This window comes from Nonomuraea maheshkhaliensis (assembly GCF_039529435.1).
In the GTDB taxonomy this organism is placed as follows: domain Bacteria; phylum Actinomycetota; class Actinomycetes; order Streptosporangiales; family Streptosporangiaceae; genus Nonomuraea; species Nonomuraea maheshkhaliensis.
This window is the reverse complement of sequence record NZ_BAAAMU010000023.1, coordinates 60,592-118,262: the sequence shown is the minus strand read 5'-3', so window position 1 is coordinate 118,262 and position 57,671 is coordinate 60,592. Positions and strand designations below refer to the sequence as shown.

The following is a 57,671-nucleotide window of genomic DNA, read 5'->3' as shown; positions in this document are numbered from 1 at the left end:
GGGCGCGGTTCGCCAAGGAGATCGAGGCGGCGCGGCGGGTGGAGCCGTTCTGCATCGCGCAGGTGCTCGACGCCTCGCCGGACGACCGGCAGCCGTACATCGTGACCGAGTACGTCGAAGGCCCCTCGCTCCAGCAGGCGGGCCGCCACACCGGCGCCGACCTGCAGCGGCTCGCGGTCGCCACGGCCACCGCGCTGGCCGCCATCCATCAGGCCGGGGTCGTGCACCGCGACTTCAAGCCCGCGAACGTGCTGCTCGGGCCCGGCGGGCCGCGCGTCATCGACTTCGGCATCGCCCGTGCCATGGACGACCCCGTCACGCACGGCGGCGGGATCGTGGGGACGCTCTCCTACATGGCTCCTGAGCAGCTCGCCGGGCAGCCGCTGAGTCCGGCGGCGGACGTCTTCGCGTGGGCGTCGGTGATGGTGTGGGCGGGGACGGGCGCGCCGCCGTTCGGGCAGGACACGATGCCCGCGATCATCAACCGGATCCTGAACAACGAGCCCCAGCTGGGCGAGCTGCCGCACGGGTTGCGTGCGATCGTGTACGACTGCCTGGCCAAGGATCCGGGGCGGCGGCCGACGATGCGGGACGTGATCCTGCGCCTGCTCAGCGGCCAGAACCCCGGCCCTGCGCCGCAGCCCGCAGCGGGGGCGGCGTCGGGGCCGGGGCCGGGCGGCTGGGCCCAGGGCACTCCCATGCCAGGGGCACCGGGGGCGATGCCACCGGGCGCGGGGCCATCAGGCGCGAGGCAAGGTCCTGGTCACGGGCCTGGCTTCGGGCCAGGACCTGGGCCTGGGCAGGCGCCGGGGAGCGGGGCCGAGTATCGGGGGAAGCGGCGGGGGTCGGTGCTGGTGGCCGTGGCCGCCGGGGTGGCCGGGTTCATGGTGGCGGCGCTCATCGCCGGCGTCGTCTGGGCCGCCCCCTGGTCGGGCTGGAAGGGCACGGCGTTCCTCTCCGCGGGCTCCCCCACCCCGGGCACCAGCCAGGACACCGATCAAGACACCGGCCCGGACGCCGACGAGGACGACCCGGCGGACAGGACGCCGGAACCCGGTCATAAGCCCACCAAGACCACCTCCAAGCCCCGTACCACCGCCCCCAAGACCCAGAAACCCACCCGGAAGCCCACCGCCACCCCCACCCGGACAAGTACGCCGGCGCGCACGAGCGCCCGCCCCACCCCCGCCCCGACCAGGACCACCAGGAAGCCCGCCACCGGCGCCAGGATCAGCATCCTGCAGATCGACATGTTCGGCGGCCCCGGCCAGTCGGACGCGAGCGGCTGCTACATGCCCCCGGTGCACTTCCAGACCCAGGTGGAGTCGAGCAGGCCGGGCATCTGGGTCTCGTACAAGTGGACCATCGACGGCCAGGTCCGCGTGAACAACAGGTCCTGGGTGTCGGAGGGCGAGTACACGGCGTTCGTGACGTCCGGGCAGTACATGCTGAACGCCGGCCGCCACACCATCGCCCTGAACGTCACCGCGCCCGCCACCACCCGCAAGAGCATCACGATCGACGTCTGCTCCCTGGACGACTACCAATGACGCCCGAGGCCATCGGCCCCTACCGGATCGTCGGGCAACTCGGCGAGGGCGGCCAGGGCATCGTCTACCTGGGCTCCGCCCCCGACGGCACGCGCGTCGCGATCAAGGTGCTGCGTGAGGGCGTGATCGGCGACGGCCGCTTCGCCAAGGAGATCGCCGCCGCGCGGCGGGTGGAGCCGTTCTGCATCGCGCAGGTGCTGGACGCGTCGCTGGGCGGGCGGCCGTACATCGTGACCGAGTACGTCGAGGGGCCCTCGCTGCAGCAGGCCGGCCCGCACACGGGGGCGGACCTGCAACGCCTGGCCGTCGCCACCGCCACCGCGCTGGCCGCCATCCACCGGGCCGGGGTCGTGCACCGTGACTTCAAGCCGGCGAACGTGCTGCTCGGCCGCGACGGGGCGCGCGTCATCGACTTCGGCATCGCCCGCGCCATGGACGACGCGGTGACCCGTACCAGCAGCATCGTGGGGACGCCCGCGTACATGGCTCCCGAACAGTTCCTCGGCGCGCCCGCCGGACCGGCCGTGGACGTGTTCGCGTGGGGGTCGGTGATGGTGTACGCGGCCACCGGCGCGCCGCCGTTCGGCAACGACTCGCTGCCCGCGGTGCTCAGGAGGATCCAGTACGAGGAGCCGCGGCTGGACGGCGTGCCCGAGCCCCTGCGCTCGATCGTGCACGCCTGCCTGGCCAAGGATCCCGCGGCCCGCCCGGCCATGCAGGACGTCCTCTTCCAGCTCATCGGCGCGTCCCCCGCGCGCCCACCCCACCCACCCCGCCCGGCCCCCTTCCCCTCGCGACCGCCCTTCCCTGGCACGACCGGCGGGCCCGGGGCGGTCGGCGGGCCCGGAGCTGGAGGCGGGCCTGTGGCCGGAGGTGGGCCCGGTCTGGTCCACGGGGCCGGGGCGGTCGGCGGGGCCGTCCATGGCAGGGCCTTCGCGCACGAGACGACCGGTCCCATGCGCACGTCGTCCCGCAACGGTCTCGTGCTCGCGCTCCTGGCCGGCGGCACGGCGGTCGTCGTGACGGCCGGCGTGGCCGCCGCGTGGGTGTGGTGGCCCGGCTGGCGCGGGGGCGGCCCCGGCACGACGGCCGCCATCACCGGCCCGGCCTCCACCGCCGCCTCGACCCGTACGACGAGCAGGGCCAAGCAGTCGGCCAGAACCCTGAGGCCTACCAAGACCCCGACCCGGACCCCGAAGAGCACGCAGACCCCCCGCGACACGCCCGCCCCCACGCCCGTCCGCACGAGGAGGACCGCCACGGCGCAGCCGAGCGTGAAGCCCACCACCGTGAAGCCCACCACCGCCGAGCCGTCCACCGCCGGCGGCGTCAAGTCGGTGACGTTCACCTACGAGGGCATCAGGGTGGGCGACTGCTGGCGTTATGACATGAACATCTGGGCCAAGGTCTCGGCCACCGGCACCTACAGCTACCGCTGGCTGGTCAACGGGCAGAACCAGGGCAGGCAGTCGGGCACGCCCGGGTCGCGGCCGCTGCTGCCGTCCATCACATGGAAGGGGGAGGGCACGTACCGCGTGGTCTTCGAGGTGATCACTCCGGCCCGCAGCCAGAAGAGCGTCACGGTGAACATCTGCGGCCTCGACGAGGGCTGGTGAGCTTCGGGCGGCGGCGGGTACCTAGTGATCATCGCGGAAAGGAGACCCCCTGATGACCACGCCCGTACTGCCCCGGTTCCACCTCGCCGTCCCCGTGGACGACCTCGGCGCCGCCCGTCACTTCTACGGCGATCTGATCGGTTGCGCCCAGGGCCGCAGCTCGGACACCTGGATCGACTGGAACCTGCGCGGGCACCAGTTCGTCACCCACCTGGCGCCGTCGCGGGCGCACCGGGCGCACAACCCGGTGGACGGCCACGACGTCCCCGTGCCGCATTTCGGGTTGATCCTCACGATTCCGGAGTTCCACCAGCTGGCCGGCCGGTTCCGGGAGGCGGGCATCGCGTTCGTGATCGAGCCGTACCTGCGTTTCGAGGGGCTGCCGGGCGAGCAGTGGACGATGTTCCTGCTGGATCCGGCCGGCAACGCGCTGGAGTTCAAGGCGTTCGCGGACGACTCTCAGGTGTTCGCCGTCTGAGCAGGTCGGCGAAGGTCGTGGCCGGCTCGCCGGTGAGGAGGGGGATCGCGCCGGTGACCCCTTCGAGCTCGCCGGCCGCGATCGCCAGGTAGGTCGACACCCAGGCGTCGACCTGCCACGCCGGCGCGCCGTAGACGCGGCGCGACTCGTACGCCTCCGCCACCGTCTCCTCGTGATAGGCGACCTCCCGCCCGGTCACCTCGGTCATGGTGGCGGCCACCTCCTCCAGCGTCAGCGCCTCGGGGCCGGTGAGCTCGTACGTCGCCCCTTCGTGCGGGCCCGGCCGCAGCAGCACGCCGGCCGCCGCGCGTGCGATGTCGTCCTGGGCCACGGCCGCCACCCGCCCGCGCCCCGCCGGCCCCCTGATCACGCCGTCGTCGCCGGCCATGGCGGGCAGGAAGTCGGCGTACAGGTTGTCGCGCAGGAAGGTGAAGGCCAGCCCGCTCTCGCGAATGCACTGCTCGGTGGCCCAGTGGTCGCGCGCCAGCGTGAACGTGGCCTCGGGGGCGGCGCCGTAGAAGGAGACGTACACGAGGTGGGTCACCTGGGCGTCACGGGCGGCGTCCACGAAGGCGCGGTGCCGGTCGAGACGGTCGGCGCTCTCCGACGCGGACACGAACAGCACGGTCGAGGCCCCGTCGAGCGCCTGGCGCATCGCCGCCCGGTCACCGTATTCCGCGTCGACGGCCGTCGCACGGTCGAGCCGGGGCACGCGTCCGACCGCCCGCCGCGACACCAGCCGCTGCTCGGCACCGGCCTCGGCCAGCAGCGCGGCGATCCTGCCACCAAGCGCACCGGTGGCCCCCGTCGTGACGATGAACGACATACCCGCACCCTACGACGACCGTCTCGCGCGCCGTCAGCCGGTCGGCGAGCTCACGCGGCGCGGGCCTCGAACCAGAGCGACCCGAGGTCGTGACCGGCGGTGAGACGGAGCCTGTGATCACACATCGCCCAGGCCCACCGGGCGGATTCACGCGCGAGCCTGCTCGGCCATCGCGCTGTGAAGCTGCTCCGCGTCCCAGGCGGGCTCGTGAAGGTCCAGCCGGTTCGCGGCCCGGAAGCCGTCCAAGGCCACGTAGACGTGCCGTTGCCACATCGACGGGGCCACCTCCCGGGTGGCCTCGGCGACTCTGCTGCTCGCCCAGAGCATCAGGAACAGGTCGGCGCCGGTGACGTCCGGACGGACGGCGCCGGACGCCTGCGCGCGTTCCAGCACCTGTTGCGCGAGCGCGCAGATCTCACCGTGCACAGCGTCGGTGCGGTCGTCGCCGGGGAAGCGCCGGGCCAGGAAGTCGCCGAACGCCCGGTCCCCGGCCTGGGCCGCGCACAGGGTTTCGAGCAGACCGCGGAACGCCTCCCATGGATCCTCCAGCCCGGACGCGGCCTCCACCTCGGCGATCACGTGGCGCAGCTTCGGCTCAAGGACGGCGCACAGGAGGTCGAGGCGGGTCGGGAAGTGCCGGTAGAGGGTGCCGACCACCAGGCCCGCCTCCCGGGCGATGCCATCGAGTGCGGCCTGCGCACCCTGGTCGGCGAACGCGCTCCGGGCGCATTCGAGCAGCCGCTCGCGGTTCCGGCGGGCGTCGCGGCGGGCGGGCGGCGGGTTTCCCCTGGAAGGCATGAAGCCACCGTAGCAATGTGCGACATGTCTCAACTTTGAGGGTGCTCTCATCTTCGCTACAGTGGCCGTCAAAGATGAGAGACCTCTCATTTTTGGCGCAGAGGGAGAGACATGGCGAAGCTCGACGGGAAGGTCGCGGTGATCACCGGCGCGACCTCCGGACTGGCGCTGGCGACGGCGAAGGCGTTCGTGGCGGAGGGCGCGCACGTGGTCATCACCGGCCGGCACCAGGACCGGCTGGACGCGGCGGTGGCCGCCATCGGCCGCGACGTGACGGGGGTGCTCGGGGACGTCGGCCGGATCTCCGACGTGACGCGCCTGGCCGAAGTGGTGGCGGCCGAAAGGGGCCGGGTGGACGTGCTGGTCGCCAGCGCCGGCGCCTGGACGTGGAACGAGCCCATCGGCGACGTGACCGAGGAGTCGTTCGACGCCGTGTTCGGCGTGAACGTGCGCGGGACGTTCTTCACCGTGCAGAAATTGCTGCCACTGCTGTCCGACGGCGCCTCGATCGTGCTCGTCGGGTCGGGCGCCGCGGACAAGGGCGATCCGGGCACGACGGTCTACGCCGCGAGCAAGGCGGCGCTGCGCTCGTTCGCCCGGACCTGGACCACCGACCTGAAGGCGCGCGGGATTCGGGTCAACGTCCTCAGCCCGGCCGCGATCGACACCCCCGCGTTCGCGGACCTGCCACCGGGGTTCAAGGAGCAGATCGCCGCGCAGGTGCCCGTCGGCCGCCTCGGCGACGTGCACGAGATCGCCACCGCGGCGCTCTTCCTCGCCTCCGCGGACTCGAGCTTCGTCACCGGAATCGATCTTCCCGTGGACGGTGGGATCGGCCAGGTCTGAGCGGCTTGCGCGGTCACGGCGATCTCCGCCGTCTTCTCTTCACCCACCCTCATCCTTTACGGCACAGCCGACGGCACCGCCACCCTCCGCACGTGGCTGGGGGCCTCCAGGAAAACGGCCGCTGAGCCCGCACAGGGCCGGGCGCCGTTACGTGCGCGACGTCGGCCGCCCGCGTGGTCACCGGTTCGCCACGCCGGGGCCCGCAGGGCGTATTCCGGTGAGCGCGAGGGTGAGCAGGCGGTCAGCCTGGGCCGCGCCGTCGGGTTCATGCTCGACGGCCAGGCAGATGGCGTTGACCAGGGTGAGCAGGTCCATGATCGAGACGTCGGGCCGGGCGGCGTTCGCCCGGCGGGCGCGGGCCAGCAGGTCCGCTCCGGCGTCGGTGATCATCGTGTGGCAGGTGGCGCCCCAGGCAGGGTCGCCGTCGTGGGCTCCGCGCATCAGCGAGGCGGCCAGGCCCCGGTTGGCCACGACGTGCCTGGCGACGGCTCCCAGCCAGATCGCCAGTGCCTGCCCGGGATCGTCGGAGCCGGCGGCCAGGTCTTCCGCGGTGGCGCACAGGGCCTCGACCTTGTCGCGGAAGACGGCCTCCAGCAGCCGCTGCCGGGACGGGAAGTGGCGGTGCAGCGTGGCCGAGCCGACGCCGGCCCGCCGGGCGAACTCCTCCAGGGACGCCTCGGCCCCCTGCTCGGCGACGGCCTCGGCGGCGGCTGCCACGATGCGGTCGTAGTTGCGGCGGGCGTCGGCGCGCATCGGCCGCGCGGAGGCGGTCGTACGGCTGTCGGGCGGCATGTCGTTCTCCGGCGGGCTTGCATAAACGGGGTGGCCCTCCATATCGTACTCACCCATAACCGGGGGGCCACCCCACTTAGGGGTTGGCCACCGCATGCCTACCTTCTGGAGACATTTCGTGAAAACCATCGTGGTGGTGGGAGCGACCGGCCTGCAGGGCCGGGTCGTGACAGCACACCTGCTCGCGGGCGGCCGGCGGGTACGGGCGGTGACGCGCGATCCGGACGCCCCGGCGGCCCGCGCGCTGGCCCAGGCGGGCGCCGAACTCGTCCGGGCCGAGATGGACGACCTCGCCTCGCTCGTCACCGCCGCCGAAGGGGCCTACGGCCTGTTCAGCGTGCAGCCCACCGTCGGCTCACCGGGCACGCCCGCGGGCTTCTCGGCCGAGGACGAGGTCCGCTGGGGCCGCAACGTCGCCGACGCGGCGCACGCGGCCGGCGTGCGGCACCTGGTCTACGCCTCGCTCGCCGGCGCGGGCCGCCACGACACCGAGAAGCTGCCGGTCAACACGGTCAACAAGTGGCGGATCGAACAGCACATCACCCGGCTGGGCCTGCCCGCGACCTTCCTGCGCCCGGTCTCGTTCATGGAGAACTACACCGGCGGCTACTACCTGCGCGACGGCGCCCTGGCCACCGCGTTCGACCCCGACGTACCGCAGCAGATCATGGCCGTCGACGACGTCGGCGTCTTCGCCGCGCTGGCCTTCGACCGGCCGGGCGAGTGGATCGGCCGCGCGGTCGACCTGGCCGGGGATGAACTGACCCCACGCCGGACCGCCGCCGCCATCTCGGCGGCGATCGGCCGGCCGCTGCCGTACGTACGGATCCCGATCGAGGAGATCGCGCGGATTGGGGAGGACTTCGCCTACGCCTACACCTGGCTGAACGAACGCGGCTACCGCGCCGATGTCGCCTTCGCCCGCGCCCTGCACCCGGGCCTGACGAACCTCGACACCTGGCTGCGGCGGACGGGAGCGGCCCAGATCTCCGCCTTCCTGGCCGCCCAGGACACCGCCGAACGCGCTGGGTGAAGCCGAGCGGAAGCCGATCTGAGTCGGGTCGTTGTTTGACTGATCCTGTCCGAACGCTGAGAAAGGATCCGATCATGCGGAGCTTCTTGAAGCCACGGCCCGGAGTCGCGTCGGCCTCTGCGGTCGTTCTCGCGCTCGTCACGGCGCTGTCGTCGGGCGCGCCGGCGGCGCAGGCGGAGGAGTCGAAAGCCCAGGGGCGGGCGAGCGCGGCCGCGTGGGAGCCGTGGATGCAGTTCTTCGGCCCGCACGAGACCGTGACCCCCGACGCGTCCACGCTGCTCAGAGACACCATGCTGCACAACTGCGACAGCGAGTACGCCTGCCTCGCCGCCGGGGAGGGCGACGGCGAGCACACCGTCTTCGAGGTGACCTACTGCAAGCCGGACGATCGCTGGGTGTCCAACTTCATCGGCGACGGGGCCGTGGCGAACCACCAGGTCAACGATGCGAAGGTCGTCCTGATGGACAAGAACAAGAAACCGCTGCGGACCATCGACGCGGGCAAGATCGTGCGCGTGGACTGGGATCCGGTCTACTACATCGACGTATGTTGACGCACGCCCTGTACCTGCTCGCCCACACGCGGTTCGCCCGGCCGGGACGGCCGGGCTTCCGTGTCAACCGAAGGCACGTTCACCCCGTCTCCCTTGTGCACCGTCCGTCGCAGAGGAGCCGCCGTGCGTGTCCAGTTGGCCGTCTTAGCCGCCGTGATCCTGTCCTGCGTCGCCTCTCCCGCCGCACACGGGACCGCCTCCGCGATGAAACTCCAGGAGGTCGTGGAATATGAGTGCACCACCAATCCCACGAAGGAAAAGCAGTCCATCAGCATCGACGTCGGGTTGACGGTGCCGGCACAGGCCACGGTGGGCGTGCAGATGACCATCGGCTGGACCGGCGCCTACGCCGCGGGCTCCCAGCTGCTCGCCCCCGCCACGGGCCTGGAGGGCCAGGTCAACATGTACGTCTACGCGGGCATCAGCGGTATCGACGGTCTGACGTCGGCCACGGGAGTCGCGCCGCTGGACACCATCGATCCTGGCGAGCCCATCGTGCTCCCCTCGACGGCTGAGCTGAGGACGACGCCGGGAAAGGCCGACAGCGGCACGGTGCACGCGGCCGCCATCAACTTCGGCCCCCGCCCTCAGGGCCCGGTGATCGAGTGCGAGGTGAAGGACAAGGAATCCCTGAGGGAGCATCCCCTCACCGTCGTCGGGGCGGGCCAGTCCCCGAGCGAGAGCCCCAGCCCCGACGCCACCGACACCGAGACCACGGACCCTGCGGAAACCCCCTCCGAAACCCCCACGAAAACCTCTGCCGAAACCCCCACCGGCGGGGTGGCCACGGGGGCGGGTGGGGAGGCCGGGCCGGATGGGCGGATGGTGGTGGTGGCGGGGCTCGTGATCACGGGGGCCGCGCTCGCCGGTCTCCGCCGTCGCGGGCCGAAGAGACCCCTGTAGCCGGTCTGTAGTCACTTTGTAGGGCCTGAACTGATCGTTGCTCCGTGAGAGGGGGCGTCGAGCCCCGTCCACGGAACGAGAGGGAGAGTCCCATGATCAAGACCGCTCGCCGTTACGCCAAGTACGCCGTCAGCGCCCTGTCCACCGCGGTGTTCGTGCACATCGGCTGACCCGCCGGGCAGGTTCACGCCCCCCGGGGGATCAGCCCCGGGGGGAACAGGCGGAGGAAGGTGAGGCGTGTTCGGCACAGCGATGCGGCAACTGGGCTACGCGTGGACGATGATGTCCGGCCGGCGGTTCCGGATCCGGGACGTGCGCGCGCTGGTGGACGACACGCGGGCCACCATGGAGGCGTTCGGGTCGCCCGGTGAGGGCTCCGACGACATGCTGGCCGCCGCCGATCCGGAGATCCAGGAGGATCTCACGAAGCGGCGCCTGCGCCGTACGATGAAGCACGCCCTGGCGGAGGTCCCCTACTACCGCCGCATCGGCGAGCCGGGCATGACCCTGACCGATCTTCCCCCGACGCCCAAGCAGGCGCTGCGCGGCATGCCGGCCGCCTTCGTGTCGGACCGGGCCCGCCCCGCCGTGCTGGCCCACACCACCGGGACCACGGGCAGCCCCACGCTCGTCTGGTTCTCCGCGTACGAGGTCGAGCTGATGTCCTCGATGGCGGCCCTGGCGCTCATGCTGACCGGCGGCGTCCGCGAGGAACATCTGTGGGCCAACGCCATCAGCTCGCGGTCGATCGCCCAGGTGGTCGCCGAGCGGGCGGTGCCCATGACGGGCGCCGGGTTCGTGCACCTCGGCATGATCGATCCTCGCGCCGCGCTCGACCGGCTGGCCACACCGCTGCACGTGCCCGGCAAGCGTCCGCTGATCAGCCACGTCAACGTGACCGCCTCCTATCTGGCGGCGCTCGTCCAGGAGGCCGAGCGGGGCGGCTGGAGCCCGCGCGACTTCGGCCTGATCGAGGTGTGGTCGGGCGGCGAGGTGCTGACCGACGCGCTGCGGGTGCGGGCCGAGGAGGTGCTGGGCGCCAAGGTCTTCGACGGCTACTCGATGACGGAGATCGCCCCGGTCACCGGCCAGGTGTGCGACGACGGGCACCTGCATCTGCCGGCCGATCAGGGCCAGGTGGAGGTGCTGGACCCGGTCACGCTGGAGCCGGCCGCGCCGGACACGACCGGCGTCCTCGTCATCACCCCCTACTCCTCCTTCCGCGACACCACCCTCCTGCTCCGGTACGTCACCGGCGACCTGGTCAGAACGCTGCCGGAGTCCGCGCCCGTGACCTGCGCGATGGCGGCGATCCCCGCGACCTCCCGCGTCCTCGGCCGCCTCACCGGGACGAGCGGCCTGACCACCCGCGACGTCCTCGACGTGCTCCAGGCGGAGCGGGCGCTGCCGCTGCCGACGAGGTACGCGGTCGAGGACGACATCCTCTACGTGGTGTCGGGCAAGGACGACCCGACCCTGCTCAGCCGGTTGGAGGAGCGGGCCGAGGGGCTGCCGATCAAGGGCATCGTCCTGGTCGAGACCCCCGGCGACCTGCCCATCCCCTGCCAGGTCCGGGCGGACCTGATCGAGCACAGCTTCGAGCACGCCGCCCCCGTACCGCTTGGAGTCCGGTGATCTCGCACGTCCTGGGCCTGCACACGCTCATCGCGCTGACGGTCGCGCTGTCCGCCTGGTTCCTGTCCCGTTACACGATCCCGCGCCCGCCGGTGGGCCGGTTCGTCCGCGCGGACATCGCCGTCATGGTCGTCGCGCTGGTGGCCATGCCGTTCGCGTACCTGCACGTGCCGGTCGCGATCGTGGTGTCGGTGTTCGGGGTGGTGGTGTTCACGTTCACGCAGCTGACGCTGGCGCCGGTGCTGGGCGGGCGGGTGGCGGGGTTCGCCGCCCTGGTGCTGTGCGGCGGGGACGTGGCGGCGTACTTCGCCGGGTGGAGCGGCGTCGTCCTGGTGCTGAACGACGTGGCGGTCATCCTGCTGGTGGTGGGCGCGGTCAACCTGTGGGTGCAGACGGCCATCTCCCCCGCCCAGGTGGCGGCGCTGGCCGCCGCGCTGACCCTGTACGACACGCTGGCCACCGGGCTCACCTCGCTGACTTTGGACTTCGTGGCCCGCCTGGACGGGCTGCCGTTCGCGCCGGTGCTGGCCACGCGGGGCGCTCCCGAGCCGTCGCTGGTCGGGCTCGGCGACTGTCTCATGCTCACGTTGTGGCCGCTGGTGGCGTACCGGAGTTACGGGCGGATCGCGGGATGGACGGCGGCCGGCGTGGACGCGGCGCTGCTGGCGGTCGTGGTGGCGGCCTTCCTCGGCGGGGGCGGCGCGGTGCCGCTGCTGACCACGCTGGGGCCGCTGATCGTGGTCCAGTGGCTGTACTGGCGCTCGCGTCCCGTGCCCGTGCCGAGCCGGCCCGAGGTGGAGCGGGCGCTGGAGTTCGTTCCCGAGGCGGTGCCGGCCGGCGCGGCGCAGGGCCAGGAGCGGGGACGGTGGGTGGCGCTGGCGGACGGCGGCGTCGTGGGCGAAGGGCCGACGCCGGGCTCGGCGCGGCGGGCGGCCAGGCAGTCGGGAGCCGAGTCAGTGCCCGTGGTCACCTTCCTGCAACCGGCGGAATGAGCCGCGTGATCACGTTCCCGCAGCCGACCGAGCGAGCCCTTCCAGCCGTGCCCGTACGCCTCACGCGGGGCCGGCGAGGTAGGCGCTCACCTGGACGGCCTCAGGGCCGTGTTCGAACAGCCGCAGCGCCTCCCGCCACACCGCCTCCGCCCGTTCGCGTTCCCCCAACCCCGCGTGCGCCCGGCCGAGCTCCCTGAGCACCCGGGCCCGCCACACGGGCGGCCCGTCGGGCCCGAGCCGCTCGTGCGCACCGCCCAGCAGCACGACTGCCTCCTCAGCCCGCCCCTGGCGCAGCCGCACCTCCCCCAGCGCGTACGTGGCCAGCGCCTCCCCCAGCCCGTCCCCGCTCTCGCGGAAGAGCGAGCGGGCCCCGTCGAGCGCGTCCACGGCCTCGTCGAAGCGCCCGAGCGCCCCCAGCGCCTCGCCCAGCCGGCGCAGCACCTTGCCGGTCGCCACCCGGTGCCCGATGACCTCGCTGATGAGCAGGCTCTCCCGGTAGTAGCGGACCGCCTCGGCCGCCTCGCCGCTCAGGTAGCAGGCCGTGCCCAGCGCCCGCAGCAGGTCGCCGCGCACCCGCCTGTCGTCGCCGGCCACGGCCAGCCGGTCCTGGCAGAGCCGCCTGGCCTCCGCGTACTGTCCCCGCTCCATGTGGATCCAGATCGGCCAGGTCCAGGCGTAGTCCAGCCCACCGGCGTCGCCCAGCTCCTCCAGCAGCCGGATCGCGCGGTGGGCGTCGTCGAGCGCTTCGTGCAGGAGCCCGGCGCCGTGGTGGCAGGCCGCCCGGTTGATCAGCGCGTACGCCGCCCCGTGCCGGTCCCCGATCCGCTCGAAGCCGTCGTACAGCCGGCTGAAGTGAGCCCCGGCCGCGCCGAAGGCGCCACGCGACAGCGGCACCCCGGCCAGCAGCAGCTCCGCCCGCAGCGCGGTGCGCTCGTCGCGGGCGGCCGCGATCACGGCCCGCTGCGTGCGCTCGACGTCGTCGAGGAAACCTTCCAGGCTCAGGTACGCCGACAGGTGGTGCGCCAGCTCGGCCGCCTCCGCGACCAGCCCCAGCTCGATCGCGGCCGAGACGCTGTGGACGAGCGTCCTGCGCTCGGCCGCCAGCCAGCCGATGCCCGCCCCCTCCACCGGCGGCCCGGCCTGCCCCGCCTCCTCCAGCGGGTACGGCGGCGCGGTCGGGATGGGCAGGTCGCTGGTGGCCGCCCTGATCCGGCGCAGGCACTCCAGCACGTGACGTCCCAGCGCGGCCCGCTGCTCCTCGGGACTGTCCTCGGCCAGGGCGCGCTCCTCGGCGTAGACGCGCAGCAGGTCGTGCAGGCGGTAACGCGGCTGCCCGGCCTCGTCGATCTCCCTGGAGTCGAGCATGCCCGCGGCGACCAGGGTCTCCAGCGCCACGTCGGCCTCCAGCGCGGAGCGGCCGAGCAGCGCGGCGGCCGACCATTCGGCGATGCTGCCCAGGTCCGCCAGCCCGATCAGCCGGAACGCCCGCCTGGCCGGCTCGGGCAGGGCGGCGTAGCTGCCGCCGAACGTGCCGCGGACGTCGGGCCCGCCCACGACCAGCTCGTCCAGCCGCCGGTCGGCGAGCCGGCCGGCGAACTCGCGGACCGGCCAGGCGGGGCGGATGGCCAGCCGCGCCCCCGCCACCCTGATCGCCAGCGGCAGCATGCCGCAGGCGCGCAGGATGTCCAGCTCGGCGGTTCCGGCGGCCGCCCCCCGGGGCGCCGCCTGGCGCCAGCGGGCCGCGAAGCCGGTGCCGCCGGCGATGCGTTCGAGCAGTTGCCTGGCGTCGTCCTCGCCCGGCAGGTCCAGCGGCAGCCGGGTGGCGCCTTCCAGCACGGGCAGGCGCGATCTGGAGGTGACCAGCACGCAGCAGCGGGCCGTGCCGGGCAGCAGGTGGCGGACCTGGGTCTCGTCCTGGGCGTCGTCGAGCACGATGAGCACCGCCAGGTCGGCCACCCGCTGGCGCAGCAGCCTGGCCCGTTCCTCCAGGTGCTCGGGGATGAGCGTACCGTCCACGCCGAGCGAGCGCAGCAGCTCGCTGAGCAGGTCGGCGGGGCGGCGCGGCCCGGCGGCGTCGCGGCCGAGCCGCAGGAAGACCTGCCCGTCGGGGTAGTCGGCGCGTAACCGGTGGGCGGCGTGCACGGTCAGCGTCGTCTTGCCGACGCCGGGCAGGCCGGAGACGACGACGATCGGCGGCGAGCCGCGGTCCCGCCGCGCCCGCGCCGCCGTCAGCAGCACCTCCAGCTCGGCCCGCCTGCCGACGAAGTCGGAGGTGTCGGCGGGCAACTGGCACGACGGCCCCAGGAACGCGGCCGCGCCTGGGCGTACGCTCAGCGCCGGATCTCCGGCCAGCAGCGCGGCGTGCAACTCGGTCAGCTCGGGGCCCGGCTCGATGCCGAGCTCGCCGGCGAGCAGCGTGCGGGCCTCGCGGAAGGCGTCGAGCGCCTCGCTGCGCCGGCCGCTGCGGTGCAGGGCGAGCATGAGCTGCGCCCACGACCGCTCGCGCAACGGATGGGCGGCGACCACGGTACGCAGCTCGGCCACGAGGTCGTCGCGCCCGAGTTCGAGGCGGACGTCGATCCACTCGGACCTGGCCAGGACGAGCTGCTCCTCCAGCTCGGCGATCCTGGCGGCCATCACGCCGCCGAGCCTGGCGTCCTCGGCCGGGCCGCCCTGCCACAGCGCCACCGCCTCGCCGTAGGCGCGCTCGGCGGCCTGCCGCTCCCCCGTCTCCCTGGCCTTTCTGGCGCGGCGTACCGCCTCCTCGAACGCCAGCAGGTCGAGCTGGCCGGGCGGCAGTTCGCAGACGTACCCGGAGGACTCGGTGCGCAGGCGCAGCGAGGTGCCGCGCAGGGCGTGGCGGAGCTGGGAGAGGTAGGTCTGCAGGTTGGCGACGGCGGACCTGGGCGGGTCGTCCCAGACGGCGGCGATCAGGCGCTCGGTGGAGACCACGACGCGCGGATGCATGAGCAGGGTGGCCAGTACGGCCCGCTGCTTGGCGCTGAGGTGCACGGGCCCGTCGGGTCCGTGCACGCGCAGAGGCCCCAGAACGGCGAACTCCATGGTGGCAGCCCTCCCGATGCTTCCGGTAGATCACCTTATCCGAGGCACCCCCGCCGATGAATCGGCATATATCGGGTTACGTCATGGCATGTCGGTTGGTCAAACCATTGAACTCGCGCCATGCGGGCGTTACGGTTCACCCCAACGGACTTTTGACCGTCTGTACTATTGTATCGATTGCTACGTGATGAGGTCTGCCCGAGCATGCCAAGACGAGTGACGATCCCTCTGATCCCCCTGGTGGCAGCCCTGCTGGCGGGCACACTCCCCGCGCTCCCCGCCGCCGCCGCATCCCCCGCTCAGACCGTCGTGTACGTCGCCAAGACCGGCAAGGACGACGCCACCGGCACCGAGAAAGACCCGTTCGCCACGATTGAACGCGCCCGCGACGCCCTGGCCGGCCGGACGAGCGAGCGCAGGCCGGGCGTCGTCCACATCCGCGAGGGCGTCTACCAGACGTCCAGGACGATCGAGGTCACGGGCCCCGCCCAGTCGTACGTCACCTATGCCGCCTATCCGGGCGAGCAGGTCGAGCTCGCGGGCGTGACCACGCTCGCGCCGGAGAAGTTCCGCAGGCTGAGCGACGTGCCCGAGAGCGAGGCGAAGTGGTCGTCGCGCTCGCGCGTCCCCACCGCCGCGGCGGCCGGCGTCCACGTCTACGACCTGGGCGCGGAGGGCATCCCCACCGGCACGCTCAACAAGAACGGCTTCAACTGGAAGCCCCAGCCCTTCGCCCCGCAGCTGATCACCGACGACGTCGCCCAGACCCTCGCGCAGTATCCCAACGGCGCCGCCAAGCTCGACCGCACCCACGTCACCGTCAAGGAGGCCCCGAAGGGCGCCCGCGACTACTTCTCGGACAAGACCGCCGACGGCACGACCCTGCCGTACGAGGACATGCTCAAACTCCCCGGCCCCGTCTACGCGGTCGCCGACCCGGCCGTCGCCGAGCGCCACACCACATGGGCCAAGCCCCCGGGCGCTGCCGAGCCCGACAGCACGAAGGTCGAGACGGACGGCTGGCTGGCCGGATATTTCGGCAACAACTACGCCAACGACCGCGTACGCATCGACCAGGCCGGCGGGAACGAGCTCAGGACGACCTACCCCACCATGTACGTCGCCACCGACAAGTGGACGTCGTTCGTGGCCCAGAACGTGCTGAGCGAGCTCGACACCGAGGGCGAGTACTACATCGACCGCTGGCAGGGCCACGACACCCTCTACTACTACCCGCCGGGCGGGACGGTCGAGGGCAAGACCATCAGCCTGACCTCCTTCGACGCCCCGTTCTTCGAGCTGGAGAACGTCAGGGGCGTCACGCTCAAGGGCCTGAAGCTGAACGGCACCACCGGCACCGGCGTGCGCCTGCTCGACGCCGAGTCCTGCACGATCGACGGCCTGGAGATCCTCAACGTCAGCATGGACGCGGTCCAGATCGGCGAGGCCAACGACGCGATCACGGCCATCGCCGAATACCGCACGAGCCGGGGCGGCCACCGCAACCGCGTCGTCAACAGCAGGCTGCACGACCTGGGCGGTGGCGGCGTCTTCACGGCGGGCGGCGACCGCGACTCGCTCGAACGCGGTGACCACGTGGTGGAGCACAACGAGATCTACGACTTCTCGAAGCTGGCCACGTACACGCCCGCCGGTTACATGTACGGCGTCGGCAACACGTTCCGCTACAACGACGTCCACGACGCGCCGCACATGGCCATCCAGATCATGGGCAACGACATGGAGATCAGCCACAACAGGTTCGAACGGCTGGTGACACACGCCTCCGACCAGGGCGTCATCTACGCGGGGCGGGACTACACGTACCTGAACAACGTGGTGGCCCACAACCTGTTCAGGGACATCGGCGCGGACGGCAACCAGGCCATCTACATGGACGACGGGATGTCGGGGATGGTGGTGCACCACAACTTCTTCGACATCGTCCAGCACGGCCTGTTCTACCAGTCGGGCCACAGCAACGTCGCGGCCGACAACGTGTTCAAGGACGTGAAGTACATCGGCCACGACAAGCTCTACCACGAGGGTGGCAAGCGGCTGCCGGTGGCCAACGCGAAGGTCGTGGTCGAGCGGTTCAACGACATGCTGAAGATCGGTGACGGCACCGGATTCACCAACACCCGGCGCAACGTGGAGAAGTGGTACCGCCACTACGCCAGGCAGTATCCGAACATCCGCGACTGGTACGTCCCGTCCACCGCCGACGGCCGGGTCTGCACCGAGATCGGCACCACGGAGTGCACGGACGAGCAGGTGTGGAGCAACCCGAACTCTGTCTACGTCCCGGCGCGCAACGTGCTGACGCGGTCGGTGAGCATCGGCACCGGCGACTTCGCCTACACCGACGACGCCGGCGGGCTGAGCGTGAAGACGTTCAATCCGGACTTCGACTCCCACAACGTGAAGGGGGCCGGCGCGGCCGAGCTCGCCTTCGATCCGGCCACGGGCAAGTTCGACGCCCGCACCACGCCGCTGAACGCGGCCGAGGGCTTCGGCCGGGCGTGGGTGAAGGAGTGGAACAGGACGTTCACCCTGGACGGCATCGGGCCGGCCGCGAGCTGATCCCGGGCAACGGTAAGGCCCAGGCCGTCCCGGCCTGGGCCTTTACACGCTCGCGGGCCTCCCCCGAGAGCTCGCGCGGCCGCAGAGGGCGCTGTGCCGATCAGCGGCCGTACGTCTCCAGCAGCCGCAGCCACACCTCGGAGACCGTGGGGTACGAAGGGACCGCGTGCCACAGCCGGTCCAGCGGCACCTCGCCGACGACCGCGATCGTCGCGGCGTGCAGCAGCTCAGCCGTGTCCGGGCCGACGAGCGTGAAGCCGACGATCACCTTGCGGTCCTCGTCCACGACCATGCGGGCCTGCCCGCGGTAGCCGTCGGCGTGCAGGGAGGATCCGGCGACGGCGCCGAGGTCGTAGTCGACGACGCGAGTCCTGATCCCGGCGGCCTCGGCGGCGGCCGCGGTCAGCCCCACCGACGCGAGCTCGGGGTCGGTGAAGACCACCTGGGGCACCGCGCGCTCGTCGGCCGTGGCCACGTGCCGGCCCCAGCGGTCGTCCTCGACCGCCTCGCCCTTGGCCCGCGCCACGATGACGTCGCCGACCGCGCGGGCCTGGTACTTGCCCTGGTGGGTCAGCAGCACCCGGTGGTTGACGTCGCCGGCGGCGTACAGCCAGCCGTCCCCGACCGGGGTCCCGTCCGGGCCGAGCACGCGCAGCGTGTCGTCCACCGTGAGCCAGGCGCCGGGCTTCAGTCCGACGGCGTCGAGACCGATGTCCTGGGTGTTCGGCGTGCGGCCGACCGCCACCAGGACCTCGTCGGCCTCGACCTGACCGCCGTCGGCCGCACGCCGAACACCCAGGACATCCGTCTCGACGCCGTCGGCCGCCGTGATGCGCACCGTTCCCGTCTCGTCGCGGTGCACCGACGCGGCCTCGGCGCCGAGGCGTACCGAGACGCCGGCCTCACGCAGCGCCTCGGTCACCCGCTCTCCGGCGAACGGCTCGGCCTGCGGCAGCACGCCGTCGCGGGCCAGCATCGTCACCGTGGAGCCCAGGGCGGCGTAGGCGGTGGCCATCTCCGAGGCCACCACGCCGCCACCGATGATCGCGAGCCGGCCGGGGACCGCGGTCGCGGCGGCGGCCTCCCTGCTGGTCCACGGCTTGGCGTCGCGCAGGCCGGGCAGTTCGGGCAGCAGCGCGCCGCTCCCGGTCGCGACGACCACCGCGTGCCGGGCCGTCAGCGTGACCCGGGCGCCGTCGGCGCCGGTGACCTCGACCGTCTTCTCGGACACGATCCGGCCCTGGCCCCTGTGCAGCGCGATACCGGCCGATTCGAGCCAGGCCACCTGGCCGTCGTCCTTCCAGTGCGAGGCGAAGGAGTCACGGCGGGCCAGCACCGCGGCCGCGTCGATCTCACCGGTCACCGCCTCGCGCGCTCCGGGCAACTGCCGCGCCGCCCTTAAGGCCGCCGCGCTGCGCAGCAGGGCCTTGGTGGGCATGCAGGCCCAGTAGGAGCATTCTCCGCCGACCAGCTCGCGTTCGACGATGGCGGCGCTCAGACCGCCCTGCACCGCGCGGTCGGCGACGTTCTCACCGACCGGGCCGGCTCCGAGAACGATGACGTCGTAGGTGTGCTCGCTCATGTCACTTGCCCTTCGCGGCGCGGCCGAGACGCAGGGCCGAGATGAGGAAGAAGATGCCGCCGGGGATGGCGTAACCGGCCGCGTTGGCGAGGGTCGGGTTGGCCGCGGAGGCGCCGAGGATGAACGAGGAGCCGGCGAGGACGGAGATGCCGCCGCTGAGGATCATCGGCCACTGGCCGCCCATCTTGCGCCGGGGGACGGCCACGATGAGCTGGACCAGCCCGGCCACGATCGCCCAGGCGCCCCACACGCGCAGCACCGCGGGGATGCCGGAGGTGCTCGCGATCGCCACGGCGATGGCGGTGATCGAGCTGACGGCGACGTTCACGTACAGGAGGGTCGGTGAGCCGGTGGAGCGCGAGGAGCGGGCGTCGACGATGGCGGCGCCGACGTCGAACAGCGGGTAGAGCACCAGCAGGGTGACCGCGAGCGGTCCCAGGTTCATCGCGGTGGTGAACATCACGAGGGCCCAGACGATGGCGAACGCGAACCGGACGAAGTACAGCCGGCGTAGTGCGGACGCGGTGGTGGAGATGCCGGATGAAGCAGCGATGGCACTCATGTCGAGCCTTTCAGTGGGTGAGTGACGGGGCCTTCCGCAAGACCGAACGTTCTATCGCAACTGAGTATGGGCCCGGCTCGCGCGCACTGTCAAGACCGAACGTTCTACCGCTAGAATGAGGGACATGCGCAGCCCCACCGAAGCCCGGCCGTCCGAAGCGCGAAACCGGCTGCTCGGCACGGCCACCCGGCTCTTCTACACGGAGGGCATCCACTCCGTCGGCATCGATCGCATCGTCATGGAGGCGCAGGTCACCCGGGCCACCCTCTACCGGCACTTCACCGGCAAGGAAGACCTCGTCCTCGCCTACCTGGGCGAGATCGACCGGGCCCTGCGCGGCCAGGCGGAGGAGATCATCGCCGCCGGCCTGCCTCCGGCCGAGACCATCAAGGCCATCAGCGCGTCCATCGCCCAGGGCATCCAGTCCCCCGGCTTCAGAGGATGCGCCTTCCTCAACGCCGCCGCCGAATACCCCGACCCCGAGTCGCCGGTGCACCAGGCCGTGCTCGCCCACCGCCAGTGGTTCCTCGAAACGGTCACGGAGCAGCTCGCCAGGATCGAGAAGTCGGGCTCGGAGGCCGCGGCCCGCCACTTCGTGATGATGCGCGACGGCGCCATGGCGGCCGGCTGCCTGTTCGACCCGGACCTGATCTGCGAGACCCTCCTGCACGGATCGGAAAGACTCCTGGAGGTCTACACCGCGACCAGCGAGCAGAATTCAGCCACCTGAAGACCAGCGCCGGCGCGCCCTCGTCCGTGGCCGCGCGTCGTCCGCGCTGGTCGCACCCTGTCAAGGCGTCGATGCCAACGATCATGGCGGCGCCGGCGCCGGAGTGGAGCCGCATCCCGATGGCGTGCAGGCGGCCGGCCACCGGGACGGTCCAGGTCAGCGGGCTCCAGCCGGCGGTGGCGGACAGCCTGGTCTCGGTCTCCGGGCTCCCCGGCGGCCGTACATCCCGGAGGCAAGAGAAATCTTGAGCTGGTAGACCGGGATGCGCGGCGGAGTGTCGGGCAGCGCGGCCGGCAGTCGCGCTGCCTCCGAGGGCCCGCGCGAGCGTGATCGCGTGGACGAAGCCCAACTGATCACTTGCTGGGTGTGATGATGCCGTAGTGGCCGCCGTAACGGTGGTAGACCACGCTGCCCCGCCCAGTGCTGGCATCAGCGAAGAAGATGAATGGCATACCGGTGGTTTCCAGACGCTCGACCGCTTCACCGATGGAGAGGACGGGTGCGGGAACGGAGCTGACCGTGAGTGGGATCGACACCGGGCCGAGGCTGTGGAGCGTGGGGGCGATCTGCGCGAGCCGGTAACCGTCCCGGCTGTGATAGATGACGCTGTCCTGGCCGGTCTCCGCCTCGGTGAACAGGTAGAAGTCGTAGTCGGACTGTTCCATGTCGAAGGCCGCTTCGTCGGGAGTGGCCCAGGCCAGATCGTAGGCCTTGTGCCGGACGATCTCGCGTTTTCCCCCGATCGGGGGGGAGTAGGGTAGCGGGCGACGGTGAGGGCTGGAGCGCCGCCACTCTATGTTGGCGTCCTCCGGGCGTCGCCCACGCAGGTTCTCCCCGTCCCTGCCGGCATGGCGCAACCGGACCCGAAGCCGGTCACCGAGCAGCAGGATGGCTTGGTGCATGGACTCGGCGACCGCCTGAGCGCGGACGAACCGCCCGCTGACGTCGATGTTCGCCTGCGCGGTGCACGGACAGAACACAACCGGATCGGCCGTGGCGCTGAGCTTGACCCGGGCAAAGAGCACGGGCTCGTGGGCGAACGATGTCGCTGCCGCCACCACCTCGCGGGCATTGTCGACTGCGCCGGGTGGAATGGCGCCACGTGTCTCCACCCGCACCTCGCGGGGATCAAGCCTTACGGAGGCGTGTCGACTGCTCATGCCATGTCACGTCCCTTCTGATGGGGCCGGCAGCAAGCAGCAGTTCGCGGGCGAGCCGCGCAGCGTGCTCGGGGTGCACCGGGAACCGCATCAGGCTTGGGGTCGAAGCATCAGGGCCGTCTCCCAAGCGGTGCTCTCCCTTCCTACCCTTCCCAGGGTCGGCATTTGTATCACAGGGACTGATGTGACCTTGATGATCGGGGAACTCACCGGGGACGGTTCGGCTCGGTGGCGGCAGCCATGTCGCGGAATGCCCCCTGCCCCGTTGCGATCGTCCGCTAGAGAGCAGGTCCAGTCGGTCATGGTGGGCCGTCGTCTGCGGTCGTGGAGTGCCGGCTCATCCTCCGGCTGACGGTTCGGAGCCCGGGGGTTCGTCTGGCGGAACCCGACATCAGCAAAGCCGGCACCGGGCCCCTCTCAGCCCAGACTTGTCCGGAAATGGTCGGCGAACCAATTGCGTGCCAGGTCGGCGACGCTTTCCAGCGCTCCGGGCTCCTCGAAGAGGTGTGTGGCATCAGGGATGACCTCCAGGTGGTTTTCACAGCGCATTCGCTCTTGTGCCGCCTGATTGAGATCGAGCACCAGTTCGTCTCGACCGCCCACGATCAACAGCGTCGCCGCCTGCACCTCGGACAGCCGCGGTCCGGCCAGGTCCGGCCGTCCACCACGCGAGACAACGGCGGCCACCACACTGCCCGGTTCCGCCGCGGCCCACAGCGCGGCCGCTGCTCCGGTGCTGGCGCCGAAATAGCCCACCGGCAGCCCCGTGACCTGCTGCTGATCAGTGAGCCAGTTCGTCACTTGTACGAGCCGTTCGGCCAGCAACTCGATGTCGAACACGTTGCCACGGTCATGCTCCTCCTCGACCGTGAGCAGATCGAAAAGCAAGGTACCCAGACCAGCGCGGTTGAGCAGCGAGGCCACATGCCGGTTTCGAGGGCTGTGTCGGCTGCTGCCACTGCCGTGCACGAAGACCACCACTCCCTCGGCCTTCTCCGGAATGGTCAGTCGCCCAGACAGTTGGACGCGACCGGCGTCCACGAGCACCTCATCGGCGATCTCCGGCGAGGCAGATTTCGGCGAGTTCCCCTTCTCGCCCTTGCCAACCGGATTCGCAGCCCGCTGCAGCAGTTCGACCACTTGCTCATCTCTGATCTGAGTGAAGTCGACGTACCAGGCCCCGATGGAGTAGAGAGCACCAGGCGTCTCCAAGCAGATCACCTCGTCGGCGTCCTTGCGCAGGCTCGCGATCGTCTCCGGCGCCCCGACAGGGATTGCCAAAATCACACGCGAGGCCCCGCGCACACGAGCCACCTGGCAAGCGGCACGTGCGGTACTGCCCGTGGCCACCCCGTCGTCCACCACGATGACCGTACGGCCTGCGAGGCTGACCGGTGCGCGGCCGTCACGAAAGCAACGCGCACGGCGTAGCAGCTCGGCTTCCTCGCGCTCCTCGACCTTGGCCATCTCCTCGGGCGTGGCATTCACCATCCGGACGACATTCGAATTGATCACGCGGACGCCGCCTTCTCCAATGGCGCCGAATCCCAGCTCAGGCTGGAACGGCACCCCCAGCTTACGGACCGTGATCACATCCAGCGGCGCACCCAAAGCCTGGGCCACCTCGAAGGCCACCGGTATGCCACCCCTTGGCAGCCCCAGGACAACCGCATCCTCATCGAGGATCAGTCCAGCCAGTCGTTCGGCCAGGCGCACACCTGCATCATGACGATCGGCGAACACGATCCGCACCCCCCGGAAAACCACTACTTTGGGCGATCGCAGCATTGCCCTGGGGGGCGCTTCATGTCATTCCCCCAGGTCCCAGCCTTGATCCATTCCTGATAGGTGCCGGGTTTGGCTGCCGAGGCGCCAGCCCAGGTCGTTCGTTCGGGCGGAAGGCGGGCCTCTTCATGAACCAAACCTGGCGGCTCAGGCACGCGGCCGCACAACGGCCACCGGACCCGACGCGTAGTGCAGGACGCCGTGGCTGACCGAGCCGAGCATGGCCGAGCGGATCACACCGCGGCCCCGCGAACCCACGACGACCAGATCGGCATGAGCGGAGGTCTCGCACAGCGCCGCGATGGGATTCCCACGGAACACCGATTCGGTCACGATCACGCCGGGGTACCGGTTCAACCACGGCGACAGCATGTCATGGACATGCTTTTGCCGCGCTTGGGCGATGAACTCAAGGTCCAGCGGGAAGGCCGCGGACACCCTGCTCGACGGCAGATCCCAAGCGTGCACCACCCACAGCCGGGCCCCCCGCGCCTGCGCCTCCTCGAAGGCGTAATCGAGAGCCGGGTGCACGGCGTCTTCGGGATCGAACCCGGCCACGATCTCGCCCTGCACCACCGCAGGTGTGCCGCGGACCACCACCACAGGCCCCGGCGCATGCCCGGCAAGGCCCAAGCTCACCGAACCCAGCAGAAGGCCGGTGAATCCGCCGATGCCGCGACTACCCACCACGATGACGGCGGCCTCCGCGGCCTGCGCGCGCAATATCTCATCGGGGTCGCCAAAGAGCAGTTCGGTGCTCGTGTGGAGGTTTGGCCGGGACTCGGCCACCATCGCGGCGGCCTCGGCCAGCAGCCGCTCTCCCTCCCTGCGAACCGGGTCGTCGGCCGAGCGCTCGTACGGTTGCCCGCCGTGGAGGAGCGGCTCTTCGACATGGACGATCCGCAAGTCGCAGCCACGTCTAGCTGCGTCGTCGGCCGCCCACAGCACTGCGGCCAGCGCTCCCCGGGAGCCGTCCACACCTGCGATGATCGGTTCAGACATACGACAACCCCTCTCCCGTCGGGCCCGCAGCCCGCAACATGACGCGGACGCCCTGCGGCAACCCACCGAACACGGGCTACGCTCCTCGCATCCGTCCACGATGAGCCGCGACTCACCGTCCGGAAACCACCGAAGCCGGCGTGGTGATCAGCATCCCGACGGGAGATACAGCCAGCGCGCGGCTGCCCGGCTCTCCATCCAGATCACGGGTTCGCGCAGATCACCTCCACAAAGTGGCCGACCATCTCCTCAGGCAGGTTCCTGGCCAGGTCGGCCTCGCTGATCATGCCCGCGAGCCGATGTTCGTCGATGACCGGCAGGCGGCGAATCCGGTGCTGCTCCATCGTCCGGAGCACCTGCTGAAGATCGGCCTCCGCTTCAACGGTGATCGGCTTGCCCTGCGCGAGTTCTCCCGCGGTCATCGTCGTGGGATCGCCTCCCGCTGCAACGCACTTGAGCACGATGTCCCGGTCGGTGATGATGCCGTGAAGCCGGTCATCGTCGCCGCAGATCGGCAACGCTCCCACGTCCAGCTCGTGCATCCGCTGCGCGGCGAATGTAAGAGTCTCGTGCTCACCGATGCATTCGACGCCTTGATGCATGATGTCCCGTGCTGCTGTCACGATCCCCTCCTCACGCTGAAGGTTCTCTTTTCCCCTGCCCCGACCGACGATCCTCAGCCTCGGGTGAGCCCAGACTTTGTCAGGACCGTACCGTTCTCTTCTCGTTCCCAGGGCATCGACCACAGCCGGCTCGCTCCGATGCCGACCGCGTCGGACGTAAACCGATGGTTCAGGCCCTCGGCCCGTCGAGCCTCCATCCGCGAATCCCACTCCATCGGGTTACCGGCCGAGCCGTGACCACGGTGGGGCAGCCAGTCGGCGCCCACTCGTTCCGCATCGCGTCATCCACGACCCAGCCCCTCTCACCGGGCCCGGCACCCCATCGCCCCGCTCTCGATCGCTCGCCGGCCGTCCGGCCTCCTCACGATCGGGGCCCGGGGACAGATGGTTGGGCTCAAGTCCCCGTCCGGACAGACCTTGGCACCCGGAGGAGGGTGTCCGCGTGTTCTCTCTACGGCCCCCCGACGAACTCCTGAGAGCGGACCACCGCGACGGGGCAGCGCGCGTGGTGGAGCACCCCTCTGCTCACCGACCCGAGGAACAGCGAGCCGAGTGCGCCGCGTCCGTGGGAGCCGACGACGATCAGGTCGCACGTGGTGCTGGTGAGCGCGTCGACGGGGTGTGCGTTCTGGACGTCCTCAGCGAGGTTCACCTCGGGATACCTGGCCCGCCATGCCGCGATGCGCTTCCTGACGACCTCGCGCTGGGCGGCACGGACCTCGCCCAGGTCGTAGGAGACCTCGGGGGCGAAGGCGTGCACGGGCACCTGCCATGCGTGGATCAGGCGCAGCGTGGCACCCCGCTGTCTGGCCTGCTCGAAGGCATAGCCGAGGGCCGGCTCACAGGTGTCGGAGTCATCGACGCCGACACCTATCTCGCCCCTTTTCTCCCGCTGCTCGGCGCGTACGACGACCACAGGGCAACCGGCCTGCGCGGCCACCTCCATGGTGACCGATCCGAGCAGGGCGCCGACGAATCCGCCCACCCCTCGGTTGCCGATGACCAGCTCGCTCGCCTCCTGCTCCCGCAGAACGGCCGAGGGCACGCCCTCGATCGACCGGGTGCTCACCTCCACGGTCGGCTGCCGGACGCGCGCGATCGCCTCGGCCGCCTCCAGCACCTTGCCCGCCGCCTTGCGCAGGTGATCCTCCTGGTCCGAAACCGGAAATCTGGTGATGTCGTACGGCCGCCGATCCACGACGTGCACGATCCGCAACTCGGCACCGGCCCGGAGCGCATCGTCGGCGGCCCACTCGACCGCCGCGTCGCTGGGAGCCGAACCGTCCACCCCCGCAATGATCAGACCTGTCATGATGTCCCCCTCATCCAGCCGCATGGGAACGACCCTCCAGGGTCCGCCCTCCCGGTCACTCCGGCTCGCCCCTGGGCCGTACCACCGCCACCGGGCACGCCACATGATGCAACACCCCATGGCTGACCGAGCCGAGCACCGCCGAGGAGAAACCACCCAGGCCACGCGAGCCGACCACGACGAGGTCAGCCGTCGCCGCGGCCTCGATGAGCGCGGCCACAGGATGGTCGCGCACCTGCTCATCCATGATCACGACATCGGGGTTAGCCTCTCGCCAAGGAACCACCCGCGCGCGTGCCGCGCGTGCCTCCTCGTGGAAGGAGTCCTCCAGCAGAGGGCTGTACGCCGGCCACGACGGCGAGAACACCGGCGTTCGCCAGGCGTACACAACGTGCAGACGGGCGTGACGGGCACGAGCCTGTTGGAGGGCATAGGCCATGGCCAGTTGTGAGCCTTCGGAGCCATCGTCGCCGACCACGACCCGATCATGCCGGGCGACGAGACCTCGGACGATGACGACAGGGCCGACGGCATGCCCCGCCACGGCCAGACCCACCGACCCGAGCAGCAAGCCGGAGAACCCGCCCATTCCCCTGCTGCCCAGCACCAGGCTCTCGGCAGACACCGATTCACCTATCAGCGACTCGACTACGTTGCCCGCCGACATCTCGGTGCTGACCTGGACATCCCTGCTCACGTCGCGGGCCTTGCCGGCGGCGGTCTCCAGCGCGCCGGCGCAGTACTTCGACGTGTCCATGCCGTGGGACCACTGCTCACAGACATGCACGATCCGCAGCGACAGTCTCCTCCGCCGGGCATCGGCGGCGGCCCACTCCACCGCCGCCATAGATGATGCGGAGCCGTCTGTTCCGACCACGATCCCTCCACGCATCATCCCTCCCCTCACCTGCTGATCCTCACGACCCCACCTTCCCGAAAGCGACATAAAGACACGATTGGCTAGAAAACTCAATTTGCGCCTGGCGTGCGTCAAGCCCGCACGACGCCGCCAAGCCACGAACAGGAAAGGACTGACAAAAGCCTGGACGGTGGCGGATCATCTTGCGGTCGCTGTCGTCCCGAATCAGCGCCCGCCCCCGTGACCTCGGACCTGGCCCGGAAGCAAGCCCGCAACGCTCTCATGCGAAGGTCGCGCTGGTCAGAGAGGATATCGCCCCTGTACGAGGGTAGCCATCCATCGGGACACCCGCAGGGCCCAGGGTTACGCTCCAACGGTAGCGGGACGCTTCGACGGACCCGTGGTGGTCGGTCTCCGGCGACGGATGCGAGGTGAGAGCCGTGGCTGAGCCCCAGAGAGTGGCCATAGGTCACGACCGCTCGGGCTTCTCGATGCAGGCCTTGGACTGGGCGCTCGACGAGCGTGAGCTGAGAAGGTTGCCGCTGACGGTCACCCACGCGTGGCGCCGGCCTTACGGCGAGGCGGCCGATGAGGTCAAGCCGCACCTGCGCAAGGCCGCAGAGCACTCTCCGCCGGCTCCGCCTGGTGGCCGAGCACGCCGCCTGCCCCGTCGCCATCGTCCCCAGCCTTCCCGACGACCGACCGAGCAGATGAGGGGATGACCTCCAAGCTAGTCGCCTGCCCGCCGTCGATCACAGGGCTGGAAGCCAGGGCCAGAGGCGATTTCGCGAGCCACCGCTCAGATGGGCGGCAGCCACCGTTGAGGGGAGAAGAACCACGATGAAGGCAGCGATAGGAGACCGGCTGATCGTCGAGAGCGCCCACGATCACGAGCCCCGGCGGGTCGGCGTGATCACACAGTTGCGCCACGAGGACGGTTCCCCACCGTATGTGGTGCGCTGGATGGACTCCGAACATGAAACCCTCGTGTTCCCGGGGCCGGACGCCCATGTGGTGAGCAAGCAGGAAAGGGAAGCGTCACTTCCCCCTCCGTGAACACAGGCGTCCATACGAGCTCACTGGCGCTCGAAGGACGTCCAGGGCGACGGCACACGGCCCGCGCAGGCGTCACCAGTCACGCCGCGACCGTGCCCGGCGCTGAGCGGCTCATGCTCATGACGTCCGCTCGCCCCGTGGTCGGACCACCGCGACCGGACAGGTGACGTGGTGCAACACGCCGCGGCTGACGGAGCCGAGCACCGCCGAGGCGAAGCCGCCCATCCCACGCGAGCCCACCACCACCAGATCGGCCGAGGCCGAGGCGTTCATGAGGGCGGAGACAGGATGCTCGCTTACCTGCTCATCCGTGAGCTCGATGTCCGGGTTCTTGTCCCGCCACGGGATCACCGCTTCGCGTGCCGTACGCTGCTGCTGCTCGAAGGTGCTCTCCAGCACCTTGCTGTAGGCGGAGGCGTACGGTGCGGACATCGGCACCTGCCAGGCGTACACCACACGGACGTGGGCTTGGCGGGCACGGGCCTGCTCGATGGCGTACTCCATCGCCGCCTGCGAGCACTCCGAGCCGTCGTAGCCCACCACTATCCGCCCGTACCGGTCCTCGGCGGGGCCGCGCACGATGACGACCGGCCCGGTGGCATGCCCCGCCACAGCCGCACCGACCGAGCCGAGCAGCATCCCGGCGAACCCGCCCCGTCCCCTGCTGCCCAGGACCGCGCTGTCAGCTGAGGCCGACCCGGTGATCAACTGCTCGACGACATTGCCGCTCCGCGATTCCGTGGTCACCTCCACATCCGGCGTCACCTCGCGCGCCCGTTCAGCGGCGGCCTCCAGCACGTCCGCGCAGTAGCGCGACTGAGCCTCGCCCAAGCTGGGCGGCCACCGCTCACACACGTGCACGAGGCGTAGCGAGCGCCCACGGCGGCGCGCGTCAGCAGCCGCCCACTCGACGGCCGCAGTCGCCGGAGCGGACCCGTCCACTCCTACCATGATGTGTTCTGTCATCACCCGCACTCCCCCTTCACGGCCTGGCTCTCACTGCCAAGCCCTTGAGCACAGTCCACAGCCACCCAGGACCGAAATCCCCACCCCTGGATTCCTCAATCGGGTTCCAGCTGAGGACGCTGGAACCGCCAGGGCGCCGTCGGCCACCGGGCGTGGATCGCCACCAGGGCCCGCTCGAGCGCCTGCTCCGGGGACACGCTGGTGTCGATCTCGATGGCGTCAGGCCAGGACGCCGCCGTCGCCGTGATGGCGGCGGCGATCACCTGGTCGGCGTCGGACATCCCGCCTTCGCGGTGGACCAGCCGCTCCGCGATCAGCTGCGGCAGAGCGGTGCACCGCAAGGCCACGAGGTCGCTGAAGGTGCGCCTGCCCAGATCTTCGGCGGCCTCCCGCTGCCCGGCATCGCTCCAGGAAGCGTCCAGGATGACCGGCTCGCCGTGCAGCAGCAAGGCCTCCGCCCGGGACAGCAGCTCGTGATAGGTGCGCTCGGTCCACTCCCGGCTGTAGATGCCTTCGCCGAAGGGAGCCGGCGCGGGCTGTTCCGCCGCGATCCCGGCCAGCTCCTTGCGAACGCGGTCGCTGCTCAGCAGCGTGTAACCGAGCCGGTCGGCGATCGCCGCGGCGATGGTGGTCTTGCCGGTGCCCGGACCTCCACCGACAAGGACCAAGGTCACCGCGCCAGCCCGCAGATGACGCAACGCCAGCTCCGTGAGTTCGCGCGCCTCCCACGCCGCACCGGAGTCTCCTTGCCGATGGCGCAGAGCGGCGACCTTGGCGCGGACGAAGGCCCGGTAGGCGACGTAGTGATGCCACAGTGAGGCCGGTGAGAGATCACCGGAGAACTCGACATACCAGTGCAGGAACAACTCGGCCAGCCGCGGAGCCCCCAGCCGCTCCAGGTCCATGGACAGGAAGGCGGCATCGTCCAGACCGTCGACAAAGCGCAGCCGTTCGTCGAACTCCAAGCAGTCCAAGATCCGGGGTCCATCGTCCAGGCAGAAGATGTCGTCCGCCAGCAGATCGCCGTGACCGTCCACGATGCGCCCCTCGCTGACCCGGGTGGCGAACAGGCGCTCACGGCCGTCAAGGAAGCGTAGAACGAGCCGTTCGATCTCCTGGATGGCCTCGGGGTCGGCGACCCTATCAGGCAGCTCCAGGACTTGTTCGAAACTGTCCGTCCAGCGGCCCCGAAGCGCCGACACCTCTCCCTGCCGGTCGATCTGCGGACTGCGGTGGGCGCGGCCGTGCAGGCTCGCCACCATCCGAGCGACCTGGCGCAGATCTTCCTCCACCGGTTCGCCTGAGCGAACCATCGTGGCAAGACGGCGCTCCCCGGGCATGCGCCGCATCACCACGAGGTGTTCGCAGGGCTGCCCATCGGGGCCGAGCACGTCGGCGACACCCTCGTAGACATCAGGAGCCAGCCGCCGGTTGAGCCTCACTTCCTCAAGGCTGACGGCCCGCCGAGCCTCACGCGTGGTGAAGTCCAGGAAACCGAGATTCACCGGCTTCCTCAGCTTGACCGCCCGGTCGCCGAGGAGGATCACCACTGCGGAATGCGTCTCTTTGATCTGTGCCCATGGTCCCATCGATGGTGCCCCCGCCCTCTGCCGCTCACCTGTCCATGGCCTGATTCGACGGGCCGACCTCCTCTCGCGATCTGCTCCCCGGGCTGCCCCCTAACCGTATTTCCCCAGGTTGGTGCGGTTGACTCCGTCAGAGGCCTACCCAGGGGCCACCAGTCATGGCGCCCGTTCGGTGCCACGCACAGGTGCTCCCCCGATTCTGAGCCGAACCGCAGCCGTGCAGCCTGCCCACGCGGATTGCCGTCTCGAGGCCCGCACCATACGCCCCTTTTGTCTGCTTCTGGGTATCAACCCATCTCTGTGGGCTCCCGGCGAAGGGAGCGGAGGGCCTCGACGGCAGGTTGTTCGAGCCACAGTCACGACGCGGATAGATCGCCCAACGCGGTCGAGAAGGAGCCTGTGATGACGTGGGATCCCATCCGTAAGACCGGGGGCCAGGCTGTCACGCCCAACCTGATCGACTACACGGAGGAATGTCGCGCGTTCTCCTGGACCACGGCTCAGCGATCGTTCTTCCACGGCTCGCCTGACAGCCGGGGATCTAACATGGCGTACGAGGCCGTTGACCGTCACATCGAGGGCCTTCGGTCCGACCACGTGGCGCTTCGGTGCATCGGTAGGGACGGCCAGGTGACTGAACTGACCTACCGGGATCTGCACGACGCGAGCAACCGCTTCGCCAACGTGCTGGGCGCCTTGGGGGTCGGAAAGGGTGACCGGGTGTTCACGCTGCTCGGGCGGCTGCCTGAGCTCTATGTCACGGTTCTGGGGACGCTGAAGAACCTCAGCGTGCTGTCTCCGCTGTTCTCCGCCTTCGGTCCAGAGCCGATCTGCGAGCGGCTACGCCTCGGGGAAGGACGAGTGCTCGTGACCACCCCAGAGCTGTACATGCGCAAGGTCGCCGGAATCCGCCAGTCGCTGCCCGAGCTGAAGTACGTGCTGGTCACAGGCAAGGGACCGGCCCCAGGGGGCACTCTGCTGCTGAGCGAGCGCATGGCGGAGGCAGGCGGGCGGTTCGAGATCCCGCCCACGGACCCCGAGGACATGGCACTGCTCCATTTCACCAGCGGCACCACGGGCAGGCCGAAGGGCGCGATCCATGTGCACGATGCCGTGGTGGCCCACCACACGACCGCGAAGTATGCCCTTGACCTGCGTCCCTCGGACGTCTTCTGGTGCACTGCAGATCCCGGCTGGGTGACCGGCATGTCGTACGGCGTCATCGCGCCCCTCACCTTCGGGCTCACCCTCGTGGTCGACGCAGGCGAGTTCGACGCGAGGCGCTGGTACCGCACACTGCAGGACCAGCAGGTGACCGTCTGGTACACCTCTCCGACGGCGTTGCGCATGCTCATGCGCCGTGGCGACGCTCTGCCCCGTGAGTACGACCTGTCCAGGCTGCGGTACATCGCCAGCGTGGGAGAACCGCTGAACCCCGAGGTGACGGTCTGGGGTCTGCGGGCGCTCGGCCAGCCTGTTCATGACAACTGGTGGCAGACCGAGACCGGCGCCATCATGATCAGCAACTATGCGGCGATGGACATCAAACCCGGCTCCATGGGACGCCCGCTGCCCGGGGTTGAGGCAGCGCTGCTCGAGCGCGGTGCGGACGGCCGTGCCCGCGTCGTCGATGGATACGCACGGGAGATCGTTGCCCCTGGGGTCGAAGGGGAACTCGCGTTGCGGCCTGGCTGGCCTTCGATGTTCCGCGGCTACCTGGGTCAGCCGGAGCGATATGCCAAGGCCTTCGCCGGGGGCTGGTACCTGTCAGGTGACATCGCTCGTAAGGACGAGGATGGATATTTCTGGTTCGTCGCACGGGCAGACGATGTGATCAAGTCTGCGGGCCATCTCATCGGTCCGTTCGAGGTCGAGTCGGTGCTGATGGAGCATCCCGCGGTCGCCGAAGCCGGCGTGATAGGCAAGCCCGACCCGGTGGCGGGTGAACTGGTGAAAGCCTTCGTCACCCTCAATGCCGGCTACGAGCCCTCCGAGACTCTCCGGCTGGAGCTGGTCGCCTTCGCCCGGCGCCGGCTGGGCGCGGTCGCCCCCAAGGAGATCGCTTTCGATCAGAACCTGCCGCACACCCGCAGTGGAAAGGTCATGCGCCGCCTGCTCAAAGCTCGCGAACTCGGCATGCCCGAGGGCGACACCTCAACCCTGGAGCACCCCGACGGGTGAAGGGCACGATCACCTCGTTCCGGCGTGGGCCGCCAGGAACCGTGCCCCGCCGGCCACGCTGGAGAAGGCGGCGTAGTCGTCTTCCTCGATGCGGTACGCGCTGATGTCGCTCAGCGTCTCGACGAAACTGAGGAAATCCAGCGAGTCCAGTTCGAGGAGGTCGCGAAAGTCGGCATCCGGCGGCAGGGCCGCCAAATCGGCATCCGGCGCGACCTGGGCCAGCGCGCGTTCGACAAGTTCTCGTGCCTGCTGCGGGCTCATAGCTCCTCCGGATGGTTGAGCAGCCGGTCGACGGCCGCGAGAAACCGGGCGCCGGTGAAGCCGTCGGTGGCGCGGTGATCGCCGGCGAGCGTGACGGTGACCACGGGCCGGACCCCGAGGAGTCCGTCGACCGCCCAGGGACGGTCGAGGATCTTGCCGAAGCCGACGAGGGCTACTTGCGGTGGGTAGATGATGCCATGGACCGCCTCCACCCCCAGGTCTCCCAAGTTGGTGACGGTGATGGTCGCCTCGGTCATCTCAGTGCCCCGCAGCCTCCCGGCGCGTGACCGGGTGACCAGGTCTCTCAGATCGGCCATGACGTCGTCGAGGTCGCGCTCGGCAACGTCGTGCAAGGCGGGCGCGATCAGACCGCCGGCCTTGAGCGAGATCGCCACCCCCACGTGCACCCCGTCGCCCGGTACGAAGGCGTCGTCGATCCAGAAGCCGTTGAGTTCAGGCACTTCCTTGGAGGCGCAGGCAGCCGCCTTGAGAAGCAACGCGGCAGGGAGCGTCCGCTGAGGTACCGGGAGATCCCGGTTGCGCTCGCGCAACCACGTGAGCGCGGCGTCGAGGTCGACGGTCGTGCTCAGGTAGTAGTGTGGGATCTCCCGTTTCGACTTGGCCATCACTCGCGCGATCACCTGACGCATGGCGTCTTGGCGGCGTTCCCCGTCCGGCTTCCTCACGGCGTGCTCGCCCGCGGGGGGCATCGGCTGGGCTTCGGCCGGCCCCGCCGCCTCCTGCAAGCCGTCCTCGCGTGCGGCGGCGCGGACGTCAGCGGCGCGGATCGCCCCCGTGATGCCTGTGCCCTGGATGTCACCGAGGACTACGCCGAGTTCCGTCGCGAGCTTGCGGGCCAGCGGCGATGCCTTCACCCGGCGTTCGGCGTGCTCGACGTCCGTGCGGGTCACCCGCCCGCCCGGGCCGGTGCCGTGCACGGCCGTCAGATCCAGCCCGCGCTGCTCGGCGAGGTGCCGCACGATCGGTGAGGTGACAGGCGGGGGCGCAGGGCCTGGCTCCGGCGCATTTGCCGCTGTTTCTGGCCGGCCTTTCCTGGCCGGGGCGGGCGGAGCTTCCGGAGCTGGTGCCCGTGACTCGGGCGGGGCGGGCCGCGGTCTCCGCGCCGGGGTAGGGGCTTCGGCTCCGGTGCCGCTGATGCGGGCGAGAGGCGTGCCGACCGGGACGCGCTCGCCGACGCCCACCAGCAGGTCATCCACCACCCCGGTGTGGAACGACTCGACCTCGATCAGGGCTTTGTCGGTGTCGATGACGGCGATGATGTCACCCTTGTGGATCGAATCTCCGGGCTGGACCAGCCATTCGGCCACGGTGCCGGACTCCATGTCGGCGCCGAGCGAGGGCATCCGGAACTCCGATGGTTCTCCTGTCATGAAGCGAGCACCCCTTGGGCCGCCGCGACGATGGCGGGTACCTGGGGAATGGCGGCTTCTTCCAGGTGACGGGCATAAGGGATGGGCACCTCGGCAGTGCACACGCGCGCGATCGGCGCGTCCAGCTCGTAGAAGGCCTGCTCGCCGATACGCGCGGCTATCTCGGCCGACAGGCTGCCCGAGCGCCAGCCCTCGTCCACGATGACGACCCGGTGTGTCCGGGTAACCGACTCCATGACCGTGGCATCGTCGAGTGGCCGCAGAATACGCAGGTCGATCACGTCCGCCTCGACGCCCTCGGCGGCCAGCGCGTCGGCGGCTGAGAGCAGTTTCGTCGCAGTGCCGCCGTAGCCGATCAGCGTGACGTGTTTCCCGGAGCGTCGCAGCGCTGCGTGGGCGATGTCCACGGGGCCGGGGCGCAGTACCCCCGACATGCTGTAGAGCGCACCATGTTCGAAGATCAGGACGGGATCCGGGTCCTGCAGAGCAGGCCAGAGCATGCCGCGAGCGTCCTCCAGCGTCGCGGGCGCCAAGATTTTCAGTCCGGGGATGTGCGCGTACCAGCCTTCCAAGCTGTGTGAATGCTGAGCGGCGAGCTGCCTGCCGGCTCCGGTGGTCATGCGGATGACCAGCGGGACATTGAGCTGGCCTCCCGACATGTGCAGCAGCGTCGCGGCGTTGTCCAGGATTTGGTCAAGGGCCAGCAGGCTGAAGTTGACCGTCATGATCTCTACGATCGGCCGCATCCCGCCCATCGCCGCTCCGATCCCGGCGCCTACGAACGCCGCCTCCGACAGCGGGGTGTCGCGGATGCGTTCCGGGCCGAACTCCTCCAGCAGGCCCAGGCTGACCGCGAAGCAGCCACCGTAGGCTCCGACGTCCTCTCCCATGAGAAAGACGCGCTCGTCGCGGCGCATCGCCTCGCGGATCGCCTCCCTCATCGCCTCGCGATACGTCGTGGGCCCGGTCACGACGCCGCCTCCCCCTGCTTCGCCGGCATCGTGCGGCCCTCCGGCGGCGTCGGGCTGTAGACGAACGTGCTGAGCTCCTCCACCGGTTCAAGTGGTGCCTGCTCGGCGAAGGCGACTGCTTGATCGATCTCAGCGGCCACGTCCTTCTCCAGCACGGCGAGATCCTCGTCCTTGATCTCTCGCGCGGTCTTCATCCGCGTGATGAGGGCGTCGATCGGGTCGCGTTTCTTCCACTGCTCGACCTCGGCCTTGTCGCGATAGCGCTCGGGGTCGTACATCGAGTGCGCGCGGAACCGGTAGGTGCGCAACTCCAGAAAATGGGGCCCGGCCCCAGCGCGGATCGACTCGGCGGCCTTGGCCGCAGCGTCGGCGACGGACAGGACGTCCATGCCGTCCACCGGCCATGCCACGACGTCGTAGCTCGCGGCGCGGAGCGCCAGATCGGTCTCGGCATGAGATTTCGGCAGCGCGGTGCCCATCGCGTACTGGTTGTTCTCGCAGGCGAACAGCACCGGCAGCCGCCAGAGCGCGGCAAGGTTGACGCATTCGTGAAACTCGCCTTCAGCCACGGCACCGTCGCCGAAGAAGCAGGCGGTCACCCTGTTGCGCCCCAGAAACTCGTCGGCGAGTGCGAGACCAACCGCCAGGGGAAGGCCACCGCCGACGATCGCATTCCCGCCGTAGAAGCCACGGGCGGCATCGAAGATGTGCATGGAGCCGCCTCGGCCCCGGCTGCACCCGGCTGCCTTCCCATACATCTCGGCCATGATCGCCGTAGCCGGCACCCCACGGGCAAGCGCGTGACCGTGCTCCCTGTAAGTCGACACGACCGCGTCATCCGAGGTGAGCGCCTGACACACCCCGGCCGCCACAGCCTCCTCCCCGATGTACAGATGCATGAAGCCGCGGATCTTCTCGCTGCTGTACAACTCGACGCAGCGCTCCTCGAACCGGCGGATGCGCAGCATCTGGTGCAGCAACTCACGGTGCAGGGTGATCCGCGCCTTGTCTTTGTGTCTCATGAGACTTCCTCGCCTACGTGCCCCCGTGGAGACCCCACCGCACGAGTTGCACCGTCGGAATCGGCGAATCCGGTCCTGTGGTGGTGCGGACCAAGGCCGAGCCCGCGGCGTCTGGCCTGCGGCAACGTTCGAATCTCTTCCCGCTGAACCCTTCCCAGCGGCGCCGGGGTGAATCGGCGGAGTCCCGTTGGCACCACTCACTTCGCCTACGCGGCAGTGGACTGCCAGCGACGATTCCGTGGAAAGCCAGCGTCCACCCCACCTGGGTGCGTCGTCTTCGTTCCACTCCAGCTTGTCGATCAACCTGGCATCGATCAGCTCGGAGGCCGCAGGGGTCTTCCGTCCCGATATCTCGATTACCGAAGTCCTCCGCTCGGAGGGACCAAATCCTCTATTCGGACAAAACGCCCAAATCAAGACTGAGAGAAGGATCAGCGGGAGGTATTACCATGATCACTCTCAGTATCATCAAGGCCGACACCGGAGGCTTCGTCGGCCACTCGGCCGTGCATCCGGACATGATGGCCGAGGCCCGCCGCGAGATGATGCGAGCCATCGACTCGGGGCTACTCATCGACGGGCACGTCGACAGTTGTGGCGATGACATTTCGCTCATCATGACCCACACGTATGGCCCGGATGCGGATCTCATCCACTCCTTCGCCTGGGACACCTTTCAGGCCACCACCCACATCGCCAAAGAGCTCGGTCTGTACGGCGCAGGTCAGGACCTGCTGTCGGACGCCTTCTCCGGCAACCTGCGGGGCATGGGTCCCGGCTATGCCGAACTCGAGTTCGGGGAGCGGCCCTCGGAGCCGGTGATCTGCTTCCTGGCTGACAAGACCGAACCAGGCGCGTGGAACCTGCCGCTGTACAAAATGTTCGCCGACCCGTTCAACACCGCCGGCCTGATCATCGACCAGAAGATGCACGCGGGCTTCACCTTCGAGGTCTACGACCTGTACAAGGAGAAGCGCATCGACTTCGACTGCCCGGCCGACCTGTACGAGATGCTGATGTACATCGGTGCTCCGGCTCGATATGTCATCCACAGCGTCCGTTCCAAGACTCTGACAGAGACCGCGGCCGCCACCAGCACCCAGCGCCTCTCGCTCATCGCCGGCAAATACGTCGGCAAGGACGACCCCGTGATGATCGTCCGCTGCCAGTCCGGACTGCCCGCGGTCGGCGAGGTGCTGGAGCCCTTCACCTTCGCCTTCGGGGTCGCCGGCTGCATGCGCGGCTCGCACCACGCGCCACTCATGCCCGTGTCCAGCGGTCACGCCCACCCGTCCCGATTCGACGGGCCGCCGCGCGTAGTGGCACTGGGCTTCCAGATTCATGACGGCAAACTGATCGGCCCTCGTGACCTGTTCGCCGATCCCGCGTTCGACCGGGCGCGCCAGCAGGCCAGCGAGGCCATGGACTACTTCCGTCGCCACGGCCCGTTCGAACCTCATCGGCTTCCTCTGGAGGACCTGGAATACACCACGATGACCGTCCTCACCAAGAAACTAGCCAACCGCTGGACGCCGATCACCACCGAGCTCACCACGGCCGCAGCGAGCCGAAGCTGAGGGGAACTCAACGCCATGACAGTGCCGATCGTCGTCGGCGTAGATGGATCAACGCCCTCACTGCAGGCCGCGAAGTGGGCAGGGCAGGAGGCCGCCATCCGGGGCGCACCGCTGCGGATGCTGTACGTGGCGCCGCAGTGGGCCTATGACGTGCCGCTCGTTCCCCAACCGCACGAGTGGGGAACGGGGGTGGAAGCCGCACTCAGGGAAATGCTCGATCATGCGGCCGTCTACGCCAGAGCGGGCAGGCCGCAGGTGAGGGTCACCACCGACGTGATCGACAGCCGACCCGCGGACGCGCTGGTCAGCGCGGCCGAAGAGGCGCAACTCCTGGTCGTGGGAAGTCGCGGCCGTGGCGGCTTCGCCGAACTGCTTCTGGGCTCGGTGAGTCGCGACGTCGTGATGCGGGCATCGTGTCCCGTGGCCGTCATTAGGCAGCCGCGCACGAGCGACCGCGGCGAGATCGTCGTGGGCGTCACTGGAAAACCCGGGCAGGACTTCCTCCTGGACTTCGCCTTCCGCGAGGCCGCGCTCCGCCACGCAACTCTGCGGGCCGTGCACGCCTGGGTGCATCCCGCCGCGAGATTCCCGGGCGACATGCAACCTGTCGTCTACGACGTCGAACAGGTGAGACAGGAGGAGACGCTCCTGCTCGCCGAGGCCATCGCCGGACTGCGGGAGAAATTTCCCGACGTCGTGCTCGTCCCGCACATCGTCCACAGGCATCCAGCGAGAGCGCTGATCGACGCATCGGCCGAAGCCGACCTCGTCATCATCGCAACCCGCAGCGGCCCCCCGGCCCTACTCGGGTTGGGGAGCACCGCTCACGCCGTACTCCACCATTCACACGTGCCCGTCATCACGGTCCGTCCCTGACCGCACGCCTCGGCAGCCGGGTGTCCTGGCGGTCGGCGACAACCGGCCGGCCGGCAGGGTCATTCTGTATGCCGTGCCCGCCACGCCTTGTGCAGAGCGTCGGCGCCGATGACGGCGGGAATCACCAGAGCGGCCATCGTCCAGCCCACCATCGGAGGGAGGCCACCGCCCAGGAGCCGGGCCAGCGGCGGCAAGCCCAGGAAAACCATCAGCATGAGCGCCTCGATCGCCACGGCCCACAACAGGAGCGGGTTGCTCAGCAACGGCACCCGCCCGGCCCAGCGGGTTTCGCTGCGGCAGGCGAAGGCGTTGGCGAGCTGTCCGAGGACCACCGCAGCGAAGGCGGCGCCCGAGGCCGCGGTCAGCTGCGCCGCGGCCGGCGCGGCGCCGAGAGCCCAGCCTCCGAGCGACAGCACCGCGAAGAAGGCTGCCATCTCCACCAAGGCTTCGACGGGCCCCAGCACGCCGAAGACACGGCGGAGCAGACGGCGGTCGATGAGGTTGCGGGCGGGGGCGGGGCCGCGCATGGTACGCGGATTGGCCGGCTCGGCACCGAGGGCGAGGGCGGGCAGCAGGTCGGTGCCGATGTCCAGGGCGAGCACCTGGAGCACGCTCAGCGCCAGCGGGAGCGTGCCGCCGCTCAAGGCCCACACGAGGAAGGGCGTGAGTTCGGCGACGTTGTCGGTGAGGTGGTAAGTGAGGAAACGCCGGATATTGGCGTAGGTGGCGCGGCCCAGCTCGATCGCGGTGACGATGGTAGCGAAGTGGTCATCGAGCAGCACCAGATCGGCGGCCTCACGGGCGACGTCGGTGCCGGAGGCACCCATGGCGACACCGATGTCCGCCTCCCGCAGGGCGGGCCCGTCGTTGACGCCGTCCCCGGTCATCGCCACGATGTGGCCGCGCCCGCGCAGGGCGCGGGCGATGCGCAACTTATCCTCGGGCGTCACACGGGCGATGACCGCGCCGTCGCGATCGAGCAGCGCGCCAAGGGCGTCGTCATCCTCGGGCAGCTCACCCCCGGTGACCACGAGGGGCTCCGCTCCCAGCAGCCCGACCTTCTCCGCGATCGCCCGGGCGGTGCCGGGATGGTCTCCGGTGATCATGGCCAGTCTGATGCCGGCTCTGCGGCACGTGACGATCGCCTCGGTGACCCCGTCACGGGGCGGGTCCTCCAAGCCGACCAGGCCGAGCAAGGTCAACTCCTGTTCGGCCTCCTCGGCTGTACCGCTCGCGGGATCGTCGCGCCGGGCCACGGCCAGGACGCGCAGGCCGCTCGCGCTCATCTCCTCCAAGACCGTCGCGACCTCCGGCGCGTCGGCACAGAGCGGCAGCACCGCCTCTGGAGCCCCCTTGAGGTGCAGCCGGCCGCCGGCGACCGCCGAGGAGCAGCGGCGGGCCGGGTCGAACGGATAACGCCGGGTGACGGCCATGTCCTCGCGCACTCCGGCGCGCAACGCCAGCGCGTGCAGCGCCACCTCCGTAGGATCGCCGACGGCCTGGTGGCCGCCGTCGGTGCGGATCAGCCGGCCGGTCGAGCACAGGACGGCCGAGCGCATGATCTCGCGGGCGGTGGCGGGGTCGGCCAGGTTGAGCGGCCCCTCCGGGGTCCAGACCTGGACGACGGTCATCTCGTTGCGGGTGATCGTGCCGGTCTTGTCCGTGCAGATGAACGTGGCCGACCCGAGGGTCTCCACCGCCTCCAGATGGCGCACCAGGGCCTTGCTGCCCGCCATCAGGCGGGCGGCGCGCGCCAGCGACAGCGTGACCGTGGGAAGCAGCCCTTCCGGGACCAGCGCGACCGTGACGCCGAGCGCGAGCAGGAAGCCGTCGGCAGCCGACATGCCGAGCAGCAGCGTGAGCCCGAAGAACACCACCCCGAGACCGAGCGCGATCACCGCGATGACCTTGATGACCCTGCCGAGCTGACGAGTGAGCGGGCTGGGCGGCCGCGTCGCCGTCCGCGCGAGCCTGGCGATGGCCGCCAGCCTGGTACGGGGGCCTGTGGCTTTCACCACGGCCTCTGCCTGTCCCTCGACGACGAAGGTGCCGGCGAAGAGCGCGTCCCCCTTCCCCGGCCTGACCGGGACACTTTCGCCCGTCAGAGCGGACTGGTTGACCGCCAGGGCATGTGCCTCGGCGAGCTCAAGGTCCGCAGAGATCCGATCGCCCGTTTCCAGCAGCACCACATCCCCTGTCACCAGATCAGCGGCACTCACCACCATGTGACGGCTGTCGCGGCGAACCGTCGCGGTTGCGGGGATCAGCTCGCGCAGCCGCCTGCCCGCCTGGTCGGCACGGTATTCCTGGGCGAAGGCGAAGACGCCGTTCAAGAGCACGACCACAGCGATGGCGACGGCCAGCTGGGGCATTCCGGCCAACAGCGCCAGCCCGGCCGCCACCCACAGCATCAATGCGAAGAAATGCACCAGTTCGCGAAGCAACAGCAGCGGCACGTGCCTGCTTTCGCCCTCCGGCAGCCGGTTGGGGCCATCGGCAGCCAAACGGCGGGCCGCCTCGGCCGAGCTGAGGCCTGCCCGCGGCACCGGAAGCGGTGACTCTTCACAGGCATGGCCGGTTCCCACGTCATGCCCCCTTCCCCTGTCCAGGGGTGGTACCCACCCCGCCTCCCGATGACCTGGTCCGCTTCTCGGCGGCCGCGGCGGCGTGCGATGACGGCAGGAACCCGGCGCCATGACTGCGCCGGATCACGTCATCTGCAGGGGATCCCCAGACGGCAGATGCGGCCGCAGGCTCGGCATGAAGCCCAGCCGCTCCAGAGGTTGGGGCACATGTCCTCGCTCACCCCGGCCACGACGCCGTCATCCTCATAGTTCACCTACCGGGGCGCTGTCGTTGCCGGGGCGGAGGCCCATGGCGTGATGGCCGCTGAGCCGTGGATTGCCCCCTCGCACGTGGGTAGTTCCGTTGGCATGGCAAGCACTGGCGACTTCGGTCGTCGCATCATCCACAAGCGCGAACGCCTGGGTCTCACCCGGGAAGAAGTCGCCGAGCGCGCGAACATGTCCGCCGGCTTCGTCAACTACCTGGAAGAGAACCCCGACGTCCCGGACACCGGCACGCTGATCGGCCTGGCCTCTGCCCTGGAAACCACCGTGGAAGACCTACTTGGCGGTGTCCGCAACCGTCCACCAGACCGCGACCCCACCATAACCGGCCCCGTCCTGGAAGTGCTCGAACCCGATGAATGCCTGAGCCTGGTCGCCCCCGGCGGCATCGGCCGAATCGCCTTCGACAGCTCGTACGGCCCCACCGTACTGCCCGTCAACTACAAGCTCCACCAAGGCTCCATCATCTTCCGCACCGCCTACGGAGGGCCGATGGACCAGGACCTGCGCGCCGGCGTGAAAGGCGTGGAGATCAAGATCGGGTTCGAGGTGGACCGGATCGACCAAGTCCGTCACGAAGGCTGGAGCGTCCTCATCCAGGGCCCCGCCCATCACCTCACCTTCGACGAAGTCCCCGAGATCATGCTCACGCCCTGGGCAGGCGGCGACCGCGAGCTCTACATCCGCATCGTCCCCGACCAGATCTCCGGCCGCCGCGTCCACGGCCTCTGACTCTCGGCGAGGGGCGCAGCCCGCCTTGCGGCATCGCCGGGAACGAGCAGCAAGGTCCTGCCGAAACTGCCATGAAAGCGCGCTCTCCCCTCTCCTGATGGTTCGAAAGATGGGCCCGCAGGAGTTGTCGACGGGTACCTGGCCAGGATGGGATGAGCGGCACGCCTCGCAACGTGGCCTTCCTCGCCGCCCAACTGACTGCCTGGAGTCCTGTCCTCGACCCACCACCGCGGAATGCGGGGACGTCATGATGGTCATCGCCTCATTCCAGGGCGTCCGGCCGGACGCGCAGCCGTACAGCCGTGACCTTGTATTCGGGGCACGAGGTGACGGTGTCCGCATGGCTGGAGGTCAGAGCGTTGACGCCACTGGATGGGAAGTGGAAGGAGCAGAAGAGCTGACCTTGCGTCACTTCCTCGGTGGTACGCACGGGCAGTGTGGCCTGTCCGTGCCTGCTTTCCACGAGCACCCGGTCACCGTCGCGGACAGCGAGGACGGCCGCGTCGGCGGGATGGACGTCGAGCCGCTCCGAGGGGTCGAGTTCGGCGACGCCGCTTCGCCGCGTCATGTTGCCGGAGTTGTAATGCGCCCAGCGCCGGCCGGTGATCAGGATCAGCGGGTAGTCGTCGTCGGCGATCTCACCCGGCGGCAGGTAGGGGCGGGCTGACAGGTGGGCCAGTCCGTCCGCGGTGGCGAAGCGGTCGTGGTAGAGAGTGGCCAGGCCGGGACGACCAGGGTCAGGGCACGGCCACGGGATGGCGCCTTCCCGGTCCAGCCGCTCATGGCTCATCCCGGCGAAGACGGGCGCCACCCGCGCGCACTCGGCGAGTGCCTCGGCCGGTGTAGAGCAGCCCAGGTCGGCGCCGCAGGCCACGGCGAGCGCGTGCACGATGGCGAAGTCGGTGCGCGCTTGACCGGGCGGGGTGAGTGCGGGACGTACCCGTTGGAAGCGCCGGTCGAAGTTGACGAAGGTGCCGTCCTTCTCCAGCCACGACGCGACCGGCAGCACGACGTCGGCGTGGCGGGCGGTCTCTGAGAGGAAGAGTTCCTGGCTGATGACGAGGGGGCAGGCGTCCAGGGCCTCGATGACCCGGTTGGCGTCGGGGTCGGTGGTGACCACGTCCTCTCCGATGACCCACAGGACGCGCAGGTCTCCCTCACGGGCCGCCGCGAACATCTGCGGGATGCGCAGGCCGTCGTGGTCCGGCAGCCGGGCGCCCCACACCTGCTCCGCCCGGCCGCGTGCCACCGGATCGCGGACCTTGCCGTAGCCGGGCAGGAGGTCGGGCAGGGCGCCCATGTCAGAGGCGCCTTGGACGTTGTTCTGCCCTCGCAGCGGGTTGACGCCGAATCCGCGGCCGGTGCCGACGGCGCCGCGCAGGATCGCCAGGTTCGCCAGCGCGCGTACGCCGTCGGTGCCGTGAAGGTGTTCGGTCACGCCGAGCCCGTAGACGATCGCGGGCCGCTCAGCCCGTCCGTAGAGCCGCGCGGCAGCGACCACGTCGGATGCCGGGACGCCGGTGAGGCCGGCCACTCGGTCGGGCGTGTAGTGGTCGAGGACCGCCGCGAGTTCGGGCAGCCCGGCGGCGCGGTGGCGCAGGAACTCCTTGTCGATCATGTCTTCGGTGAGCAGGACGTGCGCGAGTCCGTGGAACAAGGCGACGTTGGTTCCCGGCCGGGGCCGCAAATGCACGTCGGCGTGGGTCGCGAGCCCGATCGCGCGTGGGTCCGCGACGACCAGTCGTGCGCCGTGCAGCACCTGCTGGAGCAGCCGGGCGCCGACGACCGGATGTGCCTCGATGGGATTCGCGCCCACCACGAGCAGGCAGTCGGCCCTCTCCACGTCGTCGAAGGTGTCGGTGCCGCCTGCCAGGCCGAACGCGGCGGTCAGTCCCGCGGCCGACGGGGAGTGGCACAGGCGCGAGCAGTTGTCGATGTTGTTGGTGCCGACGACGACCCTCATGAACTTCTGGATCAGGTAGTTCTCCTCGTTGGTCGCGCGGGCCGAGGAGATGGCCGCCACCGAGTCAGGGCCCGCTTCGGCGATGGCGGCTCGCAGTCCGTGGGCGATGTGATCAAGTGCTTCGCCCCAGCTCACGGGCTCCAGGTCGGACCCCCGGCGCAGGAGCGGCTCGGTGAGACGCTCTGGAGAGCGGAGGAACCCATGGGAGAAGCGGCCTTTGACGCAGGCGTGTCCTCGGTTGACGGGGCCGTCCTTGGCCGGCCGTACCGCGGCGATCCGGCCGTCGCGGGTCAGCACGTCCAGGGCGCAACCGACGCCGCAGTATCCGCACGTGGTGCGCGTACGAGCGAGCGCGGCCTCGTCTGTTCCGATGGGGAGTCCCGGTTCGGTGAGTGCGCCGGTGGGACAGCTGTCCACGCAGCCCCCGCATGCGACGCAGTCGGAGTCCGCCCACAGGCCTCCCGTGCCCGGTGCGACCACGGTGTCGGAGCCACGCCCCGCCAGCGTGAGCGCGAACGTGCCCTGGACCTCGGCGCACATGCGTACGCAGCGGCCACACGCGATGCACAGGTCCCGGTCGAGCCGGACGAACAGATGACTGTCGTCGCGGCCCCTTCCCGCACCACCCTCGGCGGTTTCCGGCCCGATACCGAGCTCTCGGCAGATCCGCGCCAGCTCACCATCGCCTTCAAGCGCGTAGGGCGGCAGCGCCGAGACGATCAGCTCCACGGCCTCGCGGCGCAACCGGCGCAGATCCTCCTGCTCGACGCACACCTGCGCGTCCTCCACCACCGGGGTCACGCAGGCAGCCACCACTCGTTCATCGACCCGTACCAGACAGGCCCGGCAAGAGCCGACAGGCGTCAGCCGATCGTCATGGCACAGCATGGGCACGGCGAACCCAGCGGCGCGCACGGCGGAAAGCAGCGTTGTCCCTTCCGGAAGGTCAACGGGCACGCCGTCCACGGTGACCCTCATCCGCCCCACCCCCGCAACCGGTCTCCGTAGGCGCGTGCCAGGCTCCCGACGGCGTACGGCAACCGGCGGCCGAACGCGCACAGGCTGGCCTCGCTCATCACGCGCAGCATGCGGGCGTACGCGGGGCCGGGACGTTCACCGGTCCTGACCTGCTCCAACCCGCGGCGGGAGCCGACCCGGCAGGGCGAGCAGGCGCCGCAGCTCTCAGCGGCGGCGAACGCCCACACGTGCCGCAGCACCTCCAGCGGCTCCATCCGCTGGTCGACGGCCACCAACCCGGCATGGCCCAGCGCCGCGCCGTAGCCTGCCAGCCCAGCCTCGGTGAGCGGCACGTCCAGGTCCTTCTCGGACAGGAACCCGCCCAACGGGCCTCCCACCTGGAGCACGCCGAGCCCGGCACCCTCCCGCAGGCCGCCACCGCACTCGGTGACGATCCACCGCACCGGAACGCCGAGCTCCACCTCGTAGCAGCCGGGTCGGGCGAACCGCTCCGACAGACAGACCAGCTTCGTCCCGGTCTCGCTGGGCGTACCGCGGCGGGCGTAGGCCTCGCCACCGCGGCGAACGATCCACGGCACCGCGGCCAGCGTCTCGACGTTGTTGACCACGGTCGGCGCGCCCCACAACCCGCTGCTGGTCGGGTACGGCGGACGCGCCCGCGCGCAACCCCGGTCGCCCTCGAGGCCCGCGATGAGCGCCGTCTCCTCACCCGCGACATAGGAGCCGGCACCTGCCACGACCTCCACGTCCAGGTCCACATCGCTGCCATGCACCCCGAGGCCCAGGTGGCCCTCCGCGCGCGCCCTTCCCACCGCCTCCCGCATCCGAGCGAGTGCCTGCGGATACTCCGACCGCACCAGCACCAGACCGCGACGAGCACCACACGCGAAGCAGGCCAACGCCAAACCTTCCAGCACCCGCGCCGGATCGGCCTCCATCAACAGCCGGTCGGCAAAGGAACCAGGATCCCCCTCGTCGCCGTTGGCGATCACCACGGTCTCCGGCGAACCGCCCGCCGCCGCCCACTTGGCCGCCACGGGAAAGCCCGCGCCGCCCCGGCCCCGCAGCCCTGAGGCCGCGACTTCCGAACGGACCATCTCCGACGTGAGCCGGCCGACCGTTTCCACCCACGTCTGCCACGCGGCCTCACCGGCCATGATCCCGGCCAGCACCACCGGATCACCTGTGGTGTCGGCCACGGGGATAGCCGGCGTAAGTGCGCGCACCCGCCCGGCCACCTGGTCGACGACATCCGGTCCCGCGCACGGCGTCTCACCGTCCAGCGCGGCCGGCCCTCCGTAGCAGTAGCCGAGGCAGCGGACGGACTGCAAGGACACCTCAGGGTCCGGATCGTGATCGCTGTCGGCCGTGACACCGAGGACATCCTCGATCGCAGGCAGATGCCGACCTGCCTGTGCCGCGAAACACGCCGTCGCGGTACAGACCCGCACATGGCGGCGCCCGTGTGGCAGCGCCAGATCCGCGTAGAACGTCGCGGGACCGAGACCGGCCGCCGCGGGCAGCCCGAACCGCCGAGCCTCCTCCGGCGCCCAAGACTCGGGCCCTTCCGCGTGCTCCGCAGCGCCGGCGGCCAGGGCCTCGATCAGCCGGGCACCCGGCCGTCCGCGTCGTTCAGCGAGAGCGCGGAAAGCGTCAAAGGGCCTGGTCACAGTTTTCTGCATGCCCATTTCCCGGGTATCGGACACGCGCTTAGCAGGTCGGAACGCCGCGGATCGCCCGACGTTCGGGCTCCGGATCCGTTAGCCTTTCTCCCCCGCGATGGCGGCACGCTGTGCGCTCTGTTCCAGAGTGGCCGGTCACGGCATGCCGTGGTGCTGGAGGGTTACTTCGCGTCTCTGCGATACCGGGCGCTCATCTCGTCATGGGATCTGCCACCTGGGGGGCTTTTGACAGCATCGCCGGTGGTCGCGCAGACAGGCTTGTCGGGGCGGATCAAGGCGGTGGGATCACCGCCACCGGACATCGCGCGTCGGCCAGCGCGATCTGAGTGACCGGTCCCAGCAGCAGGCAAGGGGGTGAATCGTTTCCCCGTGCGCCGAGCACGAGTAGGGTCGCGTCCTTCGACGAGTCGATCAGCGCGCGCTGTGGTCGCTCCGCTACGAATTCCATTCCAACAGAAACGTCAGGGTGTCTGGAGACCAGATGGGACGTCGCTTCGCGGAAACGAACCTCCGCCCCCCTGCGGATCGCCTGAGCGTCGACGAACGGCTGCCAATCCGGTCCAGCCAGTGGCCCCCAATCTCGCCAGCAACAGATGGTCGTCACGGTTCCGCCTCGGAGCGCGGCCTCGTCCAAAGCGAAAGAGAAGGCCGACAGGCTGGCGGGCGAGCCATCGACACCGACCACGATCCGCGCCCCACCGCCTGCCGGCGTCGCGTCAGGCCGTACGACGATGACCGGCCCGGGACTGTGTGCGGGCACCTGCACGGCAGCCGATCCCACCCGCAAGCCTTCGAACCCACCCTGCCCTCGCAAGCCGAGCACTGTCATCTCGGCCTCGCGAGCGGCCTGCAGAAGTACGGTTGGGGCGGTCCCTCTCATCAATCGCGGCCGGACGCCCACGTCGGAGGCCAGGCTCCGGACACGGCATACGCCCTCGTCCACCACATGGGTGGCGACCCTCTCGACCTCTGCCAGGACGTCCTGCTCCACCGGCCGGAACGGATACGGCCAGTGCCACGCGTGGCACACCAGCAAAGACGATCTACGGAGCCGTGCCTCCTCGACCGCCCAGCACAACGCCAGCGTGCTCGCGGGTGATCCGTCGTAGCCGACCAATATAGGCCGCCCCATCAGCGCCTCCCCCCGGGGTTGAAGGGCTCCCCCGCATGGGCGTCCCCGTCTTCATGAGATGAGACCACGAGGGCTGAAAATCTTGGCCGTCCTCCCCTTGATCGTGTCAAGTCTCGACGGAATCTTTCCCAGCCGCTCTCGTCAGCTTCATGGGAAGTCGTTCGTCCCTCATGCTCCGGTAGAGCAACGGCGGTCGATATCGTCCGGATGGCGCTCATCTGCCCAACGGACTGGACCCGCCCTCTAGCAGACGATCATGACCGGTGCCGAACATCATCCAGCGAGCGACCACGGGAGGGCCTCAACACGGCCAGAGTCACTCAGAAACCGAGAAAACCCCAGCTCAAGACCCTGAACTGGGGCTTCGGTGCGCCGCCAGGGACTCGAACCCCGGACCCGCTGATTAAGAGTCAGCTGCTCTGACCAACTGAGCTAGCGGCGCTGGCAGGAAGGAATATACCGGTGATCCGCATCCTGGTCGAATCGGATTCCCGTGGACATGAGCCGCTAGAATAAAGTTCGGCCCCAAGAACAGGAGCATCGATGTTCGACTCGCCCACCGATGTGACGGAGCGGCTCGCCGCCGTGGACTACCTCTCCGACGACGCCATCTCCACCTCGGTGTTCCTGGCCGCCGCGCTGGGCAAGCCGCTGCTGGTCGAGGGGCCGGCCGGGGTCGGGAAGACCCAGCTGGCCAAGGCGGTGGCCCAGTCGACCGGGGCCGACCTGATCAGGCTCCAGTGCTACGAAGGGCTCGACGAGGCCAGGGCCCTGTACGAGTGGAACTACAAGAAGCAGCTGCTGCGGATCCAGGCCACCAGCGCCGACGACGACATCTTCAGCGAGGAGTTCCTGCTGGAGCGGCCCCTGCTCAAGGCGATCAGGTCCGAGCGGCCGACCGTGCTGCTCATCGACGAGACCGACAAGGCCGACGTCGAGGTCGAGGGGCTGCTGCTTGAGCTGCTGTCCGACTTCCAGGTGACGATCCCCGAGCTGGGCACGATCGCCGCCACGCGCAGGCCGTACGTGGTGCTGACCTCCAACGCCACCCGCGAGCTGTCCGAGGCGCTCAAGCGGCGCTGCCTCTACCTGCACATCGAATACCCCACGCCCGAGCGCGAGCGGGACATCGTGCTGGCCCAGGTGCCGGGCTTCCGGGCCGAGCTGGCCGAGCAACTGGCCAGGACGGTGGCCACGTTGCGCGCCCTGGAGCTGAAGAAGGCCCCGTCCGTGGCCGAGACCGTCGACTGGGCCAACACGTTGCTGGCGCTCGGCCGCGACGAGCTGGACGAGGCCACCGTCGCGGGGACGCTCGGCGTCGTGCTCAAGCACGCCTCCGACCACACGCGGGCGGTCAAGGAGCTGGGGCTGCCCGATGCCTGAGCCGCGATCCCTGGTGGATCGGCACGTCGGCTTCGTGCACGCGCTGCGCGAGGCCGGGGTGCCGGTGTCGGTGGCGGAGGGGCTCGACGCGGCGAACGCGCTGCGGGTGGTCGAGCTGGCCGACCGGGAGTCGCTGCGGGCGGCGTACGCGGCGACGCTGGTCAAGAAGCCGGCCTACCGGCCCGGGTTCGACGTGCTGTTCGACCTGTGGTTCCCGGCCTCGACGAGCGGGATCAGGCCCCACGTCCCGCGTACGGACCTGGAGCGGGCCGACGTCAAGGAGCTGCGCGAGCACCTGGCGGCGCTGCTGGCCGGCGCCACCGACCAGGAGCTGCGCGCGTTCGCCCAGGCCATGGTGGAGCGGTTCGGCCGGCAGGAGTCGGGGCCCGGACGGCAGAACTGGTTCTCCTACAGCGTCATGCGGGCCCTCTCGCCCGAGACGCTGATGGCCGGCATCCTGCGCGGCGTGCTGCAGGGGCACGAGCGCGGCGGGCTGGCGGAGAAGACCCTGCGCCGGCGGGTCGACGACAACCGGCGGCGCTTCGAGGAGGCCGTGGCCACCGACGTGCGCCGCCGCATCGCCGAGGACTCGGGGATCGAGCGCATCGCCCGCTCCGCCGTGCGCCCGCCACTCGACCAGGTCGACTTCCTCCGCGTCACCAAGGCCGACCTGGCCCGGCTGCGCAGGGAGGTGCATCCGCTGGCCCGGCGGCTGGCCGCCCGCCTGACCATCAAGCACAGGAAGGGCAAAAAGGGCAGGCTCGACTTCCGCCGGACCGTGCGGGCCTCGCTGCAGAGCGGCGGCGTGCCGCTGACGACCCACTTCAAGCCGCCCCGGCCGCACAAGCCCGAGCTGGTCGTGCTCTGCGACACCAGCGACTCGGTCTCGTCGTTCGCGCACTTCACGCTGCTGCTCACGTACGCGCTGAGAGAGCAGTTCACGAAGGTGCGGGCGTTCGGCTTCGTGGACACCGTGGACGAGATCACCCGGTTCTTCCTGCCGGGCTCCGACGTGGTGGAGGCCATGACCAGACTGGCGGACGAGGCCGACATGGTCCGCTTCGGCCGGACGAACTACGGGCACGCGCTTGAGCGCTTCGCCGAACGCTACGGCGACGCGATCGGCCCGAAGACGTCGCTGCTCATCCTGGGCGACGCCCGCTCCAACTACCAGCCGCCCGCCCTCGACGTGCTCAAGTCGCTGGTGTCGAAGTGCCGCCACGCCTACTGGCTCAACCCCGAGCCGAGGCAGCAGTGGGACACCGGCGACTCGGTCGCGAGCGACTACGGCACGGTCGTGCCCATGCACGAGTGCCGCAACGTCGCCCAGCTGACCGCGTTCATCGAAACACTGGCCTGAGCCCCGGCCGGACGCGCCCTGAGCTGAACGCGCCGCGAGCCCCGGCCGGACGCGCCGTGAGCTGAACGCGCCCCGCGCGCCGGCCGGACGCGCCGTGAGCCCCCGCGCTAGACGCGCTGGAGCTCGCGGGCCGCGGTGCGGGCCAGCAGCTCGATCTGGGCCTCGTTGAGCGCGCCCGGCCCGGCCGACTTGATCAGCCTGCTCACCGTCCGCGGTTTGACGAAGGTGAGCCCCTCGCCCATGACCACGCCCTCCTTGGGCAGCATCCCGCAGTGCACCACGAGCACGGGCGTGATGCTCACCGGGACGCCGGTCTCCCGCGTCAGCAGCTCGGAGAACGCCTCGGCCTGCTCCACCAGCGGCTTGGCGACCTTGGTGCCGTATTTCTCGCCGATGAACAGCCGTCCGGCGTAGCAGGCGATCTCGATGTCGGGGGCCCACGACTCGTTGTCGAGGATCCAGACGCCGCCTGGGCCGATCACCAGGTGGTCGATCGAGGCCTGGCCGCGGATCGCCCTGCCGTCGAGGACGTGGTAGCCGTGGCGGATGAGCGACCTGCGCAGGATGCGGCCGGTGATCGCCTCGCCGCGCCGCGCGCCACGCCACACGGCCGTCTTGTGGAAGGCGTGCCAGTGCAGCAGCCAGTCGCCTCCGGCGACGGCTCCCGCCAGCAGCAGTCCGGTGAACGCGGAGCCGCCGGCGAGGCCGAACCGCAGGCCCAGCGCCACACCGACGACGAATCCCACAGCGGCCTTGACGTAACGGTACTTACGCCGCGTCGGCGCGTCCTCGCGCCAGAACTTCTCGTACCACCACTGCGGGGAAGATCCTGTGTACTTCTCGTTGGGCTGCACGTAGATAGAGCCACCGGGCACGGCAAACTCCCCGAAATGAGTAGGTCTTGCAGGATCTGCCACGCCGAAGATCCCTCGCCGGTCAAGAGATACCCGTTCTCCAACCAAGGCGAGCCTAAGGTGACGGAATTAGTACCCGCAAGACCACCGACCCTGCCGCAACCGACCAGTCGGTACGCTAAGGCGGTGACCAAGGGGGATCGTGTGAAAGAGGAACCGGTCAGACAGCGCCTGCTGGCCGAGGCGACCCGGCTGTTCGCCGAGCGTGGCTTCGAGAGCACCTCCGTCCAGGAGATCGTGGTGGCGGCCGGGGTCACCAAAGGCGCCATGTACCACTATTTCGATTCGAAAGATGATCTGCTGCACGAGATCTACGCCCGCGTCCTGCGCATGCAGATGGACCGGCTGACGCAGATCGCCGACGGGCCGGGCACGCTGCGCGGGCGGCTGCCCCGGGCGGCGGCCGACGTCGTGGAGACGACGGCCGCCAACCTCGACGACTCGAAGATCTTCTTCAGGTCCATCCACCTGCTCGCGCCCGAGACGCAGAAGACCGTGCGCGCCGAGCGCCGCCGCTACCACGAGCGCTTCCGCGCGCTCGTGGCCGAGGGGCAGCGCACCGGCATCTTCAGCGACCGGGTCCCGGCGGAGCTGGTCGTCGACTACTTCTTCGGCTCGGTGCACCACCTGGGCACGTGGTTCCACGCGGCGGGGCCGCTGACCGGCGCCCAGGTCGGCCGGCACTTCGCCGACCTGCTGCTGTCCTCGCTCGAAGCCGGGCCCGAAGCCGGGCCCGACGACCGCCGCTCACGCGGGGCCGGGGACGTCGACCATTGAGGCCAGCGCCTCCCGGTGGTCGCCCGGCGTGCCCAGCGCGATCTCGGTGGCCTTGGCGCGCTTGAGGTAGAGGTGCACGGGATGCTCCCACGTCATCCCGATCCCTCCGTGCAGCTGCAGCGCCTCCTCCGCGGCGTGCACGGCCACGCCCGCGTTCCACGACTGGGCCACGGCCACGGAGATCGACGAGCTGTCCGCGACCGAGCTCCTGGCGGCGGCCCTGGCCCTGACCACGTCCAGCCACAGATCCGCCAGCCGGTGCTTGATCGCCTGGAAGGAGCCGATCGGCCGGGCGAACTGGTGCCGCTCCTTGACGTAGGCCAGCGTCGTGTCCAGGCACCACTCGGCCACGCCGAGCTGCTCGGAGGCCAGCAGCCCCGCCCCGAACCGCAGCACCCCGGCCAGGTCGCAGGCGCCCACGCGCCGGGCCCGCGCCCGCCGCAGCGTGACGGTGGCGACCGGCCTGGTCAGGTCGAGCGAGCTCACGACCTCGACCGTGACGCCCTGGGCCATGCCGTCCTCGACCGCGTACAGGTCGCCGCCCACCGGCACGAGCAGCACGTCGGCCACCTCCGCCCCGGCCACGCCGGTGACGGTCCCCGACAGCCTCCCGTCGCCGTCCACGCTCACGGACGCGCCCCGCTCCGGCGCGTACGGCGACGCCGCGAACGACACGGCCAGCGCGGCCGTCAACCGCCCCTCGGCCAGCTCGCCGAGCAGCGCGTCCCTGGTCGGCAGCAGCGCCCGCGTGGCCAGCACCGAGCTGGTGAGGAACGGCACCGGCGCCACCCCCCGGCCCAGCTCCTCCAGCACCACGGCCACTTCGCTGGCCGAGGCGCCGGCCCCGCCCAGTTCCTCGGGGACGAGCAGCCCGGCCACCCCGATCTCACCGGCCAGCGTCTTCCACAGGTCCAGGTCGTACGGCTCGGACTCGATCCGCTTGAGCACCGCCGCGGGCGGGCAGCGGTCGGCGAGCAGCCCGCGCACGGCCGCGCGCAGTTCCTCCTCGACGTCGGAGTAGAGCAGCGTCATCGCGGCAGGTCCTTCCAGGGCACGTCCTTGTCGACACGAGGCTCCGAGGGCAGGCCGAGCACCCGTTCGGAGATGATGTTGCGCAGGATCTCCGAGGTGCCGCCCTCGATCGAGTTGCCCTTGGCCCGCAGGTAGCGGTAGCCGGGGCCGCGGCCGAAGAAGTCGACGTCCTCGGAACGGCGGAACGCCCAGTCGTCGTAACCGAGGTCACGCCGGAACTCCACGTCGAACCCGGACAGCGCCTGGTTCAGCCGGGCGAACGACAGCTTCATGCCCGACCCCTCGGGGCCCGGCTGGCCCGCGGACAGCTGCTCGCGCAGCCGCGTCCCCGACAGCCGGGTGACCTCGGCCTCCACCCACAGCGCGAGCAGCCGCTGGTGCAGGTCGTGGGTGCGCAGCTCCGGCTGCTCGCGCCAGGCGTCGAGCACGGCGGCCATGGCGCCGCCGCCGCGCCGCGTGGGCGCGCCGCCGATGGCCACGCGCTCGTTCATCAGCGTCGTCTGCGCGACCCGCCAGCCGTCGCCCACCTCGCCGAGCCGCAGGTCGTCGGGGAGCCGCACGCCGGTCAGGAACACCTCGTTGAACTCGGCCTCGCCGGTGATCTGCCGCAGCGGCCGCACCTCGACGCCGGGGGCGTGCATGTCACACACGAAGTACGTCATCCCGCGATGTTTGGGCACCTCCGGGTCGGTACGGGTGACGAGGATGGCCCATCGGGCGTGATGGGCCCCCGACGTCCACACCTTCTGCCCGTCCACCACCCACTCGTCGCCGTCCCTGACCGCCCTGGTCGCCAGCGTGGCCAGGTCGGAACCCGCGCCCGGCTCGCTGAAGAGCTGGCACCAGACCTCCTCCCCCGTCCACAGCGGGCGCAGGAACCGGCGTTTCTGCTCCTCGGTGCCGAACGCCAGGATCGTCGGCGCGGCCATGCCCAGCCCGATCCCCTGGATCCCGGTGTTGATCTGCGGCGTGTCGGCCAGCTCCCGCTCCACGACCTGCTGCAGCTCCCTGGGAGCCCCCAGCCCGCCCAGCCCTTCGGGGAACCACACCCAGGCGAGACCGGCGTCGAACCTGGCCCGCAGGAACTCCAGCCGGTCGCCGCCGGGGTCGTGGTCGCCGAGGAACGCGGCCACCCGCTCCTTGATCTCCGCCTCGTTCACATCCACCTCTTGAGCTCGCGATAGGCCAGCGACCGCTTGTGCACCTCGTCGGGTCCGTCCGCCAGGCGCAGGGAGCGGGCCCCCGCCCACAGGGCGGCCAGCGGGAAGTCCTGGGAGACGCCGCCCGCGCCGTGCACCTGGACGGCCTTGTCGAGGATCCACTCCACGGTGATGGGCGTGGAGATCTTGATGGCCTGGATCTCGGTGTGGGCGCCCTGGTTGCCCACCGTGTCCATCAGCCAGGCCGTCTTGAGCACGAGCAGGCGGGACTGCTCGATCTTGATCCGGGACTCGGCGATCCAGTCCTGGACCACGCCCTGCTGCGCCACCGGCTTGCCGAAGGTGGTCCTGGCCAGGGCCCGCTTGCACATCATCTCGACCGCGCGCTCGGCCATGCCGATCAGGCGCATGCAGTGGTGGATGCGGCCGGGGCCGAGGCGGGCCTGGGCGATGGCGAAGCCGCCGCCCTCCTCGCCGATGAGATTTTCCGCCGGTACGCGTACGTCCTCGAACACGATCTCGGCGTGGCCCCCATGGTCGGCGTCGGTGTAGCCGAACACGTGCATGCCGCGCTCGATGTGCAGGCCGGGGGTGTCGCGGGGGACGAGGATCATGCTCTGCTGGCGGTGCTTGGGCGCGTCGGGGTTCGTCTTGCCCATGACGATGAAGATCTTGCAGCCGGGGTTCATCGCGCCGGAGATGAACCACTTGCGGCCGTTGATGACGTATTCGTCGCCGTCGCGGGTGATCGAGGTGGCGATGTTGGTGGCGTCGGAGGAGGCGACGTCGGGCTCGGTCATCGCGAACGCCGAGCGGATCTCCCCGTCGAGCAGCGGTCGCAGCCACTCCTTGCGCTGCCACTCGTTGCCGAACATGGACAGCACTTCCATGTTGCCGGTGTCGGGCGCGGCGCAGTTCGTGGCCGTGGGCGCGATGCTGGGACTCCTGCCCATGATCTCGGCCAGCGGGGCGTACTGGAGGTTCGTCAGCCCCGAGCCGTGCTCGCCCGGCAGGAAGAGGTTCCACAGGCCGCGCTTCCTGGCCTCGTCCTTCAGGTCTTCAAGCAGCGGCGGCGGGCTCCAGCCCGAGGTGGCCGCCTGCTCCTCGAAGGCGGGCTCGGCCGGATAGACGCATTCGTCCATGAAGCGGAGCAGTCGCTCGCGCAGGTCCTCGGTGACGTGGTCATAGGCGAAGTCCATGCCCGTGAGCCTACCGACCGGCCGGTATGAGTGTCGACAGGTGGTTCCCCGCAAAAAGGGACATGTGGCCATGAACCCGGCTGACCTGGCCTCATAGGGTGGCCCGCATGACCGCGAAGCTGCCCGCGCCTGTGGTGCTGGAGAACGACGTCGTCCGGATCGAGCCGCTCGCCCTGGACCACGTACCCGACCTGTTCGCCGCCGGTGGCGGGGACGACGACGTCTGGCGCTGGATGCCCATCGACACCCCGCGAACGGAGGCGGCGCTGGGCGCGACCGCGACGACGCTGATCGAGGACGACCGGCACGTGCCCCACGCCGTCATCGCCAAGGAGAGCGGGCGGGCCGTCGGCTGGACCACGTACTGCGACGTGCCCGGCTTCGAGGAGAGCATCGAGATCGGCTGGACCTGGTACGGCCGCGCCGCCTGGCGCACGGCCGTGAACACGAGCTGCAAGCTGCTGCTGATCGATCACGCCTTCGCGCTCGGCTACAACCGTGTCCTGCTCAAGACCGACAATCTCAACCTCAGGTCCCAGAACGCCATCAAGCGCATCGGCGGCCTGCACGAGGGCACGCTGCGCCGCCACCGCAAGAGGTCCGACGGCACCTGGCGCGACACCGTGTGCTTCGGCATCCTCGACGACGAGTGGCCGCCGCACCGCGACCGCCTGACCGCCCGCCTCGCTCTTTCCTAGGAGCGACTTCCCTAGGAGCGAGACCTCCCTAGGAGCGACCTCCTTGGGGCGGCCTCTTCTGAGCTGGGCCCCTAGGAGCGGTTCTCAGGAGCGGCGCTGAGCCCTGGGCGTGCGCGGCGTGCTGGAATGCGTGCATGATCCTGGACCATCTCGTCTACGCCACCCCCGACCTCGACGCGACCGTGGCCGAGCTGGAACGGCTGCTCGGCGTGCGCCCGGCCGAGGGCGGCCGGCACCTGGGCTTCGGCACCCGCAACCGGCTGCTAGGGCTGGGCGGCCGGAGCTATCTGGAGATCGTCGGGCCGGACCCCGAGCAGGAGGACCCGGCCGGGCCGCGCCCGTTCGGGATCGACGAGCTGCGGGCGGCCGGGCTGGCGGGGTGGGCGCTGGCGGTGGAGGACGTCGACGCGGCGGTCGCCCGCGCCCGCGAGCGCGGCTACGACCCCGGCGACCCGCAGGACATGTCCCGCCGCACGCCGTCCGGGGAGCTGCTGCGCTGGCGGCTCACCCCGCCGCAGCGGGCCGGGCACGGCGGGCTGGTGCCGTTCCTGATCGACTGGGGCACGACCCGGCATCCCGCCGAGGGGCCGCCGGGGGGGGGGGGGGGGGCCGGGGGGGGCGGCCCCCCCCGCCCCGCGGCC

The 57,671-nt window shown here is 70.2% G+C and carries 48 protein-coding genes and 1 tRNA gene (1 of these 49 running past the window's edge); 22 read left to right on the top strand and 27 right to left on the bottom strand.

Annotated elements, in window-relative coordinates; genetic code table 11:
- The 3 genes in view from ABFX54_RS18225 to ABFX54_RS18215 are tightly spaced (at most 52 nt apart) and all read left to right on the top strand, a layout consistent with a single transcriptional unit that may run on beyond the window.
- On the top strand, positions 1-1,550 hold the 3' portion of the coding sequence (locus ABFX54_RS18225; RefSeq protein ID WP_346106246.1) for a serine/threonine protein kinase. It extends 163 nt beyond the left edge of the window; only the last 1,550 of its 1,713 coding nucleotides appear in the window; its start codon lies off the left edge, out of view; it ends in the stop codon at positions 1,548-1,550.
- Positions 1,547-3,166 carry a serine/threonine-protein kinase gene (locus ABFX54_RS18220; protein ID WP_346106244.1) on the top strand — a complete coding sequence of 540 codons (1,620 nt, stop codon included), beginning with the start codon at positions 1,547-1,549 and terminating at the stop codon, positions 3,164-3,166. The genes ABFX54_RS18225 and ABFX54_RS18220 overlap by 4 nt, the downstream gene beginning before the upstream one ends.
- A gap of 52 nt (positions 3,167-3,218) precedes the next feature.
- Positions 3,219-3,644 carry a VOC family protein gene (locus ABFX54_RS18215; protein ID WP_346106242.1) on the top strand — a complete coding sequence of 142 codons (426 nt, stop codon included), beginning with the start codon at positions 3,219-3,221 and terminating at the stop codon, positions 3,642-3,644.
- On the opposite strand, the gene ABFX54_RS18210 is transcribed toward ABFX54_RS18215, so the two are convergent.
- Positions 3,604-4,470, bottom strand: coding sequence for an SDR family oxidoreductase (locus ABFX54_RS18210; protein ID WP_346106241.1), 867 nt, complete (start codon positions 4,468-4,470; stop codon positions 3,604-3,606). The two genes, ABFX54_RS18215 and ABFX54_RS18210, sit on opposite strands and share 41 nt — an antisense overlap.
- Before the next feature lie 147 nt (positions 4,471-4,617).
- On the bottom strand, positions 4,618-5,268 hold the full coding sequence (locus ABFX54_RS18205) for a TetR/AcrR family transcriptional regulator (protein ID WP_346106239.1): 651 nt from the start codon (positions 5,266-5,268) through the stop codon (positions 4,618-4,620).
- A 111-nt stretch (positions 5,269-5,379) separates the two neighbouring features.
- Between ABFX54_RS18205 and ABFX54_RS18200 the strand changes: the two genes are divergently transcribed.
- A complete protein-coding gene (locus ABFX54_RS18200) occupies positions 5,380-6,114 on the top strand; it encodes an SDR family oxidoreductase (RefSeq protein ID WP_346106237.1) in 735 nt (244 codons plus the stop codon).
- A gap of 177 nt (positions 6,115-6,291) precedes the next feature.
- On the opposite strand, the gene ABFX54_RS18195 is transcribed toward ABFX54_RS18200, so the two are convergent.
- Positions 6,292-6,963: a TetR/AcrR family transcriptional regulator gene (locus ABFX54_RS18195; protein ID WP_346106235.1), complete on the bottom strand. Its 672-nt coding sequence runs from the start codon at positions 6,961-6,963 to the stop codon at positions 6,292-6,294.
- Between the two features lie 61 nt (positions 6,964-7,024).
- On the opposite strand from ABFX54_RS18195, the gene ABFX54_RS18190 reads away from it, so the two are divergent.
- The 6 genes from ABFX54_RS18190 to ABFX54_RS18165 all read left to right on the top strand — a co-directional run bounded on the left by ABFX54_RS18190 (position 7,025) and on the right by ABFX54_RS18165 (position 12,023).
- On the top strand, positions 7,025-7,939 hold the full coding sequence (locus ABFX54_RS18190; protein WP_346106233.1) for an NmrA/HSCARG family protein: 915 nt from the start codon (positions 7,025-7,027) through the stop codon (positions 7,937-7,939).
- Between the two features lie 74 nt (positions 7,940-8,013).
- The gene (locus ABFX54_RS18185; RefSeq protein ID WP_346106232.1) at positions 8,014-8,493 is read left to right on the top strand and encodes a hypothetical protein; all 480 of its coding nucleotides are present in this window, start codon (positions 8,014-8,016) and stop codon (positions 8,491-8,493) included.
- Between the two features lie 123 nt (positions 8,494-8,616).
- Positions 8,617-9,396: a hypothetical protein gene (locus ABFX54_RS18180; RefSeq protein WP_346106230.1), complete on the top strand. Its 780-nt coding sequence runs from the start codon at positions 8,617-8,619 to the stop codon at positions 9,394-9,396.
- 44 nt (positions 9,397-9,440) lie between these two features.
- The gene (locus ABFX54_RS18175; RefSeq protein WP_346106229.1) at positions 9,441-9,566 is read left to right on the top strand and encodes a hypothetical protein; all 126 of its coding nucleotides are present in this window, start codon (positions 9,441-9,443) and stop codon (positions 9,564-9,566) included.
- Positions 9,567-9,633: 67 nt separating this feature from the next.
- On the top strand, positions 9,634-11,031 hold the full coding sequence (locus ABFX54_RS18170) for a phenylacetate--CoA ligase family protein (RefSeq protein ID WP_346106228.1): 1,398 nt from the start codon (positions 9,634-9,636) through the stop codon (positions 11,029-11,031).
- Positions 11,028-12,023: a hypothetical protein gene (locus tag ABFX54_RS18165; RefSeq protein ID WP_346106226.1), complete on the top strand. Its 996-nt coding sequence runs from the start codon at positions 11,028-11,030 to the stop codon at positions 12,021-12,023. The genes ABFX54_RS18170 and ABFX54_RS18165 overlap by 4 nt, the downstream gene beginning before the upstream one ends.
- A gap of 60 nt (positions 12,024-12,083) precedes the next feature.
- Here the strand turns inward: ABFX54_RS18165 and ABFX54_RS18160 are convergent, their stop codons facing one another.
- Positions 12,084-15,086, bottom strand: a complete 3,003-nt coding sequence (locus tag ABFX54_RS18160) for an AfsR/SARP family transcriptional regulator (protein ID WP_346106224.1) — start codon at positions 15,084-15,086, stop codon at positions 12,084-12,086.
- Positions 15,087-15,302: 216 nt separating this feature from the next.
- Between ABFX54_RS18160 and ABFX54_RS18155 the strand changes: the two genes are divergently transcribed.
- Positions 15,303-17,669: a right-handed parallel beta-helix repeat-containing protein gene (locus tag ABFX54_RS18155; protein WP_346106223.1), complete on the top strand. Its 2,367-nt coding sequence runs from the start codon at positions 15,303-15,305 to the stop codon at positions 17,667-17,669.
- A gap of 100 nt (positions 17,670-17,769) precedes the next feature.
- Here the strand turns inward: ABFX54_RS18155 and ABFX54_RS18150 are convergent, their stop codons facing one another.
- Complete coding sequence (locus tag ABFX54_RS18150; protein WP_346106221.1) at positions 17,770-19,251, bottom strand: dihydrolipoyl dehydrogenase family protein; 1,482 nt, start codon at positions 19,249-19,251, stop codon at positions 17,770-17,772.
- A gap of 1 nt (position 19,252) precedes the next feature.
- Positions 19,253-19,813 carry a hypothetical protein gene (locus tag ABFX54_RS18145; RefSeq protein WP_346106220.1) on the bottom strand — a complete coding sequence of 187 codons (561 nt, stop codon included), beginning with the start codon at positions 19,811-19,813 and terminating at the stop codon, positions 19,253-19,255.
- A gap of 124 nt (positions 19,814-19,937) precedes the next feature.
- On the opposite strand from ABFX54_RS18145, the gene ABFX54_RS18140 reads away from it, so the two are divergent.
- On the top strand, positions 19,938-20,543 hold the full coding sequence (locus ABFX54_RS18140; RefSeq protein ID WP_346106218.1) for a TetR/AcrR family transcriptional regulator: 606 nt from the start codon (positions 19,938-19,940) through the stop codon (positions 20,541-20,543).
- Positions 20,544-20,896: 353 nt separating this feature from the next.
- Here ABFX54_RS18140 and ABFX54_RS18135 read toward each other — a convergent pair whose 3' ends face one another.
- The 6 genes from ABFX54_RS18135 to ABFX54_RS18110 form a co-directional block, all read right to left on the bottom strand.
- A complete protein-coding gene (locus tag ABFX54_RS18135; RefSeq protein ID WP_346106217.1) occupies positions 20,897-21,703 on the bottom strand; it encodes a sigma 54 modulation/S30EA ribosomal C-terminal domain-containing protein in 807 nt (268 codons plus the stop codon).
- 417 nt (positions 21,704-22,120) lie between these two features.
- Entirely contained in the window at positions 22,121-23,455 is a 1,335-nt protein-coding gene (locus ABFX54_RS18130; RefSeq protein WP_346106215.1) for a phosphoribosyltransferase family protein, read from the bottom strand.
- A 180-nt stretch (positions 23,456-23,635) separates the two neighbouring features.
- Entirely contained in the window at positions 23,636-24,490 is an 855-nt protein-coding gene (locus tag ABFX54_RS18125; RefSeq protein ID WP_346106213.1) for a universal stress protein, read from the bottom strand.
- A gap of 203 nt (positions 24,491-24,693) precedes the next feature.
- Complete coding sequence (locus ABFX54_RS18120) at positions 24,694-25,113, bottom strand: CBS domain-containing protein (protein WP_346106212.1); 420 nt, start codon at positions 25,111-25,113, stop codon at positions 24,694-24,696.
- Positions 25,114-25,564: 451 nt separating this feature from the next.
- Complete coding sequence (locus ABFX54_RS18115) at positions 25,565-26,425, bottom strand: universal stress protein (protein WP_346106210.1); 861 nt, start codon at positions 26,423-26,425, stop codon at positions 25,565-25,567.
- A 55-nt stretch (positions 26,426-26,480) separates the two neighbouring features.
- Positions 26,481-27,317 (bottom strand): universal stress protein, encoded by an 837-nt coding sequence (locus ABFX54_RS18110; RefSeq protein WP_346106263.1) that lies wholly within the window; start codon positions 27,315-27,317, stop codon positions 26,481-26,483.
- Positions 27,318-28,124: 807 nt separating this feature from the next.
- Here ABFX54_RS18110 and ABFX54_RS18105 point away from each other — a divergent pair.
- Complete coding sequence (locus tag ABFX54_RS18105) at positions 28,125-28,340, top strand: DUF1918 domain-containing protein (RefSeq protein WP_346106208.1); 216 nt, start codon at positions 28,125-28,127, stop codon at positions 28,338-28,340.
- A 117-nt stretch (positions 28,341-28,457) separates the two neighbouring features.
- Here ABFX54_RS18105 and ABFX54_RS18100 read toward each other — a convergent pair whose 3' ends face one another.
- Together ABFX54_RS18100 and ABFX54_RS18095 are read right to left on the bottom strand one after the other, a co-directional pair.
- Positions 28,458-29,306, bottom strand: a complete 849-nt coding sequence (locus ABFX54_RS18100) for a universal stress protein (RefSeq protein WP_346106206.1) — start codon at positions 29,304-29,306, stop codon at positions 28,458-28,460.
- Between the two features lie 95 nt (positions 29,307-29,401).
- Positions 29,402-30,655 (bottom strand): bifunctional aminoglycoside phosphotransferase/ATP-binding protein, encoded by a 1,254-nt coding sequence (locus tag ABFX54_RS18095; protein ID WP_346106261.1) that lies wholly within the window; start codon positions 30,653-30,655, stop codon positions 29,402-29,404.
- Positions 30,656-30,862: 207 nt separating this feature from the next.
- Here ABFX54_RS18095 and acsA point away from each other — a divergent pair, with 207 nt between their 5' ends.
- Positions 30,863-33,073, top strand: coding sequence for an acetate--CoA ligase (gene acsA, locus ABFX54_RS18090; RefSeq protein WP_346106260.1), 2,211 nt, complete (start codon positions 30,863-30,865; stop codon positions 33,071-33,073).
- Positions 33,074-33,082: 9 nt separating this feature from the next.
- Here the strand turns inward: acsA and ABFX54_RS18085 are convergent, their stop codons facing one another.
- Genes ABFX54_RS18085 through pdhA form a run of 4 tightly spaced genes read right to left on the bottom strand, consistent with a single transcriptional unit; the run spans position 33,083 to position 36,718 of the window.
- Positions 33,083-33,334 carry an acyl carrier protein gene (locus tag ABFX54_RS18085; protein ID WP_346106204.1) on the bottom strand — a complete coding sequence of 84 codons (252 nt, stop codon included), beginning with the start codon at positions 33,332-33,334 and terminating at the stop codon, positions 33,083-33,085.
- A complete protein-coding gene (locus ABFX54_RS18080; protein WP_346106258.1) occupies positions 33,331-34,698 on the bottom strand; it encodes a 2-oxo acid dehydrogenase subunit E2 in 1,368 nt (455 codons plus the stop codon). The genes ABFX54_RS18085 and ABFX54_RS18080 overlap by 4 nt, the downstream gene beginning before the upstream one ends.
- A gap of 23 nt (positions 34,699-34,721) precedes the next feature.
- On the bottom strand, positions 34,722-35,696 hold the full coding sequence (locus tag ABFX54_RS18075; protein WP_346106202.1) for an alpha-ketoacid dehydrogenase subunit beta: 975 nt from the start codon (positions 35,694-35,696) through the stop codon (positions 34,722-34,724).
- Entirely contained in the window at positions 35,693-36,718 is a 1,026-nt protein-coding gene (pdhA, locus tag ABFX54_RS18070) for a pyruvate dehydrogenase (acetyl-transferring) E1 component subunit alpha (protein ID WP_346106200.1), read from the bottom strand. Before pdhA ends, ABFX54_RS18075 begins: the two co-directional genes overlap by 4 nt.
- Positions 36,719-37,167: 449 nt before the next feature.
- On the opposite strand from pdhA, the gene fbp reads away from it, so the two are divergent.
- Positions 37,168-38,295, top strand: coding sequence for a fructose-1,6-bisphosphate aldolase/phosphatase (gene fbp / locus ABFX54_RS18065; RefSeq protein ID WP_346106198.1), 1,128 nt, complete (start codon positions 37,168-37,170; stop codon positions 38,293-38,295).
- A gap of 21 nt (positions 38,296-38,316) precedes the next feature.
- A complete protein-coding gene (locus ABFX54_RS18060; RefSeq protein WP_346106197.1) occupies positions 38,317-39,171 on the top strand; it encodes a universal stress protein in 855 nt (284 codons plus the stop codon).
- A gap of 59 nt (positions 39,172-39,230) precedes the next feature.
- Here ABFX54_RS18060 and ABFX54_RS18055 read toward each other — a convergent pair whose 3' ends face one another.
- A complete protein-coding gene (locus ABFX54_RS18055; protein ID WP_346106196.1) occupies positions 39,231-41,717 on the bottom strand; it encodes a cation-translocating P-type ATPase in 2,487 nt (828 codons plus the stop codon).
- A gap of 336 nt (positions 41,718-42,053) precedes the next feature.
- On the opposite strand from ABFX54_RS18055, the gene ABFX54_RS18050 reads away from it, so the two are divergent.
- Positions 42,054-42,752: a helix-turn-helix domain-containing protein gene (locus ABFX54_RS18050; RefSeq protein ID WP_346106256.1), complete on the top strand. Its 699-nt coding sequence runs from the start codon at positions 42,054-42,056 to the stop codon at positions 42,750-42,752.
- Positions 42,753-43,014: 262 nt separating this feature from the next.
- On the opposite strand, the gene fdhF is transcribed toward ABFX54_RS18050, so the two are convergent.
- The 4 genes from fdhF to ABFX54_RS18030 form a co-directional block, all read right to left on the bottom strand.
- A complete protein-coding gene (fdhF, locus tag ABFX54_RS18045) occupies positions 43,015-45,693 on the bottom strand; it encodes a formate dehydrogenase subunit alpha (protein ID WP_346106194.1) in 2,679 nt (892 codons plus the stop codon).
- Positions 45,690-47,375: an NAD(P)H-dependent oxidoreductase subunit E gene (locus ABFX54_RS18040; protein WP_346106192.1), complete on the bottom strand. Its 1,686-nt coding sequence runs from the start codon at positions 47,373-47,375 to the stop codon at positions 45,690-45,692. Before ABFX54_RS18040 ends, fdhF begins: the two co-directional genes overlap by 4 nt.
- Before the next feature lie 271 nt (positions 47,376-47,646).
- On the bottom strand, positions 47,647-48,507 hold the full coding sequence (locus ABFX54_RS18035) for a universal stress protein (RefSeq protein WP_346106190.1): 861 nt from the start codon (positions 48,505-48,507) through the stop codon (positions 47,647-47,649).
- 368 nt (positions 48,508-48,875) lie between these two features.
- Positions 48,876-48,949 (bottom strand) — tRNA-Lys (locus tag ABFX54_RS18030).
- Between the two features lie 101 nt (positions 48,950-49,050).
- Here ABFX54_RS18030 and ABFX54_RS18025 point away from each other — a divergent pair.
- The gene (locus ABFX54_RS18025; protein ID WP_346106189.1) at positions 49,051-49,890 is read left to right on the top strand and encodes an AAA family ATPase; all 840 of its coding nucleotides are present in this window, start codon (positions 49,051-49,053) and stop codon (positions 49,888-49,890) included.
- Positions 49,883-51,250: a vWA domain-containing protein gene (locus ABFX54_RS18020; protein ID WP_346106187.1), complete on the top strand. Its 1,368-nt coding sequence runs from the start codon at positions 49,883-49,885 to the stop codon at positions 51,248-51,250. Before ABFX54_RS18025 ends, ABFX54_RS18020 begins: the two co-directional genes overlap by 8 nt.
- Before the next feature lie 107 nt (positions 51,251-51,357).
- Here the strand turns inward: ABFX54_RS18020 and ABFX54_RS18015 are convergent, their stop codons facing one another.
- Positions 51,358-52,125, bottom strand: a complete 768-nt coding sequence (locus ABFX54_RS18015) for a nuclease-related domain-containing protein (protein WP_346106185.1) — start codon at positions 52,123-52,125, stop codon at positions 51,358-51,360.
- Between the two features lie 183 nt (positions 52,126-52,308).
- Between ABFX54_RS18015 and ABFX54_RS18010 the strand changes: the two genes are divergently transcribed.
- Entirely contained in the window at positions 52,309-52,941 is a 633-nt protein-coding gene (locus tag ABFX54_RS18010) for a TetR/AcrR family transcriptional regulator (RefSeq protein ID WP_346106183.1), read from the top strand.
- On the opposite strand, the gene ABFX54_RS18005 is transcribed toward ABFX54_RS18010, so the two are convergent.
- The 3 genes from ABFX54_RS18005 to ABFX54_RS17995 are packed head-to-tail and all read right to left on the bottom strand — an operon-like array spanning position 52,912 to position 56,332.
- On the bottom strand, positions 52,912-53,973 hold the full coding sequence (locus ABFX54_RS18005) for an acyl-CoA dehydrogenase family protein (protein ID WP_346106182.1): 1,062 nt from the start codon (positions 53,971-53,973) through the stop codon (positions 52,912-52,914). The two genes, ABFX54_RS18010 and ABFX54_RS18005, sit on opposite strands and share 30 nt — an antisense overlap.
- Positions 53,970-55,133: an acyl-CoA dehydrogenase family protein gene (locus ABFX54_RS18000; RefSeq protein WP_346106180.1), complete on the bottom strand. Its 1,164-nt coding sequence runs from the start codon at positions 55,131-55,133 to the stop codon at positions 53,970-53,972. Before ABFX54_RS18000 ends, ABFX54_RS18005 begins: the two co-directional genes overlap by 4 nt.
- Positions 55,130-56,332, bottom strand: coding sequence for an acyl-CoA dehydrogenase family protein (locus ABFX54_RS17995; protein WP_346106179.1), 1,203 nt, complete (start codon positions 56,330-56,332; stop codon positions 55,130-55,132). Before ABFX54_RS17995 ends, ABFX54_RS18000 begins: the two co-directional genes overlap by 4 nt.
- Before the next feature lie 107 nt (positions 56,333-56,439).
- On the opposite strand from ABFX54_RS17995, the gene ABFX54_RS17990 reads away from it, so the two are divergent.
- Together ABFX54_RS17990 and ABFX54_RS17985 are read left to right on the top strand one after the other, a co-directional pair.
- Positions 56,440-57,030, top strand: a complete 591-nt coding sequence (locus tag ABFX54_RS17990; RefSeq protein WP_346106177.1) for a GNAT family N-acetyltransferase — start codon at positions 56,440-56,442, stop codon at positions 57,028-57,030.
- A gap of 134 nt (positions 57,031-57,164) precedes the next feature.
- Positions 57,165-57,671: VOC family protein (locus ABFX54_RS17985; RefSeq protein WP_346106176.1), on the top strand; the 507-nt coding region annotated here is incomplete at its 3' end.

Excerpts from the sequence above, each read along its gene's own strand:
- ABFX54_RS18220 (WP_346106244.1), top strand. The coding sequence starts at position 1,547 with ATGACGCCCGAGGCCATCGGCCCCTACCGGATCGTCGGGCAACTCGGC.
- ABFX54_RS18215 (WP_346106242.1), top strand. The coding sequence starts at position 3,219 with ATGACCACGCCCGTACTGCCCCGGTTCCACCTCGCCGTCCCCGTGGAC.
- ABFX54_RS18210 (WP_346106241.1), bottom strand. The coding sequence starts at position 4,470 with ATGTCGTTCATCGTCACGACGGGGGCCACCGGTGCGCTTGGTGGCAGG.
- ABFX54_RS18205 (WP_346106239.1), bottom strand. The coding sequence starts at position 5,268 with ATGCCTTCCAGGGGAAACCCGCCGCCCGCCCGCCGCGACGCCCGCCGG.
- ABFX54_RS18200 (WP_346106237.1), top strand. The coding sequence starts at position 5,380 with ATGGCGAAGCTCGACGGGAAGGTCGCGGTGATCACCGGCGCGACCTCC.
- ABFX54_RS18195 (WP_346106235.1), bottom strand. The coding sequence starts at position 6,963 with ATGGGTGAGTACGATATGGAGGGCCACCCCGTTTATGCAAGCCCGCCG.
- ABFX54_RS18185 (WP_346106232.1), top strand. The coding sequence starts at position 8,014 with ATGCGGAGCTTCTTGAAGCCACGGCCCGGAGTCGCGTCGGCCTCTGCG.
- ABFX54_RS18160 (WP_346106224.1), bottom strand. The coding sequence starts at position 15,086 with ATGGAGTTCGCCGTTCTGGGGCCTCTGCGCGTGCACGGACCCGACGGG.
- ABFX54_RS18150 (WP_346106221.1), bottom strand. The coding sequence starts at position 19,251 with ATGAGCGAGCACACCTACGACGTCATCGTTCTCGGAGCCGGCCCGGTC.
- ABFX54_RS18145 (WP_346106220.1), bottom strand. The coding sequence starts at position 19,813 with ATGAGTGCCATCGCTGCTTCATCCGGCATCTCCACCACCGCGTCCGCA.
- ABFX54_RS18140 (WP_346106218.1), top strand. The coding sequence starts at position 19,938 with ATGCGCAGCCCCACCGAAGCCCGGCCGTCCGAAGCGCGAAACCGGCTG.
- ABFX54_RS18135 (WP_346106217.1), bottom strand. The coding sequence starts at position 21,703 with ATGAGCAGTCGACACGCCTCCGTAAGGCTTGATCCCCGCGAGGTGCGG.
- ABFX54_RS18125 (WP_346106213.1), bottom strand. The coding sequence starts at position 24,490 with ATGTCTGAACCGATCATCGCAGGTGTGGACGGCTCCCGGGGAGCGCTG.
- ABFX54_RS18115 (WP_346106210.1), bottom strand. The coding sequence starts at position 26,425 with ATGACAGGTCTGATCATTGCGGGGGTGGACGGTTCGGCTCCCAGCGAC.
- ABFX54_RS18110 (WP_346106263.1), bottom strand. The coding sequence starts at position 27,317 with ATGCGTGGAGGGATCGTGGTCGGAACAGACGGCTCCGCATCATCTATG.
- ABFX54_RS18105 (WP_346106208.1), top strand. The coding sequence starts at position 28,125 with ATGAAGGCAGCGATAGGAGACCGGCTGATCGTCGAGAGCGCCCACGAT.
- ABFX54_RS18100 (WP_346106206.1), bottom strand. The coding sequence starts at position 29,306 with ATGACAGAACACATCATGGTAGGAGTGGACGGGTCCGCTCCGGCGACT.
- ABFX54_RS18095 (WP_346106261.1), bottom strand. The coding sequence starts at position 30,655 with ATGCGGCGCATGCCCGGGGAGCGCCGTCTTGCCACGATGGTTCGCTCA.
- acsA (WP_346106260.1), top strand. The coding sequence starts at position 30,863 with ATGCGTCTCTTTGATCTGTGCCCATGGTCCCATCGATGGTGCCCCCGC.
- ABFX54_RS18085 (WP_346106204.1), bottom strand. The coding sequence starts at position 33,334 with ATGAGCCCGCAGCAGGCACGAGAACTTGTCGAACGCGCGCTGGCCCAG.
- ABFX54_RS18080 (WP_346106258.1), bottom strand. The coding sequence starts at position 34,698 with ATGCCCTCGCTCGGCGCCGACATGGAGTCCGGCACCGTGGCCGAATGG.
- pdhA (WP_346106200.1), bottom strand. The coding sequence starts at position 36,718 with ATGAGACACAAAGACAAGGCGCGGATCACCCTGCACCGTGAGTTGCTG.
- fbp (WP_346106198.1), top strand. The coding sequence starts at position 37,168 with ATGATCACTCTCAGTATCATCAAGGCCGACACCGGAGGCTTCGTCGGC.
- ABFX54_RS18050 (WP_346106256.1), top strand. The coding sequence starts at position 42,054 with ATGGCCGCTGAGCCGTGGATTGCCCCCTCGCACGTGGGTAGTTCCGTT.
- fdhF (WP_346106194.1), bottom strand. The coding sequence starts at position 45,693 with ATGAGGGTCACCGTGGACGGCGTGCCCGTTGACCTTCCGGAAGGGACA.
- ABFX54_RS18040 (WP_346106192.1), bottom strand. The coding sequence starts at position 47,375 with ATGCAGAAAACTGTGACCAGGCCCTTTGACGCTTTCCGCGCTCTCGCT.
- ABFX54_RS18035 (WP_346106190.1), bottom strand. The coding sequence starts at position 48,507 with ATGGGGCGGCCTATATTGGTCGGCTACGACGGATCACCCGCGAGCACG.
- ABFX54_RS18025 (WP_346106189.1), top strand. The coding sequence starts at position 49,051 with ATGTTCGACTCGCCCACCGATGTGACGGAGCGGCTCGCCGCCGTGGAC.
- ABFX54_RS18020 (WP_346106187.1), top strand. The coding sequence starts at position 49,883 with ATGCCTGAGCCGCGATCCCTGGTGGATCGGCACGTCGGCTTCGTGCAC.
- ABFX54_RS18005 (WP_346106182.1), bottom strand. The coding sequence starts at position 53,973 with ATGACGCTGCTCTACTCCGACGTCGAGGAGGAACTGCGCGCGGCCGTG.
- ABFX54_RS17995 (WP_346106179.1), bottom strand. The coding sequence starts at position 56,332 with ATGGACTTCGCCTATGACCACGTCACCGAGGACCTGCGCGAGCGACTG.
- ABFX54_RS17990 (WP_346106177.1), top strand. The coding sequence starts at position 56,440 with ATGACCGCGAAGCTGCCCGCGCCTGTGGTGCTGGAGAACGACGTCGTC.